The 55013-nt window shown below is 72.8% G+C and carries 53 protein-coding genes and 1 tRNA gene (2 of these 54 only partly in view); 24 read left to right on the plus strand and 30 right to left on the minus strand.

The features are described 5' to 3' along the window. Positions 1–527, minus strand: partial view of a DUF3750 domain-containing protein gene (locus AC6H2I_RS15375; RefSeq protein ID WP_497501541.1) — the 5' portion only. It extends 253 nt beyond the left edge of the window; only the first 527 of its 780 coding nucleotides appear in the window; it begins with the start codon at positions 525–527; its stop codon lies off the left edge, out of view. Between the two features lie 296 nt (positions 528–823). Here AC6H2I_RS15375 and AC6H2I_RS15380 point away from each other — a divergent pair, with 296 nt between their 5' ends. After that, positions 824–1567, plus strand: a complete 744-nt coding sequence (locus AC6H2I_RS15380; RefSeq protein ID WP_497501542.1) for a hypothetical protein — start codon at positions 824–826, stop codon at positions 1565–1567. 145 nt (positions 1568–1712) lie between these two features. On the opposite strand, the gene AC6H2I_RS15385 is transcribed toward AC6H2I_RS15380, so the two are convergent. From AC6H2I_RS15385 to pcaF, 8 genes are all read right to left on the minus strand, one after another. Then, positions 1713–2270, minus strand: coding sequence for a hypothetical protein (locus tag AC6H2I_RS15385; protein WP_497501543.1), 558 nt, complete (start codon positions 2268–2270; stop codon positions 1713–1715). Positions 2271–2434: 164 nt separating this feature from the next. Continuing rightward, positions 2435–3577 carry a C4-dicarboxylate TRAP transporter substrate-binding protein gene (locus AC6H2I_RS15390; protein ID WP_497501544.1) on the minus strand — a complete coding sequence of 381 codons (1143 nt, stop codon included), beginning with the start codon at positions 3575–3577 and terminating at the stop codon, positions 2435–2437. A 22-nt stretch (positions 3578–3599) separates the two neighbouring features. Next, on the minus strand, positions 3600–4904 hold the full coding sequence (locus AC6H2I_RS15395) for a TRAP transporter large permease (RefSeq protein WP_497501545.1): 1305 nt from the start codon (positions 4902–4904) through the stop codon (positions 3600–3602). Then, positions 4897–5496, minus strand: a complete 600-nt coding sequence (locus AC6H2I_RS15400; RefSeq protein ID WP_497501546.1) for a TRAP transporter small permease — start codon at positions 5494–5496, stop codon at positions 4897–4899. The genes AC6H2I_RS15395 and AC6H2I_RS15400 overlap by 8 nt, the downstream gene beginning before the upstream one ends. Before the next feature lie 7 nt (positions 5497–5503). Beyond that, positions 5504–6637: an iron-containing alcohol dehydrogenase gene (locus AC6H2I_RS15405; protein ID WP_497501547.1), complete on the minus strand. Its 1134-nt coding sequence runs from the start codon at positions 6635–6637 to the stop codon at positions 5504–5506. Next, positions 6634–7299, minus strand: coding sequence for a 3-oxoacid CoA-transferase subunit B (locus AC6H2I_RS15410; protein ID WP_497501548.1), 666 nt, complete (start codon positions 7297–7299; stop codon positions 6634–6636). Before AC6H2I_RS15410 ends, AC6H2I_RS15405 begins: the two co-directional genes overlap by 4 nt. 11 nt (positions 7300–7310) lie before the next feature. Then, the gene (locus AC6H2I_RS15415; RefSeq protein WP_497501549.1) at positions 7311–7994 is read right to left on the minus strand and encodes a 3-oxoacid CoA-transferase subunit A; all 684 of its coding nucleotides are present in this window, start codon (positions 7992–7994) and stop codon (positions 7311–7313) included. 29 nt (positions 7995–8023) lie between these two features. Then, positions 8024–9229: a 3-oxoadipyl-CoA thiolase gene (pcaF, locus tag AC6H2I_RS15420; RefSeq protein WP_497501550.1), complete on the minus strand. Its 1206-nt coding sequence runs from the start codon at positions 9227–9229 to the stop codon at positions 8024–8026. 204 nt (positions 9230–9433) lie between these two features. On the opposite strand from pcaF, the gene AC6H2I_RS15425 reads away from it, so the two are divergent. Then, entirely contained in the window at positions 9434–10204 is a 771-nt protein-coding gene (locus tag AC6H2I_RS15425) for an IclR family transcriptional regulator (RefSeq protein ID WP_497501551.1), read from the plus strand. Between the two features lie 263 nt (positions 10205–10467). Here the strand turns inward: AC6H2I_RS15425 and AC6H2I_RS15430 are convergent, their stop codons facing one another. From AC6H2I_RS15430 to AC6H2I_RS15455, 6 genes are all read right to left on the minus strand, one after another. Next, entirely contained in the window at positions 10468–10656 is a 189-nt protein-coding gene (locus tag AC6H2I_RS15430; protein WP_497501552.1) for a hypothetical protein, read from the minus strand. A gap of 631 nt (positions 10657–11287) precedes the next feature. Continuing rightward, positions 11288–11362: transfer RNA gene (locus AC6H2I_RS15435), tRNA-Gln, on the minus strand. A gap of 64 nt (positions 11363–11426) precedes the next feature. Next, the gene (locus tag AC6H2I_RS15440) at positions 11427–13526 is read right to left on the minus strand and encodes a hypothetical protein (RefSeq protein ID WP_497501553.1); all 2100 of its coding nucleotides are present in this window, start codon (positions 13524–13526) and stop codon (positions 11427–11429) included. Next, the gene (locus tag AC6H2I_RS15445) at positions 13526–16327 is read right to left on the minus strand and encodes a DUF4159 domain-containing protein (protein WP_497501554.1); all 2802 of its coding nucleotides are present in this window, start codon (positions 16325–16327) and stop codon (positions 13526–13528) included. Before AC6H2I_RS15445 ends, AC6H2I_RS15440 begins: the two co-directional genes overlap by 1 nt. A gap of 36 nt (positions 16328–16363) precedes the next feature. Next, positions 16364–17272 (minus strand): DUF58 domain-containing protein, encoded by a 909-nt coding sequence (locus AC6H2I_RS15450; protein ID WP_497501555.1) that lies wholly within the window; start codon positions 17270–17272, stop codon positions 16364–16366. 11 nt (positions 17273–17283) lie between these two features. Then, on the minus strand, positions 17284–18213 hold the full coding sequence (locus AC6H2I_RS15455) for an AAA family ATPase (protein WP_497501631.1): 930 nt from the start codon (positions 18211–18213) through the stop codon (positions 17284–17286). A 187-nt stretch (positions 18214–18400) separates the two neighbouring features. Here AC6H2I_RS15455 and AC6H2I_RS15460 point away from each other — a divergent pair, with 187 nt between their 5' ends. The 5 genes from AC6H2I_RS15460 (at position 18401) to AC6H2I_RS15480 (ending at position 23122) form a co-directional block, all read left to right on the plus strand. Continuing rightward, positions 18401–18976 (plus strand): DUF1285 domain-containing protein, encoded by a 576-nt coding sequence (locus tag AC6H2I_RS15460; RefSeq protein ID WP_497501556.1) that lies wholly within the window; start codon positions 18401–18403, stop codon positions 18974–18976. Beyond that, on the plus strand, positions 18973–19587 hold the full coding sequence (locus AC6H2I_RS15465; RefSeq protein ID WP_497501557.1) for a CoA pyrophosphatase: 615 nt from the start codon (positions 18973–18975) through the stop codon (positions 19585–19587). Before AC6H2I_RS15460 ends, AC6H2I_RS15465 begins: the two co-directional genes overlap by 4 nt. After that, positions 19584–19871: a DUF6111 family protein gene (locus tag AC6H2I_RS15470; RefSeq protein WP_497501558.1), complete on the plus strand. Its 288-nt coding sequence runs from the start codon at positions 19584–19586 to the stop codon at positions 19869–19871. Before AC6H2I_RS15465 ends, AC6H2I_RS15470 begins: the two co-directional genes overlap by 4 nt. Before the next feature lie 78 nt (positions 19872–19949). Next, positions 19950–21230 (plus strand): CCA tRNA nucleotidyltransferase, encoded by a 1281-nt coding sequence (locus AC6H2I_RS15475; RefSeq protein WP_497501559.1) that lies wholly within the window; start codon positions 19950–19952, stop codon positions 21228–21230. 233 nt (positions 21231–21463) lie between these two features. Next, the gene (locus AC6H2I_RS15480) at positions 21464–23122 is read left to right on the plus strand and encodes a methyl-accepting chemotaxis protein (RefSeq protein WP_497501560.1); all 1659 of its coding nucleotides are present in this window, start codon (positions 21464–21466) and stop codon (positions 23120–23122) included. Between the two features lie 36 nt (positions 23123–23158). Here AC6H2I_RS15480 and hemF read toward each other — a convergent pair whose 3' ends face one another. Together hemF and AC6H2I_RS15490 are read right to left on the minus strand one after the other, a co-directional pair. Next, a complete protein-coding gene (gene hemF, locus AC6H2I_RS15485; protein WP_497501561.1) occupies positions 23159–24052 on the minus strand; it encodes an oxygen-dependent coproporphyrinogen oxidase in 894 nt (297 codons plus the stop codon). Beyond that, positions 24049–24510 carry a tRNA (cytidine(34)-2'-O)-methyltransferase gene (locus AC6H2I_RS15490; protein WP_497501562.1) on the minus strand — a complete coding sequence of 154 codons (462 nt, stop codon included), beginning with the start codon at positions 24508–24510 and terminating at the stop codon, positions 24049–24051. The genes hemF and AC6H2I_RS15490 overlap by 4 nt, the downstream gene beginning before the upstream one ends. A 264-nt stretch (positions 24511–24774) precedes the next feature. Between AC6H2I_RS15490 and petA the strand changes: the two genes are divergently transcribed. From petA to yddG, 5 genes are all read left to right on the plus strand, one after another. Beyond that, the gene (gene petA, locus AC6H2I_RS15495) at positions 24775–25344 is read left to right on the plus strand and encodes a ubiquinol-cytochrome c reductase iron-sulfur subunit (RefSeq protein WP_497501563.1); all 570 of its coding nucleotides are present in this window, start codon (positions 24775–24777) and stop codon (positions 25342–25344) included. 29 nt (positions 25345–25373) lie between these two features. Continuing rightward, positions 25374–26642: a cytochrome b gene (locus tag AC6H2I_RS15500; RefSeq protein WP_497501564.1), complete on the plus strand. Its 1269-nt coding sequence runs from the start codon at positions 25374–25376 to the stop codon at positions 26640–26642. Next, on the plus strand, positions 26642–27409 hold the full coding sequence (locus tag AC6H2I_RS15505) for a cytochrome c1 (protein WP_497501565.1): 768 nt from the start codon (positions 26642–26644) through the stop codon (positions 27407–27409). Before AC6H2I_RS15500 ends, AC6H2I_RS15505 begins: the two co-directional genes overlap by 1 nt. Positions 27410–27518: 109 nt before the next feature. After that, positions 27519–28070: a DUF924 family protein gene (locus AC6H2I_RS15510; RefSeq protein WP_497501566.1), complete on the plus strand. Its 552-nt coding sequence runs from the start codon at positions 27519–27521 to the stop codon at positions 28068–28070. 96 nt (positions 28071–28166) lie between these two features. Beyond that, the gene (gene yddG, locus AC6H2I_RS15515; RefSeq protein ID WP_497501567.1) at positions 28167–29093 is read left to right on the plus strand and encodes an aromatic amino acid exporter YddG; all 927 of its coding nucleotides are present in this window, start codon (positions 28167–28169) and stop codon (positions 29091–29093) included. Between the two features lie 13 nt (positions 29094–29106). Here the strand turns inward: yddG and ctaD are convergent, their stop codons facing one another. The 4 genes from ctaD to AC6H2I_RS15535 all read right to left on the minus strand — a co-directional run bounded on the left by ctaD (position 29107) and on the right by AC6H2I_RS15535 (position 32996). After that, positions 29107–30777, minus strand: a complete 1671-nt coding sequence (gene ctaD, locus AC6H2I_RS15520) for a cytochrome c oxidase subunit I (protein ID WP_497501568.1) — start codon at positions 30775–30777, stop codon at positions 29107–29109. Between the two features lie 28 nt (positions 30778–30805). Next, a complete protein-coding gene (coxB, locus tag AC6H2I_RS15525; protein WP_497501569.1) occupies positions 30806–31642 on the minus strand; it encodes a cytochrome c oxidase subunit II in 837 nt (278 codons plus the stop codon). Positions 31643–31797: 155 nt separating this feature from the next. Further along, complete coding sequence (locus AC6H2I_RS15530; protein WP_497501570.1) at positions 31798–32715, minus strand: NAD(P)/FAD-dependent oxidoreductase; 918 nt, start codon at positions 32713–32715, stop codon at positions 31798–31800. Further along, entirely contained in the window at positions 32712–32996 is a 285-nt protein-coding gene (locus AC6H2I_RS15535) for a hypothetical protein (RefSeq protein ID WP_497501571.1), read from the minus strand. Before AC6H2I_RS15535 ends, AC6H2I_RS15530 begins: the two co-directional genes overlap by 4 nt. A gap of 148 nt (positions 32997–33144) precedes the next feature. On the opposite strand from AC6H2I_RS15535, the gene AC6H2I_RS15540 reads away from it, so the two are divergent. From AC6H2I_RS15540 to AC6H2I_RS15570, 7 genes are all read left to right on the plus strand, one after another. After that, positions 33145–33522, plus strand: coding sequence for a hypothetical protein (locus tag AC6H2I_RS15540; RefSeq protein ID WP_497501572.1), 378 nt, complete (start codon positions 33145–33147; stop codon positions 33520–33522). A gap of 20 nt (positions 33523–33542) precedes the next feature. Next, the gene (locus AC6H2I_RS15545; RefSeq protein ID WP_497501574.1) at positions 33543–33944 is read left to right on the plus strand and encodes a hypothetical protein; all 402 of its coding nucleotides are present in this window, start codon (positions 33543–33545) and stop codon (positions 33942–33944) included. Positions 33945–33958: 14 nt separating this feature from the next. Next, a complete protein-coding gene (gene asnB / locus AC6H2I_RS15550) occupies positions 33959–35941 on the plus strand; it encodes an asparagine synthase (glutamine-hydrolyzing) (protein WP_497501575.1) in 1983 nt (660 codons plus the stop codon). After that, positions 35938–36132 carry a hypothetical protein gene (locus tag AC6H2I_RS15555; RefSeq protein WP_497501576.1) on the plus strand — a complete coding sequence of 65 codons (195 nt, stop codon included), beginning with the start codon at positions 35938–35940 and terminating at the stop codon, positions 36130–36132. Before asnB ends, AC6H2I_RS15555 begins: the two co-directional genes overlap by 4 nt. A 103-nt stretch (positions 36133–36235) precedes the next feature. Beyond that, positions 36236–36790, plus strand: coding sequence for a dCTP deaminase (dcd, locus tag AC6H2I_RS15560; protein WP_497501577.1), 555 nt, complete (start codon positions 36236–36238; stop codon positions 36788–36790). A gap of 42 nt (positions 36791–36832) precedes the next feature. Next, complete coding sequence (gene murA / locus AC6H2I_RS15565) at positions 36833–38128, plus strand: UDP-N-acetylglucosamine 1-carboxyvinyltransferase (RefSeq protein ID WP_497501578.1); 1296 nt, start codon at positions 36833–36835, stop codon at positions 38126–38128. A gap of 17 nt (positions 38129–38145) precedes the next feature. Beyond that, positions 38146–38607, plus strand: a complete 462-nt coding sequence (locus tag AC6H2I_RS15570; RefSeq protein WP_497501579.1) for a DUF2948 family protein — start codon at positions 38146–38148, stop codon at positions 38605–38607. Positions 38608–38617: 10 nt separating this feature from the next. Here AC6H2I_RS15570 and AC6H2I_RS15575 read toward each other — a convergent pair whose 3' ends face one another. Then, positions 38618–39874 carry a cation:proton antiporter gene (locus AC6H2I_RS15575; protein WP_497501580.1) on the minus strand — a complete coding sequence of 419 codons (1257 nt, stop codon included), beginning with the start codon at positions 39872–39874 and terminating at the stop codon, positions 38618–38620. A 45-nt stretch (positions 39875–39919) separates the two neighbouring features. Between AC6H2I_RS15575 and nfi the strand changes: the two genes are divergently transcribed. Then, a complete protein-coding gene (nfi, locus tag AC6H2I_RS15580; RefSeq protein ID WP_497501581.1) occupies positions 39920–40588 on the plus strand; it encodes a deoxyribonuclease V in 669 nt (222 codons plus the stop codon). Positions 40589–40718: 130 nt separating this feature from the next. Beyond that, positions 40719–40925, plus strand: a complete 207-nt coding sequence (locus AC6H2I_RS15585) for a TOBE domain-containing protein (RefSeq protein WP_497501582.1) — start codon at positions 40719–40721, stop codon at positions 40923–40925. A gap of 48 nt (positions 40926–40973) precedes the next feature. Here the strand turns inward: AC6H2I_RS15585 and AC6H2I_RS15590 are convergent, their stop codons facing one another. Further along, positions 40974–41669: a LuxR C-terminal-related transcriptional regulator gene (locus AC6H2I_RS15590; protein WP_497501583.1), complete on the minus strand. Its 696-nt coding sequence runs from the start codon at positions 41667–41669 to the stop codon at positions 40974–40976. Between the two features lie 299 nt (positions 41670–41968). On the opposite strand from AC6H2I_RS15590, the gene AC6H2I_RS15595 reads away from it, so the two are divergent. Further along, positions 41969–42664 carry a LuxR C-terminal-related transcriptional regulator gene (locus tag AC6H2I_RS15595; RefSeq protein WP_497501584.1) on the plus strand — a complete coding sequence of 232 codons (696 nt, stop codon included), beginning with the start codon at positions 41969–41971 and terminating at the stop codon, positions 42662–42664. A gap of 39 nt (positions 42665–42703) precedes the next feature. Here the strand turns inward: AC6H2I_RS15595 and AC6H2I_RS15600 are convergent, their stop codons facing one another. The 3 genes from AC6H2I_RS15600 to modD form a co-directional block, all read right to left on the minus strand. Continuing rightward, positions 42704–43180 carry a hypothetical protein gene (locus tag AC6H2I_RS15600; protein WP_497501585.1) on the minus strand — a complete coding sequence of 159 codons (477 nt, stop codon included), beginning with the start codon at positions 43178–43180 and terminating at the stop codon, positions 42704–42706. Positions 43181–43277: 97 nt separating this feature from the next. Further along, positions 43278–43631 (minus strand): hypothetical protein, encoded by a 354-nt coding sequence (locus AC6H2I_RS15605; protein WP_497501586.1) that lies wholly within the window; start codon positions 43629–43631, stop codon positions 43278–43280. A gap of 134 nt (positions 43632–43765) precedes the next feature. Beyond that, a complete protein-coding gene (gene modD / locus AC6H2I_RS15610; protein WP_497501587.1) occupies positions 43766–44605 on the minus strand; it encodes a ModD protein in 840 nt (279 codons plus the stop codon). 146 nt (positions 44606–44751) lie between these two features. Here modD and AC6H2I_RS15615 point away from each other — a divergent pair, with 146 nt between their 5' ends. Together AC6H2I_RS15615 and AC6H2I_RS15620 are read left to right on the plus strand one after the other, a co-directional pair. Continuing rightward, positions 44752–45423 carry a response regulator transcription factor gene (locus AC6H2I_RS15615; RefSeq protein WP_497501588.1) on the plus strand — a complete coding sequence of 224 codons (672 nt, stop codon included), beginning with the start codon at positions 44752–44754 and terminating at the stop codon, positions 45421–45423. Beyond that, entirely contained in the window at positions 45423–46784 is a 1362-nt protein-coding gene (locus AC6H2I_RS15620; protein WP_497501589.1) for a sensor histidine kinase, read from the plus strand. The genes AC6H2I_RS15615 and AC6H2I_RS15620 overlap by 1 nt, the downstream gene beginning before the upstream one ends. A gap of 98 nt (positions 46785–46882) precedes the next feature. Here AC6H2I_RS15620 and AC6H2I_RS15625 read toward each other — a convergent pair whose 3' ends face one another. The 4 genes from AC6H2I_RS15625 to AC6H2I_RS15640 all read right to left on the minus strand — a co-directional run. Then, positions 46883–47695: a MipA/OmpV family protein gene (locus AC6H2I_RS15625; RefSeq protein ID WP_497501590.1), complete on the minus strand. Its 813-nt coding sequence runs from the start codon at positions 47693–47695 to the stop codon at positions 46883–46885. Positions 47696–47784: 89 nt separating this feature from the next. Beyond that, complete coding sequence (locus tag AC6H2I_RS15630) at positions 47785–50877, minus strand: efflux RND transporter permease subunit (RefSeq protein ID WP_497501591.1); 3093 nt, start codon at positions 50875–50877, stop codon at positions 47785–47787. Then, complete coding sequence (locus tag AC6H2I_RS15635) at positions 50874–52076, minus strand: efflux RND transporter periplasmic adaptor subunit (RefSeq protein ID WP_497501592.1); 1203 nt, start codon at positions 52074–52076, stop codon at positions 50874–50876. Before AC6H2I_RS15635 ends, AC6H2I_RS15630 begins: the two co-directional genes overlap by 4 nt. 69 nt (positions 52077–52145) lie before the next feature. After that, positions 52146–55013: the 3' portion of a right-handed parallel beta-helix repeat-containing protein gene (locus tag AC6H2I_RS15640; protein ID WP_497501593.1), read on the minus strand. The gene runs 2781 nt beyond the window's last position; 2868 of the gene's 5649 nt are visible here — the last part of the coding sequence; the start codon falls outside the window, past its right edge; its stop codon occupies positions 52146–52148.

Here is a 55013-nt window from a genome sequence, read left to right on the forward strand (position 1 = left end):
GGCAGGTCGAGCCGCAGCTCGGGCACGGCGCGGCCCACCCAGGCGGCGAAGGTGTTGCTGTTGGGGCCGGGCCACACCCGGTAATCAAGCGCGAAGGGGTAGTCGCGGGCGGCGGCCTCGATCTTGGGGATCGCGCGTTCCGCCGCGGCCCCGCGCAGCTCCGCCAGGACGCTGGGGGTGGACCCGAACCAGCGGCCATCCGGCGCGCGCTGGCTGATGGCGACCGCCGGCAGCCCGCGGTAGGCGCGCCAGCCGATGACCTCGTAGACGGTGTAGGCGGTCGCCCCCGCCGGCTTGACGGCGACCCACGGATGCACCCCGAACGCCCCGCGCCACGCCAGGGCGCGGGCGGCGTAGACCTGAACCACGGCCTCCGGGGTGGTCGCCGGGTCGGGGGCCAGGCCGGCCGACGCGCGGTCGGCGGTGGCCCAGTTCGCGCGCAACGCCACCGTGCCCGAGGCGACGACGAAGGCCGGCCCGGCGAGCAGCAGGACCAGCACCAGCACACACGCCGCGACCACCCTCACCCGACCTCCGTCCCGTCCAGCGTTCCGCATCCACATGGAAGATCGGCACGGCGGAGGGGCGCGTCCAGTGCCGCCGCACCGCAGCGGGCGCGCGCCGCCCGCCGGCGGCCATCCGGCGCGGTCGATTTCCGCTCGCGGGGCGATGCGGGGGAGCCCATCGCGCGCCCTTCGCTGGCACAGTTGCATGGCACCGCCGCCGGCTGCGTGGCCGGGACCGCAGGCCCACGCGCATGCGGGAGGCATGGTGCGGCTCGTGACAACCGGGATGCGCTCCCAAAAACCCTTGAGAGGTCTACATGGACACCCACGCCACCACCATCGACGCGCCGGCCACCGCGGCCGGCGCCACCGACGACTACGTCGACGCCATCGCCCGCCGCGCCCGCCGCGCCCTGGAGGAGCAGGTCGCCGCCCTCGGGCTCGGCCTTTTCGTCTCCGACGACTGGGCGGAGCTCGAAGCGGTGAACCTGCGCAACCGCAACAGCTGGGGCCCGCTCCTGCAGACCGCGACCCTGCCGGCCTTCTGGGCGGGGGTGCGGGACCGCGACGGCGACGTGGTCGCGACCTACGCGGCCAAGCGCCTGGATTGCACGGTCAAGCCGTGCGCCCAGCACCTGCAGGACCTGACCCTGTTCTACGACGATCCCGGTCAGGCGCCGGCCGGGGAGCTGTGCTTCGTCGGCGGCTACTCGCCGGCCTGGACGACGCGCGGCCGCTTCGCCTTCCTGACCGCGGCGTGGAATCACCCGTCGCAGCGCGGCCGCGGGCTCTTCCACCTGGTCGGGCGGACGGTGATGATCGAGGCGTGGCACCGCTGGGAGCCCCATTGGTGGGGTGGCGTCGTCGAGCCGAAGACCCGCGGGGCGTGGGACGTCGCGCGGGCCGGACGCCGCCACCTCGACGAGCGGCCCACCATCCTCTACCTGCAGCCCGGCGAGGTGTGGCCGCCGCTCCATTTCATGCGGATGAGCCGGCAGGCGTTCCTGCTGAACATGGCCGACGTCGCCCGCGGCGGGGTCTTGGCCGCGGCGGCGGCGTAGGGCGGCCCGCCGCCAAGCCGGTGTCACCGGATCGGGCCACCGGCCCGGCCCGGTGACACCGGCGGACTCCCGAAACCTGCGGGCTCCATGGCTTTGCAGGTTTTTCCGAGCCCGCCGATGGGTGGGCGGCGTTCGGAATGCCTGTTTAGAGCTGGACGCAGGAGAGTACGGCGCGGCGCCCGTCGGGCGCCCGCCAGCCGTACAGGGTGTGGGTGAAGCGCAGCGGCGCGGCGCCCGCTCCCAGGCCCCGGAGGATGCCGAGGTTGTGGAGCGGTTCGCCGCCGGCGAACAGCTCCTCGTACTCGTCGCCCATGCAGTCGGCGACCACCCGGTGGGGATCGTCGACGTGCGGCTTGCCGAGGCTGGCGGCCGCCCAGTCACGCCCCAGCGTGAGGATCGACGGCTTGCCGATGTAGCGGAACAGCAGCGCCCCCTCGGCGCCGTCCGAGGCGAGGAACACGCAGCGTTCCATCAGCCCGCTGGTGCGCAGGAAATCGACCACGGCGGGCGTCAGGTCGCCGTCGGCGCGGCAGGCGCGCAGCACCTCGAGCTGCCAGTCCGCCGCCGCCGCCAGGGGCTGGCGGTGGATCTCCAGCCCGACCGGCCGCGGGGGGTCGGGATGCCGCTCGCGGCGCCTCAGGATGGCGGGCAACCGGAGCGGCCGCGGCAGCAGCAGCGACATCCGGTCCATGGTCGTGATCATCCCCCGCCCCCCTGCACGCGCGGCGCGCCGCCCGCACCACGGGCGCCACCTCGTTCGGCAGGGTATCCGCTTTCGCACCGCTTCGCATCCCCCGCATGGGGGCCGGGGCTGGGGCCGGGGCTGGGGCCGGGGCGGGGGTGCCGCGCCGGCCCCGCGTCACCGGGTCAGGGCGTCGGGCCGACGTGGTCGAGCTTGTCGAAGATCTCGGCCTTGACGATCTCCTCCATCTTCGCCCGGTCGCCGAGGTGCGGGCCGAGCAGGTCGCGCCACTTGGTGAACAGGCCGTCGAGGGTCTCGGCGTAGGCCTTGGGGTTGGCGACGCCGTACTGCGCCGTGGCGTTGGCCAGGATGACGTCCATGTCCTTGGAGCGGAACGCCTTGAGATCGGCGGTCAGTTCCTCGCTGGGCTGGACGAACGACACCTTCTCGGCGGTCGCCTTCAGCGCGTCGGTGTCCTGGGCCTTGTACTGGTCGGAGATGCCGACCACCAGGGTGGCGAAGTGGTCGAGCAGGGTGCGGCGCTCCTGCGCCGTCATGCCCTTCCAGGTGTCGGCGTTCCAGGTCGCGCTGGACAGGCTGTGGTAGGTGCCGAGCGGCAGGTTGACCACGTACTTCGCGAAGTCGCCGAGGTTGACCGACTTAAGCGACGCCGGGGTGTGGATGACGATGTCGACCACGTTCCGGTTGAAGGCCTCGTACATCTCCGACGACGAGACGTTGACGGGCACGGCGCCCGCGTGCTCGACCCAGCGGTCCCACACCGAGCCCGGCGAGCGGACCTTCTTGCCGCGCAGGTCGGCCAGCGTCTCGATCGGCGTCTTGCTGATCAGGATGTAGGGGGTGGTCGAATAGGTGCCGGTGTAGACCAGGCCCAGCTTCGTCCATTCCTCCTTGCACGGGGCGCAATGCAGCAGGTTGAACTCCGACACCGCGGCGGCGGCGACCACCGCCTCGTTGCCGAGCATGGCGAGGTCGGCCACGAACTGGGCCATCGGCAGCTCGGCCGGGAAGTAGGTCAGGGCCAGGGTGCCGAAATCGGCGACGCCCGAGCGCAGGCCGGGCAGGGTGCCCTTGGCGTCGAGGATGGTGCCGCCGCTGAACAGGCGGATCTTGATGCCGCCGTTGCTGGCCGTCTCGACCTCGTCGATGAAGGGCTTGTAGCCGCCCACCACGATCGGGCTCTTCGGGCCCCAGTAGAGGGACGCCTTGAGGTCGGCGGCCTCGGCCGAGGGGGCGAGTCCGCCGCCGCCCGCGAGCGAGACGGCGAGCGAGACGGCGAGGCCGGCGAACCAGGTGCGTGAAGACATGCGCTTGCTCCTCTCCAGGAAATCAGTCGATCAGGCCGGGCAGGGTGAGGCTGAGTGCAGGGAACGCGATGATCAGGCCGGTCGTCACCAGGTCGGCGACGATGAACCAGGACACGCCCTTGAAGATCGTCCCAAGGGCCACCCGGTCGCCCATGACCCCCTTGATGACGAAGACGTTGAGGCCGACGGGCGGGGTGATCAGGCCGATCTCGACGTATTTGACCAGGATGACGCCCATCCAGATCAGGTCGATCTCCGCCGCCTCGAGCATGGGCAGGAGGATCGGCAGGGTGAGCAGCAGGATGCCGACCGGGTCGAGGAAGCAGCCCAGCACCAGGTAGACCACCGAGATGCCGATGATCAGGACGTAGGGCTGGTCGCGCACCAGGACCGCCAGGTCGGCCAGGTACTCCGGCACGCCGGTCAACGCCAGCATGCGGGTCAGCAGCGCCGCCCCGATGGCGATGACGAAGATGCTGGCCGTGCTCTTCAGCGTGTCGATGACCGCCTGGCCCAGCTTGGCCAGCGACATCTGCCCCTTCGCGACGGCGATGGCGAGGGCCAGGAAGGCGCCAACGGCCCCCGCCTCGGTCGGCGTGAACCAGCCGGCGAACAGGCCGCCGAAGACGCCGCCGGCCAGCACCAGGAGCGGCCAGCTCTCCCACACCGAGGCGATGCGCGCGCCCCACGGCACCGGCTGCGCGGCGGGCGCCAGCGACGGGTCGAAGCGGATGCGCAGCGACACCACCAGCATGTACATCCCCGCCGTCATCAGGCCCGGCACCACACCGGCGATGAACAGCTTGCTGATCGGCACCTCGCCGAGGTTGCCGTAGATCAGGAACAGCACCGACGGCGGGATCAGCGAGCCCATGGTGCCGGCCGCCGCCGCCACGCCGGCGGCGAGGCCGGCGTCGTAGCGGTAGCGCATCATCTCCGGCACCGCCACCCGGCCCATCGCCGCCGCGCAGGCCAGGGAGGACCCGGTCACCGCGGAGAACAGGGCGGCGCCGACGATGGAGGCGTGGGCGAGGCCGCCGCGCACCGTGGACAGCCAGAGCTGGGCCATGCGGAACAGGGATTCCGTCAATCCCGCATGGAAGGCGATGTAGCCCATCAGCAGGAACATGGGGATCGACGACAGCGACCAGTGGGCGGTGAACTCGTAGGGGACGATCGCCAGCAGCCGGATCGCCGAGTCCCAGCCGATGATGGCGCTGATCCCGGCCAGCGAGACCATGCCGAGGGCGGCGCCGACCGGCACCCGCAGGGCCAGCGCCAGCATGACGCCGCCCATCCCGAGGAAGCCGATGGCCACGTCAGACATGGGAGTCCTCCCCCTGGGCGCCGGTGGGCGGGTCGATCTCGCGGCCGCGCACCACCTGGACGATGCGCACCGCCATGGCGAGGGCGAACAGGGCGGTGCCGACCGGCAGCAGGAAGCGCCCGGGCCAGGTCGGCAGGGCGTAGGTGCCCATGAGGTACTCGCCGACCTCGTACTTGTCCCAGGCGTCGATGGCGGTGCGCCAGGCCAGCAACAGGTAGTAGACGGTGGCGACCAGCACGCCGAAGCCCTGGACCGCGCGGCGCCACCCGCCCTTCAGCAGGTTGCTGAGCAGGGTCACGGAGATGTGGTGGCGCACCATCTCCACCGCCGCCAGCGGCAGGAACACCACGGCGATCATGTAGTAGTAGCTCACCATCTCCAGGGTCAGCGGCAGCGGCCGGCCGAGCACGGTGCGCGCCGTGACGTCGGCCACGACGTGGACCATCATCAGGAGGAGGGCGAGCGCGGCGGGCGCCACCAGCCAGCGCGCGAGGCGCGTGACCACCGCCTCGAAGCGGTCGCCGGGGGGCGGCGCGGCGGCGCCGGCCGTGGGCTCCGGCGGGGCCGCGCCCATGGGGTTCAACGCGTTCATCTTCACCTCAGGCCATCATCGGTCGGCGCCCGTCATAGGCGTTGCGCAGCAGGGCCGCGAGTGCCGCGGAGTCGAAGCTCCTGGGGTTGGGGTAGGGGGCGAGGGTCGCCTGGCGGGCCGCGCGGTCCACGCCCTCCTCCGGGAGGCCGAGGTCGGCGAGGCGCAACCGCGCGCCGCAGCGCGCCAGGAGGTCGAACAGGCCGCCCGCCGGGTCGCCGGCGGCGTCGCCGAGGCCGAGCGCCGCCAGCCGGTCCTTCAGCCCGGGCACGGCCGGGCCGTTGAAGGCGATGACGTGGGGCAGGACGGCGGCGTGGGTGTCGGCGTGGGGCATGGCGTAGAGCCCGCCCAGGGTGTGGCAGAGCTTGTGGTGCAGCGCCATCGAGGCCGAGCCCAGCACCGTGCCGCCCAGCCACGCCCCGTAGAGGAGCCCGTCCGCGGCGGCCGCGGCGTCGCCGGTGTCGGCGATCGCCCGCAACCCCGCCACCAGCGCCCGCAGGCCCTCCGCCGCCATCAGCTCGTCGACGGGGCTGCGGTCGTGGGCCCACAGCGCCTCGACGCAATGGGCCAGGGCGTTGGCGGCGGACGCCACGGCGACGGGGTGGCGCAGGGCGCGCGCCAGGTCGGGGTCGTAGATCACCAGCCGCGGCCGCACCGCCTCGTCGCGCTGCGTGGTCTTCACGCCGTCCCGCGTCATGCCGAGGATCGGCGTCATCTCCGAGCCGGCGTAGGTGGTCGGCAGGGCCAGCAGCGGCAGGCCGCGGAACAGCGCCACCGCCTTGCCGACGCCGACCGCCGAGCCACCGCCGACCGCCAGCACGCCGTCGGCGCCCGCCGCGGCCGCGGCGTCGGCGGCGGCCTCGGCCAGGGTGTGCGGGACGTGCTGCACGGCCACGTCGAAGCGACCGGCGCACGCGGCGCCGAGCGCCTGGGCGGCGGCCGCGGCGACCGTCTCCAGGCGCGGCATGCTGACCAGCAGCACGCGGCGGCAGCCGACGGCCGCGGCCTCCGCGGCCAGGGTGGCCATGGCGCCGCGCCCGAACACCACCCGCTGCGGCGCGGTGCGGTGCACGAAGCGCAGGCCGGCGGGCCGGTCGCCCGCGTCGGCGGGGGCGCCGACCGGGGTGGTCGCCGGCGCCGTCACGGCCGCGCCGGCGCCGGCTCGGCGCGCCGCAGGGCGACGCCGGACAGCGCCGCCAGGTCCTCCAGGCTCAGCCCCTCCACCATCTCCACCACGGCGAAGCCGTCGGCGGTCACGTCGACCACCGCCAGGTCGGTGTAGACCCGGGTGACGCAGCCCAGGCCGGTGAGCGGGTAGCGGCAGCGGCGCACCAGCTTGGAACGGCCGTCCTTGGTCAGGTGCTCCATCATCACGAACACCTTGCGGGCGCCGACCGCCAGGTCCATGGCGCCGCCGACCGCCGGGATGGAGTCGGGCTTTCCGGTCGACCAGTTGGCGATGTCGCCGGTCTCCGCCACCTCGAAGGCGCCGAGGATGGCGATGTCCAGATGCCCGGCCCGCATCATCGCGAACGAGGTGCTGTGGTCGAAGAAGCAGCCGCCCGGCAGCAGGGTGACCGGCTGCTTGCCGGCGTTGACGAGGTCGCCGTCCTCGGCACCGGGCGCCGGGCGGGGGCCCATGCCGAGGATGCCGTTCTCGCTGTGGAGCAGGATCTCCTTGTCGGCCGGCAGGCAATCGGCGACCAGTTCGGGCATGCCGATGCCGATGTTGACGACCGCCCCCTCGGGGATGTCGTCGGCGATGCGCTGCGCCATCTGCTGGCGCGTCCACTTCACGGCGGTCATGGGCGGCGGGCTCACTGGCTGGCTCCGGGTCCGGCGGGGACCGCGACCACGCGGTCGACGAAGATGCCGGGGGTGGCGACGGCCTCGGGATCGAGCGCGCCGAGGGGCACCACCTCGGCCACCTGGGCCACGGTGACGCGGGCGGCGGCGGCCATGATCGGCCCGAAGTTGCGGGCGGTCTTGCGGTAGACCAGATTGCCCCAGCGGTCGCCGGCGTGCCCCTTGATCAGCGCCAGATCGCCCTTGATCGGGTGCTCCAGCACGTAGTTCCGGCCGTCGATCTCGCGGGTCTCCTTGCCCTCGGCCAGCGCGGTGCCGAAGCCGGTGGGCGTGAAGAAGGCGCCGATGCCGGCGCCGCCGGCGCGGATGCGCTCCACCAGGTTGCCCTGGGGCACCAGCTCCAGCTCGATCGCCTTGCTGCGGTAGAGCGCGTCGAAGACGTGGCTGTCGGTCTGCCGGGGGAAGGAGCAGAGGATCTTGCGCACCCGCCCCGCGGCGAGCAGGGCGGCCAGACCGGTGGTGCCGTTGCCGGCGTTGTTGCTGACGACCGTCAGATCGCGGGCACCCTGCTCGATCAGGGCGTCGATCAGGGCGCTGGGCATTCCGGCGCTGCCGAAGCCGCCGACCAGGATGGTCGCGCCGTCGGGCACGTCGTTCAGCGCCGCCAGCGCATCGGGGAAAATCTTGTCGATCATGGAACCCGGGTCGTGGAGGGTGGGGGTGGTTAGACGCGTTCGATGACGGCGGCGATGCCCTGGCCGACGCCGACGCACATGGTGCACAGGGCGTAGCGCCCGCCGCCGCGCAGCAGCTGGTGGGTCGCGGTGGTGACCAGCCGGGCGCCCGACATGCCCAGCGGATGGCCGAGCGCGATGGCCCCGCCCTGCGGGTTGACGTGCGCGGCGTCGTCGGGCAGGCCAAGCCCGCGCAGCACCGCCAGGGCCTGGGCGGCGAAGGCCTCGTTCAGCTCGATCAGGTCCATGCGGTCCAGCCCCAGGCCGAGGCGCTGGAGCAGGCGCTGCACCGCGGGCACCGGGCCGATGCCCATCACGCGCGGCGGCACGCCGGCGGCGGCCACGCCGAGGATGCGCGCCTTCGGCACCAGGCCGTGGCGCTCCGCCGCGGCGGCCGAGGCGATGATCAGGGCGCAGGCGCCGTCGTTGACCCCGGACGCGTTGCCGGCGGTCACCGATCCGTCCGCGGCGACGACGCCGCGCAGGCGGGACAGCGCCTCGGCCGTGGTGTCGGGGCGGGGGTGCTCGTCCAGCTCGACCCGGCGCGGCTCGCCCTTGCGCTGGGGCACCAGCACCGGGACGATCTCCGCCGCCAGCCGGCCGTCGCGCTGGGCGGCGGCGGCGCGCGCCTGGCTGCGCAGGGCGAAGGCGTCCTGGTCGGCACGGGACACGGCGTGCTCGCGGGCCACGTTCTCGGCGGTCTCCGGCATGGAGTCGACGCCATGGAGTGCGCGCATCGCCGGATTGACGAAGCGCCAGCCGATGGTCGTGTCCTGGAGGGTGGCGTCGCGGCTGAACGCCGTGTCCGCCTTGCCCATCACGAAGGGGGCGCGGCTCATGCTCTCCACGCCGCCGGCCACCACCAGGTCGGCGTCGCCGGCGCGGATGGCGCGGGCGGCGATGCCCACCGCGTCCAGCCCCGACCCGCACAGCCGGTTCACCGTGGTGCCCGGGACCGCGACCGGCAGCCCGGCCAGCAACGCCGCCATGCGCGCGACGTTGCGGTTGTCCTCGCCCGCCTGGTTGGCACACCCCATCACCACGTCGTCCAGGGCGGCCCAGTCCACACCGGGGTTGCGCTCCACCAGGGCGCGCAGCGGGACCGCCGCCAGGTCGTCCGGGCGCACCCCGGACAGCGCGCCGGCGTAGCGGCCGATGGGCGTGCGGACCGCATCGCAGATGAACGCGTCGGCCATCCTCTCTCTCTCCTCATGCCCGGCAGCCGGCTGGCGGCATCCGGGCCGATGTGTTCGCCTAGCGAACGCAAGTGCGTTACACGAACGCTAGAACAGGGATGTTGCCCGGTCAAGCTGTTTGTTCGGATTGCAATGGATGCGTTCGCTGTGCGAACGTGCGCCGCGCGATGTGGGGTGCGCAATGGGTTGGGCAGCGGGGGGCAGATGGACGACGAGGACCGTTCCGAGTTCGTGGTGGCGTTCGCGCGCGGCCTGTCGGTGATCCGGGCGTTCGGGGAAACCCAGACACGGATGACCCTGGCCGAGACGGCCAAGGCGGCGGACCTGTCGCGGGCCACCGCGCGGCGGTGCCTGCTGACCCTGAAGGCCCTGGACTATGTGGAGTCCGACGGGCGCCAGTTCTGGCTGACGCCGAAGATCCTGACCCTGGGCTACGCCTATCTCACCTCGACCCCGCTGCCGCGCAAGATCCAGCCGTTCCTGGAGCAGGTCGGCGAGCGGCTGGGGCAGTCCTGCTCGGCGTCGATCCTGCACGGCGACGAGATCATCTACATTGCCCGCGCCGCGACGAAGCGGGTGATGTCGGTGGGCCTCAACGTCGGCACGCGGCTGCCGGCCTACTGCACGTCGATGGGCCGCGTGCTGCTGGCGTCGCTGCCGCCGGCCGCGGTCGACGGCTACCTCGCGCGGACCGAGCTGGCGGCGCTGACCGAGCACACGGTGACCGACCCGGTGGCGCTGCGTGCCCTGCTCGACGGGGTGCGCCGCCAGGGCTGGGCCCTGGTGAACGAGGAGTTGGAGCTCGGCCTGCGCTCCATCGCCGTGCCCATCCACGACGCCTCGGGCCGGGTGGTCGCCGCCATGAACGTGGGCGCCGACGCCCACCGCGTGCCGGCCGCGCGCATGGTGAAGGACTGCCTGCCGGCCCTGCAATCCGCCGCCGAGACCCTGCGCCCCCTGCTGGGCGGGGGGTGAGGGGCACCGCCCGGTCCGTCGCGCCGACCGGGCGTACGGTCCGCGGCGCGACCCGGGTATCGGCCGTGGCTGTCCGTGTCAACGGGACGGCCTCGGAGATCGACACCAACGCGACCACCTTCGCGTCGTCCGAGGCGTCCTTCTCCACGGGTGCGACGCTGGGCAGCTTCTCTCGCGAGAAAGGACACCGAATTCGGCGGCCTGACGTTCGGCCTGCTCTGAGGCAACCCAGCCTCTGACGCATCGATCCGGCGGGGCGCCGGTCACAGGTGCAGCCACCGCAGCCGCAGCGCGTTCCCGATCACCGACACCGAGCTCAGGGCCATGGCGGCGGCCGCGATGATCGGCGACAGGGTCCAGCCGAAGAACGGATAGAACACGCCGGCAGCAACGGGCAGGCCGAGTCCGTTGTAGACGAAGGCCAGGAACAGGTTCTTCCGGATGTTCCCCATCGTCGCCCGGCTCAGCACACGGGCCCGTGCGACACGGGGTCTCCATCACGGTTGCCTGCCGGGGCACGTGTCCCCCCCAGGTGCTCGAAGCACAGGGGGACGCGGTCGGGTGGGCGACGGGACCCAGGGCGCCAGAGGTGCAGGTGGAAGGACTCCATGTCCGTTCGGGGCCGCCATGGCCGCGGCGCCGCCCTCTGGTGGCGCCGCGTTCATCGGTTCGCCGAGGATCGTCCCGCGCACGGCGGCCGCGATGGCGTGCAGGTCTCCGCACAGGGTGTCCAGCCCGTCCTCCGTCACGGCGTCAGCCGGCAGTCCGGCCAAGACGGCGGGGATGCCGAGCTCCTTGAGGACGCTGGCCTTGAGGAAGGCAGCGCCTCCGGTCTCGCCGGCGAAATTGAGGGCGAGGACGGACTCCAGCAAGCCCAGCTTGTCCTCGATCGCCTCGTATTCCGAACGGGACAGCGGGGCGCCGTAGGCCTTCAGCGCGGGCGCGGCGTCGACGAAGGTCGGGACGAGCGCAGGCTCTCCGTCTCGGGCGGCCCGACGTTCAGAATGCCCAGCCCCTCGTCACCCCGGGTGGCGGGATCCCTGGTGGCGGGCCGGGGCGCCGGGGCGGTTCAGCAACGGGGATTGGTTGGGGCGCCTGGATTCGAACCAGGGAATGGCGGTACCAAAAACCGCTGCCTTACCGCTTGGCTACGCCCCAATCCTCGCAAGGGCCGGAAACATATCGTCGTTGCCGGCCCCCTGCAACAGCGATTGCGGGCCGCTCAGCGCCCCTCGCGGCGCCACGCCAGCAGCAGGGTCGCCAGCGCCAGCGCCAGCACCGCCGCGACCGGCAGCAGCGGCACGTCGCTCACCCCGGTCACCACATAGTCGCCGTTGGCGCGCAGGCCGATCCAGTCGTCGCCGGCCTGGTCGCGGTCGGGGCGGGTGCGGCGCACGGGAATGCCGCCCTCGCCCTGGCCCACCACCCAGTGGATGCCGCCGCCCGTCGCCGCGGCCGCCGGGGCGAGGCGCTCGCCGGTGGCGCGCAGATCGGCGAGCTCCGGCGGGTTGACGGCCCCCACCACGGCCAGCGCCGTGCGCTCGCCGTCGGTGACCCGGTGGATGCCGGGCTCGGCCGCCACCACCGTCGCCACCGTGCGCCCGCCCGGCCCGGCCTGCATGTCGAGCGTGCGGGTCTCGTCCGACGGCGTCGTCAGGGTCACCGCGCGCGGGTCCGGCTCCAGCGAGCGCCGCTCCACGGTGATGCGGTTGCCGTCGACGTGGGTGCGCAGGTCGTTCTCCTCCAGCTCCGGCTCCTTCATCAGCCAGTGGGCGAGCCGGCGCAGCAGCTCGGCCTGCGGCCCGCCGCCCTCGAAGCCGCGGCTCCACAGCCAGATCTGGTCCGAGGTGAGCTGGGCCACCCGGCCCTCGCCGACCCGGTTGAGGATGAGCAGCGGGCGCCCGTCGGCCCCCTCCATCACCACCGCGCCGCCGGTCGGCTGGACCTCCACCTGGTGGAACCAGCGGCCCCAGCCCGGCTCGCCGTCGCGGCGGTCGCCCGGCAGCGCGGCGGTCACCGGGTGGCGGTGGCCCAGCTCGGTCACCGTCGGGCGGAAGGGGCGGTCGATGTCCTGGCCGGTCGGCTCCGCCGGCAGCACCTCGCCCAGCGGCGTGCGGAACAGCGACAGCGGCGAGGAAAAGCCCTGGCCGGAGGATTCCAGAAGCGCGCCGCCCTCGCGCACGTAGCGGGCGATGTTCTCCAGGTACATCTGCGGCAGCACGCCGCGCCGGCGGTAGCGGTCGAAGATGATCAGGTCGAACTCGTCCAGCTTGATCTCGAACAGCTCGCGGATCGGAAAGGCGATCAGCGACAGCTCGCGGATCGGCGTGCCGTCCTGCTTCTCGGGCGGGCGCAGGATGGTGAAGTGGACGAGGTCGACCGAGGGGTCGGCCTTCAGCAGGTTGCGCCAGGTCCGCTCGCCGGCGTGGGGCTCGCCCGACACCAGCAGGACGCGCAGCCGGTCGCGCACGCCGTTGACCACCACCGCCGCCCGGTTGTTGGCGAGCGTCAGCTCCTGCCGCGCCGCCGCCACCTCCAGCTCCAGCACGTTCTGCCCGCCGTGGTCGATGGGCAGCTCGAGCCGGAAATCCTGTCCCACCGGCACCTGCACCACCCGCGCCGCGCCGCCGTCGCGGCGCAGGGTCACCGCGGCGGTGGCCGACTGCCGCGCCGGCAGGTCGTCGACCCGGATGGTCAGCTCCACCGGCTTGCCGACGATGCCGTAGCTCGGCGCCTGGACGATGGCGAGGCGCCGGTCGCCCTCGGCGCGGTCGCCGGTCAGCAGGGCGTGGACCGGGCCACCCTCGGCCAGCCGGGCGGCGCTCTCCGGCACGTCGTGGACCTGGCCGTCGGTGATCAGCACCGCGCCAGCCAGGCGGCGGCGCGGCACGTCGGCCGCCGCCGCCGCCAGCGCGTCGAACAGGCGCGTCTCGGTGATCGCCGCGCCGCCGCCGCCGGCGCCGTCGCCGGTGCGCACCACCCGCACCTCCAGGTCGTCGAACCCCGCCAGCCGCTCCTCCAGATCGGCCAGCGCCCGCTCCGTCCGGGCGCGGCGGTCGCCGATGGACTGGCTGGGGGAGTCGTCGACGACGACCACGGCCACGTCCTTGATGGGGGCGCGCTCCTCGTGCACCAGCGACGGGTTGAGCAGCGCCGCCGCCAGCACGGCGAAGGCCAGCGCCCGCCACGCCACGCCGCGCGCCCGGCGCAGCGCGGCCAGAAGCAGCGCCAGGACGGCGGCGCCGAACAGCACGGCCAGCGCCGGCCACGGCAGCAGCGGGTCCAGCGCGATGGAGGTGGCGTCGATGAACCCGCCGGTCATTATTGGCCGAGCCTTTCAAGGATGCTGGGGACGTGCACCTGGTCGGCCTTGTAGTTGCCGGTCAGGGCGTACATCACGAGGTTCACGCCGAAGCGGAAGGCCATCTCGCGCTGGCGCTCGCCGCCGGGCACCACGGGGTAGAGCGGCTGCCCGGTGGTCGGCTCCACCGCCCAGGCGGCGGCCCAGTCGTTGGCGCCGATCACCACCGACGAGACCCCGTCGTTGAGGCGCCCCTCGCGGGCCTCGACCCAGAGGTCGCCGCCGGCGAACCGCCCGGGGAAGTCCTGGAGCAGGTAGAAGGCCTTGGTCAGCACGTGGTCGGGCGGCACCGGGCCGAGCGCCGGGACGTCCAGCCCGTCGGCGATGCGGCGCAGCGCCGCCGACCCGGGCCCGGCGCCGGGCACCAGGGCGCGCGCCTGGTCGCGGGTGTCGAACAGGATGACGCCGCCGTTGCGCAGGTACTCGTTCACCTTGGTCCGGGCGCCGTCCGACAGGGCCGGCTGGACCTCGGTCACCGGCCAGTAGAGCAGGGGGAAGAAGGACAGCTCGTCGCTCTCCACGTCCACCGCCATGGCGCCGGCGGTCTCCGCCGCGGTGCGGCGGTTCAGCACCTCCGACAGCCCCTCCAGCCCGGCCCGTGCGATGCCGTCGACCGTGCTGTCGCCGGTGCGCACATGGGCCAGCCAGGTCTCCTCGGTCGCCGCGATGGCGCGCTCGACGTCGAGCGCCAGCGCCGGGCGCGGCGTCGCCACCATCGCGGTGGCCACCGCCACCCCGACCCCCACCGCCACCAGGATCGCCGCGGCGGATGCGGCCGAACCGGCGGCGCGGCGCGGCCGCGCCCAGCGGCCCAGCAGGCCCCGCAGGGCGAGCGCGATCAGCAGGTCGAGCACCCCGAGCGCCAGGGCGGCGGCCAGCAGATGGGGCTTCAGGGCGGTCTCGCCGCGGGCGTCGAAGCCGGTCCGGGCGACGCCGCCGGGCAGCGCGCCCAGCGGCGCGATCGCGCCGACCGCGGCGGTGAGGTTGAGGGCGATGCGGGAATCCTCGCGCCCGTAGAGGCCCGGCGGGTGGCGCGGGCCGATGGCGCCGGCGCCGAACGCCTCGGCGTCGAGCGGGAAGGCGGTGGGCGGGGCCGGGGCCAGCCGGCCGAAGCCGTCCAGCACCTCCCGGGGGTCCAGCGTGCCGCCCGGGGCGCTGCCGGCGACCCCTTCGCTCAAGGCGACGATGCGCCGCAGCATGTCGACGAACAGGCCGGACAGCGCCAGGTCGGACCAGTCCGGGCTGGCGGTGGTGTGGACCAGCACCACCGTGCCGTCGCCGCGCCGGGCGGCGGTGACCAGCGGCGTGCCGTCGCCCAGCCGGGCCCAGGTGCGGTCGGCCAGGTCCAGCGCCGGCTCGGCCAGCACCTGGCGGCGCACCCGCACGTCGTCGGGCACGGCCAGGCCGTGGAACGGGCTCTTCTCGGCGAAAGGCTGCAGGCGGGCCGGCTCCGACCACGACAGCGCGCCGCCCAGCGCCCGGTCGCCGACGCGCAGGCGCACCGGCACCAGGCGGTCGGCGTTGCGGGCCAGCCGGGGCCCGGCGAAGCGCACCAGCACGCCGCCCGCCGACACCCAGTCGCCCAGCGCCGCCGCCTCGGACTCCGTCAGCGCCCCGACGTCCGACAGGATGAGCACCGCGAGGTCGCGCTTCAGCAGCTCCAGCGTCTCGCCCCGGCGCACCTCGTTGTAGGGCTCCAGCGCCCGCGACAGGTAGTGCAGGTCCGACAGCAGCGGCTGGTTCTCGCCCTCGGGCCGGCCCGAGACCAGCCCGACCGGGCGGCGGCGCCAGCGCTCGTCCAGCAGAACCGTGGCCGCCGCCGTGGTCTCGTTCTCGATGCGCAGGGACGCCGCCTCGTTGCGCAGCTCCGTCGGCACCTCGAAACGCGCCTCGGCCCGCGCCCGGCCCGGCGCGAAGGCGACGCTCTCGCGGTGCAGCAGGCGGCCGTCGGCGGCCGACATCCGCACCGTCACGGCGTCCGGCGCCGTGGCGTCGGCGCGCACGATCTCGGCCACCAGCGCCGTCCCGTCCGAGACCGGCGGCAGCAGCAGGTGGGCGGGGCGGGCGCCGCCGTCGTCGCGCACCTCCACCGAGCCCAGGCGCTGCAGGCCGTCGGCCAGGTCGCGGTCGATGGCGGCCGCACCCCCGCCCGCGGCGCCGGCCGCGGCGGCCAGGCCGTCGGCCAGCCACACCGTGTGCGCCGTGCCCTCGAACGCCAGGCCGCGCACCGCCGCCAGGGCGGCGGCGCGGTCGACCGGCCAGGGCTGCGGCTCCAGGGCCTGCACCGTGCGCCGCGCCTCCACCGCCGGCAGCGGCGCGGTGGCCGCCACCGGGGCGGCACCGCCCGGCCCGGGCGCGGTCGCCAGCACCACCACCGGGCGGTCCTGGCGCTCGGCCTGGGTCACCAGGGTCTCCATGGCGTCGCGCCGGGCCGGCCAGTCACGCGCCGCCGCCCAGCCGTTGTCCACCACCAGCAGCAGCGGGCCGCTGCCGGGAAGGGCGGCGCGCGGGTTGAGCAGCGGGCCGGCCAGAGCCAGGATGATCAGCCCGCCCACCACCAGGCGCAACAGCAGCAGCCACCACGGCGTGCGCGCCGGCGTCTCTTCCCGCGCCGCCAGGTCGTAGAGGAGGCGGATGGCCGGGAAGCGCACCACGCGCGGCGCCGGCGGCGTGACCCGCAGCAGCCACCACAGCACCGGCAGGGCCGCCAGTGCGGTGAGAACCCAGGGTGCGGCGAAGGCGAGGGACCCGATACCCAACATGCTCGACGTTCTCTCAAACCGGCGGCTGGGCCGCGGCTACACGGGCGCCTGTGCCAGCGTTCCCCACAGCGACAGGAGCGCGGCCGGCGGCGGATGGTCGGTGCGGTGGACGGCGAAGGTCCAGCCGGCGGCGCGCGCCAGCGCCGCCAGCCCCTGGCGGTGGGCCTCCAGGCGGGCCAGGTAGGCGGCGCGGACCGCCTCGACGCGGGGCACCAGCAGCTCCTCCTCGCCCTCCAGACCTTCGAACGCGACGCGCCCGGCGAAGGGCAGGGTCTCCTCCGCCGGGTCGAGGATCTGCAGCAGATGGCCGCGCACGCCGCGCCCGGTCAGCCCGGCGACGGTGGCGTGGACCTCGTCGAGGGGCGACAGCAGGTCGCCCATCAGCACCACCTGGGCGTGGCGCGGCAGCGGCTCGCTGCCGGGCAGCCCGGTCGGCGCCTCGTCCGGCCAGGAGCGCGGATCGGTGAGGCGGGCCGCCAGCCGGTCGAGGGCCGAGCGCCCGTGGTCCGGGCGCTGCCCGGTGTTGAGCAGGGCCACCCGCTCGCCGCCGCGCACCAGCAGGACGGTCAGCGCCAGCAGCAGCAGCTCGGCGCGCTCCCGCTTGGTGGGCAGCGCCGGGGCCGAGCGGTAGGCCATGCTGGCGGAGCGGTCGTGCCACAGCCACACGGTCTGGGCCGCCTCCCACTCGTTCTCGCGGACGAAGACCGGCTGGGTCTTGGCCGACTGGCGCCAGTCGATCATCTGCGGGGCGTCGCCGGCGACGTAGCGGCGGAACTGCCAGAAGGTCTCGCCCAGCCCGACGCGGCGCCGCCCGTGGACGCCCTGGGCCACCGTCGCGGCGACGCGCTCCGCCTGCACCAGCAGGGGCGGCAGGCGCGACGCCAAGGCCTCCGCCCGCTGCCGGGCGCGCAGGGCGTCGATGCCGCGGCTCGGGGGTGTCGCCATGCCCGGCGCTCTCAGGCCAACGGCTCGCACAGGCGGTCGATCACCGCGTCCAGCGTGACCCCGTCGGCCCGGGCCGCGAAGCTCAGCGCCATGCGGTGGCGCAGCACCGGCTTGGCCAGCGCCACCACGTCGTCGAGCGACGGCGACAGCCGTCCGTCGAGCACGGCGCGGGCGCGCGCCGCCAGCATCAGCGCCTGCGAGGCGCGCGGCCCCGGCCCCCAGGCGACGTGGCGGGTGACCTCGGCCACATCGGAGGATTCCGGGCGCCCGGCCCGCACCAGGTCGAGGATGCCCTCGACCACGCTCTCGCCGACGGGGATGCGCCGCACCAGGCGCTGCGCCGCCTGGAGGTCGGTGGGGGTCAGCACGGCGACCGCGCTTTCCTGCTCGACGCCGGTGGTGGCGACGACCATGCGCCGCTCGGCGTCGCGGTCGGGATAGGTGACGTCCACCTGCATCAGGAAGCGGTCGAGCTGGGCCTCGGGCAGGGGGTAGGTGCCTTCCTGCTCCAGCGGGTTCTGGGTGGCCAGCACGTGGAAGGGGGCGGGCAGGGCGTGGTACTGGCCGGCCACCGAGACGCGGCGCTCCTGCATCGCCTGCAGCAGCGCCGACTGGGTGCGCGGGCTGGCCCGGTTGATCTCGTCGGCCATCAGCAGCTGGCTGAACACCGGCCCGGGAAGGAAGCGGAAGGAGCGCCGCCCGTCCTCCGCCTCCTCCAGCACCTCGGAGCCGAGGATGTCCGCCGGCATCAGGTCCGGCGTGCACTGGATGCGCTTCTCCTCCAGCCCCAGCACCGTGCCCAGCGTCTCCACCAGGCGGGTCTTGGCGAGGCCGGGGACGCCGATCAGCAGGACGTGCCCGCCGGCCAGCAGGGTGACGAGCGTCAGCTCCACCACCTCCTGCTGGCCGAAGATGACGCGGCCGATGCGGTCGCGCACCATGGCCAGCCGGCCGCCCAGCGTCTCCACCTCGGCCAGGAGCTGTTGGGGATTCTCGGGGCCGGCCGAGGCGGGCAGGACGTTCGAAGCGCTCAAGGCGTCTCTCCCAGTTCACATTCCGGGCAGTTCACATTCCGGGGTCGCAGACCTATGTGACGAGTGTGGCGAAATTAGGCTGCGCAGGCATGCGATGAACAAAGTCGGCACCGGACCGGCCGAAAACAAGCGGGGGGATGCGACGGAGTTGCACGCCCGCGGCGGCCAGGGCGGGGAAGAGGAGTTCGGCATCCGCATCGCCCGCGACGGCACGTGGTACCATCAGGGCGGCCCGATCCGGCGGATCGAGCTGGTGAAGCTGTTCGCCAGCGTGCTCCGGCGCGACGCGGCCGGCGACCACTGGCTGGTGACCCCGGTGGAGCGCGGGCGCATCGAGGTCGAGGACGCGCCGTTCGTGGCGGTGGAGATGGCGGTGCGCGGCCGCGGCCGCGACCAGGTTCTGTCGTTCCGCACGAACCTGGACGAATGGGTCGAGGCCGGCCCCGACCACCCGATCCGGGTGGCCGGAGGAGACGGTGACCAGGACGGTGACCGGGGCGGCCCGGTGCCGTACCTGGCGATAAGAAATGGTCTGGAGGCGCGCGTCGCCCGGCCCGTCTATTACGAGATGGTGGACCGGTGCGCGACCGACGGCGACGGCGGGGAGGACGAGATCGGGCTATGGAGCAAGGGGACCTTCTTCGCGCTGGGCAGGTGGCCTGGCGCGTGACACTGGACGACGTCCGCCGGCGGTTCCCGGGGAGTGCTGCGGCGTCGCTGCACCCCGCGAAGATCCGCGGCGACCATGACCTGAACCCTGACTACGGCCCGCCGCCGGACGTCCTGCGCGAGGCGGCGGTGCTGATCCCGCTGGTGGACCGCGACGGCGGGGTGACCGTGCTGTTCACCCTGCGCACCGCCCACTTGACCGCCCACGCCGGGCAGATCAGCTTTCCCGGCGGCCGGCGCGAGCCCTACGACGCCACGCCCGAGGAGACGGCGCTGCGCGAGACGGAGGAGGAGGTCGGCCTGGACCGCCGCCACGTGGAGATCGTCGGCCGGCTCGACACCTACGTGACGCGCACCGGCTTCCGGGTCACCCCGGTGGTCGGCTTCGTGCGGCCGCCCTTCACGCTGACCTGCGACCCGACGGAGGTGGACGAGGCCTTCGAGGTGCCGCTGTCGGTGGTGCTCGACCCCGCCAACCCGCAGCGCCACAGCCGCGAGTTCCGCGGCACCCAGCGGCTGTTCTACGCCTTCCCCTACGAGCACCGGTACATCTGGGGGGCGACCGCGGGCATGCTGGTGAACCTGCGGGACGTCCTGAGCGGCGCTCCGTGAGGACCGCCCTGACGCTCCTGCTGCCGCTGCTGGCGCCAACCCTTCTGTACGTGGCGTGGCTGGTGCTGCGCGCCCGCCGCGGACAGCCCCCGCCGCTGCGCCACCCCTGGCTGTGGCTGGCGGGCAGTGGCGTGGTGTTCCTGGTGGTGGCGATGGGGGCGCGGCGGATGTCGGACGGCACCCCGCCGGGCGGGCGCTACGTCCCGGCCCACTTGGAGGATGGCCGCATCGTCGAGGGCGAGACCGTGCTGCCGCCCGTGCCGCCACCCAGCCCGGCGCGGTGACACGGCATCTGGGCGCTCGGCCGGGCCCACGGTATGGTGCCGGACCGCTCCCGCTGGACCGCCCCCGCTGGACCCCTGATGACCGCACCCGCCGCCCGCCTGGCGCCGCAGCCCTGGATGACCGCCCCGCAGACGCGGGCGGTGCTTGACGCGCTCAGGGCCGGCGGGGTCGACGTCCGCTTCGTCGGCGGCTGCGTGCGCGACGCCTGGCTGGGCCGGCCGGTCAAGGACATCGACCTCGCCACCCACGCGCCGCCCGACCGGGTGATGGCGGTGCTGGCGGCGGCTGGCCTGACCGTGGTGCCCACCGGCATCGCCCACGGCACGGTGACCGCGGTGGTCGACCGCCAGCACTACGAGATCACCAGCCTGCGCCGCGACGTGGAGACCTTCGGCCGTCACGCCCGGGTGGAGTTCACCGACGACTGGACGGAGGACGCGGGGCGCCGCGACCTCACCATGAACGCGCTCTCGTGCACGCCCGAGGGTGATCTCTACGACCCCTTCGACGGGCTGGCCGACCTGGCGGCGGGGCGCGTCCGCTTCGTCGGGGCCGCCCGTGTGCGCATCCGCGAGGACGTGCTGCGCCTGCTGCGCTTCTTCCGTTTCCATGCCCATTACGGCCGCGGCGCCCCCGACGCGGAGGCGTTGGCGGCGGCCCGGGAGCTGGCGTCGCTGCTGCCCACCCTGTCGGGCGAACGGGTGCAGGGGGAGCTGATCCGCCTGCTCACCGCCCCCGACCCCGGGGCGGTGTGGCGGCTGATGCGCGGGATGGGAATCCTCCACCACCTGCTCCCCTGGGCCACCGACGTCGACCGTCTCGACCGCCTCGGCGCGGTCGAGCGGGGGCTGGGACTGCCGGCCGATGGGTGGCGCAGGCTTGCCGCGACGCTGCCCGTCGATCTGGCGGTCGCGCAGGCGGTCGGGGAACGGCTGAAGATGTCGAAGGCCGACCGACGGCGCCTCGACGGGATGGTCGAGCCGCCGGTGGCGGTGTCGGTCCATCACCAATCCGCGGAGCGACGCCGCACGCTCTATCGTCTGGGGGACGAGCGTCTCTACCGCGACCTCGTCCTCCTCGACGCGGCCGCAGCGCCGGGACCGCTGTCGGCGGAAGCCGTCGCTGCCGCCCTCAAGGTCGGTGCGGGACTTGCGAGCCTGGTGTTCCCATTGGCCGGTAAGGATGTTCTGGGCCTGGGGGTGGCGCGCGGGCCGGCCGTGGGCCGCCTGCTGAGGCAGTTGGAGCACTGGTGGATCGCCCGGGACTTCCGTCCGGAGCGCACGGCGTGTGTGGCCGAAGCGCGTCGCCGCCTGGCGGCGCGGGACGGGGTGGACCATAAAATATCCGCGTCGGAGTGATTTCGTTTCATCCGCTCAGTAATGTTCCCCCGTTGTAACGCAAGAAGCGAAGTAGATGCGGTGAGTTGAATTGCGAATTTCAAAATTAACTCACATTTAATTCTGATTATTGTTGCAATATCCGACCTCCATGCTAGGGAATAAGCAAAGCGGGGTGCGGACACCTCGCCGCAACCCCAGGATTCGGCAGAGGGAAGACAATGCGGGCAGCGTTCAGCAATTTGACGGTCAAGGTGAAGATCGGCGCCTGTCTGGCGGTCATCGTTTTGACGATCGGCATCACCGGGGCGTTCATCAACGCCAAGGTGTCAGCCGTCCACGAGGCGCGCAACTGGCAGAACCACACCTACGAGGTTCTGGACGCGGTCGATGGTGTTGTCTCCGGGATGGTCGGTCAGGAGACCGGCCTGCGGGGATTCCTGATCGCCGGGCAGGAGGGCTTTCTGGAGCCCTACCACGAGGGCAAGTCGGCCGCCGACGCGGCGCTGGCCCGGCTGAAGAGCCTCACCGCCGACAACCCGGCGCAGCAGACCCGGATCGAGCGGTTGCGCACCGCCATCGACACCTGGCGTTCGACCATCGCGGAGCGCGAGCTTGCGCTGATGCGCGATCAGGGCACCGTTGCGGACGCCCGGGCGATGGAAGCGAGTGGCGCCGGCAAGCAATCGTTCGACGCGCTGCGCCGGATCGCGGCGGAGATCCGGTCGACCGAGGCGGAGCTGCTGGAGGCCCGCGCGGCGCACGCGACGGACGCGCTGACGGCGGCGTCCTTCGCCGCTTGGGGTGGGCTGGCGGTGTCCATCGTCATGGCGCTGGCGTTTGGCGTGCTGCTGTCCGGGGCCATTGGCGCACCGATCCTGCGCATCGCCGGCGCGATGAGCGACCTGGCCGACGGCAACACCAGCGCCGACGTGCCCTACCGGAACCGCCGCGACGAGATCGGTCGCATGGCCGGGGCGGTGCAAGTCTTCAAGGACAACGCGCTGGAAGTGGCGCGCCTCAAGTCCGAGCAGGAGCAGGTGGAGGCGCGTGCCGAAGCGGATCGCAAGGCCCAGATGACCGTGCTCGCCGACCGATTCGAGGCGACCGTGACCGCCATGGTCGAAACCGTCGCATCGGCCGCCAGTCAGATGGAGGGGGCCGCCACGGCGCTCTCCGGCGCCGCGGAACTGTCCAGCCAGCGGGTCATGACGGTCGCGTCCGCATCCGAGCAGGCCAGCGCCAACGTGCAGACCGTGGCCACCGCGACGGAAGAGCTGAGCGCGTCGATCCATGAGATCGGCCGGCAGGTCGAGACGTCCACGCAGATCGCCAAGCAGGCGGTCGACGACACGCGCCGCACCGGGTCGAGCATCGGCGCCCTGGTGGAAGCGTCCAAGCAGATCGGGGTGGTGGTGGACATGATCCAGTCGATCGCCGGCCAGACCAACCTGCTCGCCTTGAACGCGACCATCGAAGCCGCGCGGGCCGGTGAGGCTGGCAAGGGATTCGCGGTGGTCGCCAGCGAGGTGAAGGCCCTGGCCAACCAGACCGCCAAGGCGACGGACGAGATCCTGTCCAAGGTGCAGGAGATCCAGGGGGCGACCGGCGAGGCCCATGCGGCCATGGGCGGGATCGAGGGGATCATCGTGCGCATGGACGAGATCGCCGGTGCCATCGCGGCCGCGGTGGAGGAGCAGGGTGCCGCGACCCGCGACATCGCATGCAATGTTCAGCAGGCGGCGCGGGGCACGCAGCAGGTGTCCGAGAACGTGTCCGTCGTCAACCAGACCGCCGCGGAAACGGGAACCGCCGCGCAGCAAGTGATGAGTACGGCCGGCGAGCTGTCCAGGCAGGCGGACGTGCTGCGGCGCGAGGTGGCGTCGTTCATCGCCACGGTCCGTGCGGCGTAGCCGCTGGGCCGGTGGCGGCGTTCGCGGCCGCCGGCCTCACGGCCACGTCACCTCGGGCGGCAGGCTCATCAGGATGGCCTCGGTGTTGCCGCCGGTCTTCAGGCCGAAGGTCGTGCCGCGGTCGTAGAGCAGGTTGAACTCGACATAGCGGCCGCGCTTGACCAGCAGCGCCTCGCGCTGCTCGGCCGTCCAGGGGGCGTGCATGTGGCGGCGCACGATCGCCGGGTAGGCCTCCAGGAAGGCCAGGCCGACATCGCGGGTGAAGGCGAGGTCGGCCTCCCAGTCGCCGCTGTCCAGATTGTCGTAGAAGATCCCGCCGACCCCGCGGGTCTCGCCGCGGTGAGGCAAATAGAAGTAGCGGTCGCACCACTCCTTGTACTTGGGGTAGTAGCCGGGGTCGTGGCGGTCGCAGGCCGCCTGGAGGGCGCCGTGGAAGGTGGCGGTGTCGATCTCGTCCGGGAACGTCGGGGTGAGGTCGGCGCCGCCGCCGAACCAGCCCTGGGTGGTGACGATGTGGCGGGTGTTCATGTGGGTCGCCGGCACCAGGGGGGAGCGCATGTGCGCCACCAGGCTGATTCCGGCCGCCCAGAACCGGCCGTCCCCGGCGGCACCGGGGATGTTGGAACGGAACTCCGGGCTGAAGGTGCCGTGGACGACGGAGATGTTCACGCCCACCTTCTCGAACACCCGGCCGCGCATCAGCGCCATGGTGCCGCCACCCCCCTCGGTCCCACCATGATCGGGGCGCTGCCAGGTCTTGCGCGCGAAGCGGCCGGGGGGCAGGGCGGCGTGGGGGCCGTCGGTCAGCTCGTCCTCCAGCGTCTCGAAGGCGGCGCAGATGCGGTCGCGCAGCTCGGCGAACCACGCGGCGGCCCGGGCCTTGCGCTCCTGGAGGGCGGTGTCGGTGGCGGCGGTGTCGCTGGCGGTCATCGGTCCTCTCCGGTCGCGGCGGCGGTCTGCCGCAGGGCCTCACCCAACACCATCGCCGCGGCGACCGCAACGTTGAGGGAGCGCGCCGGCGGCCTCAACGGGATGGCCAGGCGGGCGTCGGCGGTGGTGTGCACGGCCTCGGGGACGCCCGCCCCCTCGCTGCCCACCATCAGGCGGTCGTCGGGGTGGAAGGCGAAGGCGGTGTAGGGAACGGCGCCGCGGGTGGTCAGCAGCACGAGTCGGCCGGCGGCCGGTGTTTGCCGGTAGGCATTCCACGAGGTGTGGCGGGTGAGGTCGAGGGCGTCGAGGTAGTCCATGCCGGCGCGGCGCAGGCGCCGGTCGTCGAGCAGGAAGCCGCAGGGCTCGACGATGTCCATGGCAACGCCGAGGGCGGCGCACAGGCGCATCAGGGTTCCCGCGTTTTGCGGGATGTCCGGTTCGAACAGGGCGAGGCGCATTCCCGCAATCCAAAAGGGGGGAAGAATAGGTGGGCGGGGCCGCGGTTTCCACGCGACACAATGTCCGGAGGATAAGACTTTTCAACGAGGCTACGCGACGCTATACCGCACCCCAATGGCTGGGTACTCCCCTTCCGGGCGATGCGGCGTGGCCGGGTCCATCCGGAGCAGCGGAAAAGGAACAGCCGAGGCGAATGAAGAACGTCCGACGCTCACCCCGGCGCCCACCACGCGCTGTGACATGTCCTGAGGAGAATGACGCTTATGGCTGAGACCACGCATCCGTCCGGCACGGGTGTACCCGCGGCCCCCGGCGGTGAGGAGACGACCCGCCGTGATTTCCTCTACCTCGCCACCGGTGCCGTGGGTGCCGTCGGTGTCGCCGCGGCTGTCTGGCCGTTCGTCGACAGCATGAACCCGGCGGCCGACACCCTCGCGCTGGCCTCGATCGAGGTCGATCTCTCCCCGGTCCAGGTCGGGCAGTCGATCACCGTCACCTGGCGCGGCAAGCCGGTGTTCATCCGTCATCGCACGGAGAACGAGATCGCCGAGGCCGGCCAGGTCGCCGTCGACGAGCTGCGCGACCCGCAGCCCGATTCCGCCCGTGTGGAGCAGCCGGCGTGGCTGATCGTCGTGGGCGTGTGCACGCACCTGGGCTGCGTGCCGCTGGGGCAGAAGCCCACCGACCCGCGCGGTGACTATGACGGCTGGTTCTGCCCCTGCCACGGCTCGCACTACGACACCTCCGGCCGCATCCGCAAGGGTCCGGCTCCCGCCAACCTGCCCGTGCCGCCGTACGCCTTCATCGGCGACGCCTCGGTCAAGCTCGGCTAAGCGGCCTTCGGATCGGGAGACCAGAAGATATGGCTCAGGGACACGCCTCTACGTTCAAGAATCCCGTCGTGAAGTGGGTGGACAGCCGCCTGCCCATCTTCACGATGATGCACCACGAGTACAACGAATACCCGATGCCCCGGAACGTCAACTATCTGTGGGCGTTCGGGGCGATCGCCGGTGTCATGCTGGTGATCATGATCGCCACCGGCCTCGTGCTGGCCATGCAGTACGCCGCCAACACCCACATCGCGTTCGAGTCCGTCGAGCGCATCATGCGCGACGTGAACTACGGCTGGCTGCTGCGCTACATGCACGCCAACGGCGCGTCGATGTTCTTCATCGCCGTCTACATCCACATGTTCCGCGGCCTCTACTACGGCTCGTACAAGGCGCCGCGCGAGATCCTGTGGATGCTGGGCGTGGTGATCCTGCTGCTGATGATGGCCACCGCCTTCATGGGCTACGTGCTGCCGTGGGGCCAGATGAGCTTCTGGGGCGCCACCGTCATCACCAACCTGTTCTCGGCCTTCCCGATCGTCGGCGACCCCATCGTGACCTGGCTGTGGGGCGGCTTCTCGGTCGACAACCCCACCCTGAACCGCTTCTTCGCGCTGCATTTCCTGCTGCCGTTCGTGATCCTCGCGGTGGTCATCCTCCACACCGCTGCCCTGCATGTCTGTGGCTCGAACAACCCGCTGGGCATTGACGCCAAGGGGCCGCAGGACACCGTGCCCTTCAACCCGTATGTGACGGTGAAGGACCTGTTCGCGGTGGTGGTCTTCCTGATCCTCTACTGCGTCTTCGTCTTCTTCATGCCGAACTACCTGGGTCACCCGGACAACTACATCCCGGCCAACCCGCTGGTGACGCCGGCGCACATCGTGCCGGAATGGTACTTCCTGCCGTTCTACGCCATCCTGCGTGCCATTCCCGACAAGCTGGGCGGCGTGCTCGCCATGTTCGGCGCCATCGCCGTGCTGTTCGTCCTGCCCTGGCTCGACACCTCGAAGGTCCGCAGCTGCAAGTTCCGGCCGATCTACCGCCAGTTCTTCTGGGTCCTGGTGCTCGACGCCCTGGTCCTGGGCTACGCCGGCGCCATGCCCGCCGAGGGCGTCTGGCTGACCATCGGCCGCATCGCCACCGCCTACTACTTCTTCCACTTCCTGGTCCTGCTGCCGGTGCTGGGCAAGCTGGAGCGACCGCTTCCGCTGCCGGCCAGCATCAGCGAACCCGTTCTGAAGGGCGGAGGCCGCGTGGCCGCCGGCGCCCACGCCCAGCCGATGGAGAAGGCCTAATGCGCGCGTTGAAGACTGCTTTCCTCTCCGCGGCTCTGGCGTTCGGGCTGGCCGGCACGGCCGCGGCGTCGGAAGGCGTGCACATTCCCGAGCAGAGCTGGCCGCATTCCGGCGTGTTCGGCACCATCGACAGGGCGTCGGCGCAGCGCGGCTTCCAGGTCTACAAGCAGGTCTGCGCGACCTGCCACTCCATGAAGCTGGTGTCGATCCGGACCCTGGCCGGACTCGGCTACGATGAGGACCAGCTGAAGGCGATCGCCGCGGACTACACGGTCCAGGCCGGGCCGAACGACAGCGGCGAGATGTTCGACCGTCCGGGCATCCCGGCGGACCGCTTTCCCAGCCCGTTCCCCAACGACCAGGCCGCCCGCGCCTCCAACAACGGCGCCCTGCCGCCCGACCTGTCGCTGATGGCCAAGGCCCGGGTCGGTGGCGAGAACTACCTCTACGCCTTCCTCACCGGCTTCCACGACACGCCGCCGGAAGGCGTGACGCTGATGGACGGCATGTACTACAACGCGTACTTCCCCGGCCATCAGGTGGGCATGCCCAACATCCTGATGCCCGACGGCGTCGAATACGCCGACGGCACGGCGGCGACGGTCGAGCAGCAGGCCCACGACGTGGCGACCTTCCTGACCTTCGTCGCCGAGCCGCACATGGACACCCGCAAGCAGACGGGCGTGAAGGTGATCCTGTTCCTGGTCGTCTTCGCCGGTCTGATGTACGCGGCCAAGCGCCAGCTCTGGAGCACCGTCCACCACTGACGCCGCCGCCGCGGCGGACCGGCCGCGCGTTTTCGCTGGACAGGGCGCCCCCGGGCGCCCTGTTCTGTGTCCCGGAGCCTATTCCAGGGCGGGACCGACGGAGGCCGGCATGGTGGACACGCTGATCGACGAGATCGTCGATTTCTGGTTCGACGAGGGGGTGAAGGCGTACTGGTTCAAGCGCTCCGACAGCTTCGACCGGTCGGTGCGCGACACCCTGCTGGAGCCGTACGAGCGGGCCGCGGAGGGTGCCCTCGACCATTGGATGGCCGACGTCGACGGCTGCCTGGCGCTGTGCATCCTGCTCGACCAGGTGCCACGCAACGTGTTCCGCGGCGCGGCCCGGGCCTTCGCCACCGACCCCCAGGCGCGGGCGGTCGCCCGCCACGCCCTGGCCGAGGGCTTCGACCTGGAGTGCACCGCCGACGAGCGGCTGTTCCTCTACCTGCCGTTCGAGCACAGCGAGGATCTGGAGGACCAGCGCCTGGCCGTCGCGCTGATCGGCGAGCGGGTGGGCAGCGCCGAGACCGTGGACTACGCCGAGCGGCACCTGCGCATCGTCGAGCGCTTCGGCCGCTTTCCCCACCGCAACGCCGCCCTCGGGCGGGCCAGCACGGCGGAGGAGGAGGCCTTTCTTTTGGAGCCCGGCTCCTCCTTCTGAACAGGGCGGCCCGGCGCATTGCGTGGTTGTGCCGGGCGCGCGGGGTGCGGTAGGTACGGCGCCTTCGTGCCGCCCGCCCGCAGCCTTCCGTGTGCCATGACGTCCGCCGTCCTTCCCGGTCACCCGCACCCCCCCGGCTCCCGCCCCGATGTCCGCCGGGCCACCGCCATCGGCAGCACGGCCATCGCCATGTGGGCGACGCTGGCGCCGTTGACCACGCTGTCCGGGGTCATCCCGCCGTTCCAGCTGGTTTCCATGGCGTTCCTCATCGCCTTCCTGGTCGGCACGGCCGGCGCCCTGGCGCGCGGGCGCGACCCCGTCGCCGCCCTGCGCCAGCCCTGGCCGGTGTGGGCGCTCGGCGTCGGCGGGCTGTTCGGCTACCACTTCTTCTATTTCCTGGCGATGCGGCTCGCCCCCGGCGCGACGGTCGAGGTCAATCTGCTCAACTACCTCTGGCCGCTGCTGATCGTGCTGTTCTCCGCCCTGCTGCCGGGCGAGCGGCTGCGCGGCGGCCACGTCGTCGGGGCGCTGGCCGGTCTGGGGGGCACGGCGCTGCTGATCACCGGGGGCGGCGGGGCGAGCGTGGAGGCGGCCAACCTGCCGGGCTACCTGGTCGCCTTGGCGGCGGCGCTGACCTGGGGAAGCTATTCGGTGGTGTCGCGCCGCTTCGGCCACGTGCCGACGGAAGCGGTCGGCGGGTTCTGCCTCGCCACGGCGGTGCTGGCCGCGGCGTGCCATGGGATGTTCGAAACCACCGTGGTGCCGCAGGGCGGGGCCTGGCTGGCGGTGCTCGGCATGGGGCTGGCGCCGGTCGGTCTGTCCTTTTTCGCCTGGGACGTCGGGGTGAAGCACGGCGACATCCGGGCGCTGGGCGCGCTGAGCTACGCCGCCCCGCTGCTGTCGACCCTGCTGCTGATCGCGGTCGGCCATGGCACCGGCGGCTGGACGGTGTGGACCGCCTGCGCCCTGATCGTCGGCGGGGCCATGCTGGCCAGCGGCGACGTGCTGCGCCGCCGCCGCTGACCCCGCCCGCCCCTCACTTGATCTGGGGCAGCCGCTCGAACTGGTGGAAGGGCGGCGGCGAGGAGAGGCTCCACTCCAGCGTCGTGGCGCCCGCTCCCCAATAGTTGGCGCCGACGCGGCGGCCCCGCGTCAGGGTGTGGATGGCCAGGGCAATGAACACGAGGTGGCCGGCGAAGGCGATGTAGGAGCCCCAGGAGGCGACCATGTTCCAGCCGGCGAACATGTCCGGGTAGTCGGGGATGCGCCGCGGCATTCCCGCGGTGCCGAGGAAGTGCTGCGGGAAGAAGGTCAGGTTGGCGCCGATGAAGGTCATCCAGAAATGGACCTTGCCCCAGAACTCGGGGTACTGGCGGCCCGACATCTTGCCGATCCAGTAGTACCAGCCGGCGAAGATCGAGAACACCGCGCCCAGTGACAGCACGTAGTGGAAGTGGGCGACGACGAAATAGGTATCGTGCAGGGCGGTGTCGAGGCCGCCGTTGGCCAGCACCACGCCGGTGACGCCGCCGACGGTGAACAGGAAGATGAAGCCGATGGCGAACAGCATCGGCGTCTTGAACTCGATCGAGCCGCCCCACATGGTGGCGATCCACGAGAAGATCTTGATGCCGGTGGGTACCGCGATGATCATGGTCGCCGCGGTGAAGTAGGCGCGGGTGTCGACGTCGAGGCCGACCGTGTACATGTGGTGGGCCCACACCACGAAGCCGACGACGCCGATGGCGACCATGGCGTAGGCCATGCCGAGATAGCCGAACACCGGCTTGCGCGCGAAGGTCGAGATCACCTGCGAGACGATGCCGAACCCCGGCAGGATCATGATGTAGACCTCGGGGTGGCCGAAGAACCAGAACAGGTGCTGGAACAGGATGGGGTCGCCGCCGCCCTCCGGGTCGAAGAACGTCGTGCCGAAGTTGCGGTCGGTCAGCAGCATGGTGATGGCGCCGCCCAGCACCGGCACCGCCAGCAGCAGCAGGAACGCGGTGACCAGCATGCCCCAGACGAACAGCGGCATCTTGTGCAGCGTCATGCCCGGGGCGCGCATGTTGAAGATGGTGGTGATGAAGTTCGCCGCCCCCAGGATCGACGAGGCGCCGGCCAGGTGCAGGGCGAAGATGGCCATGTCCACCGAGGGCCCGGGGTGGGCGATGGCGCTCGACAGCGGCGGGTAGATGGTCCAGCCCGTGCCCGCGCCCTGGCCCACCAGCGCCGAGCCGAGCAGCAGCAGGAAGGCCGGCACGATCAGCCAGAAGCTGATGTTGTTGAGGCGCGGGAAGGCCATGTCGGGCGCGCCGATCATGATCGGCACGAACCAGTTGCCGAAACCGCCGATCAGCGCGGGCATGACCACGAAGAACACCATGATCAGGCCGTGGGCGCTGACCACGACGTTCCAGAACTGGCCGTCGCCGACCACCTGGAGGCCGGGGTTGTGCAGCTCGGCCCGCATGATGGCGGAGAAGCCGATGCCGGCCACCGCCGCGACCACCGAGAAGATCAGGTAGAGCGTGCCGATGTCCTTGTGGTTGGTGGAGAACAGCCACCGCTGGACGAAACCGGGGGTGTGGTGCGCGCCGTGACCGGCGTGGTCGTGACCGGCGTGGTCGTGACCGGCGTGGTCGTGACCGGCGTGGTCGTGACCGGCACCGGGGAGGCCGGGGGCGGGGGCGTCGTGTTCGGCCATGGGGGAATCCTCGCTCGGGCGGGCAGGGTCAGCGGGCGGCGAGCCGGGTCGCGGCGGGGGCGGCGGCGAAGGTATCGCGGGCCACGGCGACCCACGCCTCGAAGCGGTCGCGCGACACCACCTCCACGGCGATGGGCATGTACCCGTGGCCGTTGCCGCAGATCTCCGAGCACTGGCCGTAGTACACGCCCTCGGTCTCGGCGCGGAACCAGGTCTCGTTGACCCGGCCGGGCACGGAATCCCGCTTGACGCCGAACGCCGGCACCGCCCAGGAGTGGATGACGTCGCCGCCGGTGGTGAGCACCCGCACCGTGGCGTCGACCGGCACCACCACGCGGTTGTCCACCTCCAGCAGGCGCTTCTGCCCGGGCTGGATCTCGTCCTCGGGGATCATGATGGAGGTGAAGGTGAAGTCGCCGTGGTCGGGGTAGCTGTATTCCCAGTACCATTGCCGCCCGACCGCCTTGATGGTCATGTCGGCCTCGACCGCGCGGTCCGAGTAGTAGAGCAGGCGGAACGACGGGACGGCGATCACCACCAGCAGGATGACGGGGACGACGGTCCAGATCACCTCGACGGTGGTGTTGTGGGAGGTGCGCGAGGGCGTCGGGTTGGCGCTGGCGCGGAAGCGGACCGCCACATAGGCCAGCAGGGCGACCACCAGCACGCAGATCGCCACCATGATCCACAGCAGGAGCTCGTGGAAATCGTCCATCATCGCCATCACCGGGGTCACCGCCGGCGGGTGCCAGAGCTTCCACGCCGGGTCCTCGTGGACCGGGCCGGCGCCGCTTTGCGCCATGGCGGCCAGCGGCGTGCACAGCGTGGTCAGGCCGGCCAGGACGCCGGCGCGTGCGTGTCTCATGGTGCCCCCCTTGGTGCCTCGGCAAGGTGGCGCCGGCCCTTGGGTGGGCGGGCCGGCCGGCCGGCCCGGAGCGGGCGCGCCACCGCTCTTGGCGGGGCAACACGGCGGCAGCAGGAAAGTTCACGAGCCCCGCGAAAGTTTTTGCCGGCGCCCCGTCACAGCACGCCGTCCGCCTGCAGCAGCCGGCGGTGGATGCCGCTGGCCGCCTTCGCGGCGTGCCCCATGGCGACGGCGATCTGGTTGAGATCGGCGACCACGTCGCCGGCGGCGTAGAGGCCGTCGACGCTGGTGGCCTGATGGTCCCCCGTCACCAGCCGTCCGTCGGCGGCGGCGTGCGGGCCGAGCGGCCGCAACGGTTCGACCCGGGGCACCGCGCCCAGCGCCGAATAGAGGGTGTCGAAGGCCAGGCGCTGGCCGGCGCGGGTGGTGAGGGCGGCGAGCCGCCCCCCCTCGGTGTGGACCTCGGCGATCGGCTCCTCCACGGCGTGGATGCCGGCCGCCGCCATGCGCCGGCGGGCCGCCTCGTCCAGGTCCATGGCCCGCCCCAGGGTCAGCAGGGTGACGTCGTCGCTCCAGGTGCGCAGGTACAGGGCCTCACCGAGCCCGGCGGCGCCGTGGCCGATGACGCCCAGGCGGTGCCCGGCGGCCTCGAAGCCGTCGCAGATCGGGCAGTGGCGGACCAGCCCGCGCTGCACCGCCTGGAACAGGTCGGGCAGGTCGGGCTCCACATCGATCACCCCGGTGGCCATGAGGACGGTGCGGGCGTGGCGGACGCCCCCCTCCTCGACCCGGACGACGAATCCACCGCCCTCGCGGTGGACCGATTCCACGTGGCCGCGCTCGACCGCGGCGCCGTAGCGGCGGGCCTGCGCGCCCATGCGCGCCAGCAGGTCGGGGCCGGCGATGCCGTCGGGGAAGCCCGCGTGGTTGTGGGAGCGGGGAATCCACGACGCCCGGCTGGCGGCGGCGTCGATCACCACGAAGCGGCGCCGGAAGCGCGCGAGGTAGATCGCCGCGGTCAGGCCGGCCGGGCCGCCGCCCACGACCACGCAGTCCAGCGGGTCGGCGGTCACGGCGTTTCCGCCCGGCCGGTCCGGCCGGGAGCGCCCGGCACGCCACCCGACACCCCACCCGACAACAGGATTGCGGCGTCGAGGCCGGCGAACACGGCGGCCACCGCGGCGGCGACCCGCCACGGCCCGTCGACCGGCGCCTCCGGGGCCAGCAGCACGCCGGCGAGAGCGGCGCCCGCCACCGCGGCGGCGGTGGCGGCGGCGCGCCATCGCGGCCGCCCCGCCACCGCCGGTCCGCCCGTCCGCCAGCCCGTCCGCCAGCCCGTCCGCCCGTCCGTCATCGCCGCCCCCGTCATCGCCGCACCCACGGCCCGTGGTGCCCACAGCACCGAACACCGTGGCCGAGGTCGGGGTTCCGCCGGCGCCGTGCGGCGGCTATGGTGGGGCGGACAGCCCGGTGCGGCGCCGGGCGCGCGCGACAGGTGATCCATGGCTCTCAGCGTTCTCGAGGTGGCGGTCTACGCGATGGTGCTCGGCGCCGCCCAGCCGCACGCCTTCGACTGCGTGGCGGTGCAGCCCGAGGGGGTGAACTGCACCGACGGCATGGCCGCCGTCCCCATCGACGGCGGCATGGAGTTCAACAACGGTGTCACCGTCACCGTGACCCCGCAGCGCGACATCGTCTTTTCGAACGGCATCCGCATCCACCTGGATTCCACCGCCTGGGCCCATTTCAAGCAGGGGGACCGGGTGATCGTCTCGGCGCGGCGGATGAACGGCCGCGGCACCCGCTTCACCTTCAACAACGGCTACGCCTGCGAGTACCGCGAGTCCGGGCAGGACATGGCCCGCTGCTTTCGCCGCTGAGCGGCACGGCGCACCTTGACTTGGCCCATGCCCTGTCGATCTACTGGCCGCCCGAAACCACCGACCACGCGGACACCATGGCGCCGAAGAAGAACCCGCTGAACCTCAACACCCTCCAGCTCAAGACCCTGACGCTGCTGCAGGAGGTGGCGCGGCTCGAGAACGCCCCGGCCGAGGGCGACGACGGGGCGTTCATGGTCACCCGGCTGCCCCACGCCCATGGCAACCACTTCCACCTCGGCGACGCCGTGGTGTCGGGGGCGGACGCCACCGGCCTGTCGAACCCCAGCGTCTGGAAGGCGCTGGAGCGCAAGGGCGTGGTGGCGCAGTCCACGGACGGCGGCGGCGTGCGCATCACCGCGGCCGGCATGACCTACGACACCGGGCTGCGCGACGCCATCCTCCACCGCTCCGACCACTGACGAGGCGCCCGGCGATGTGCGGCTTCTGCGGTTTCGTCACCAGCGACGGCGACCGGTCCCCGGGCGCCATGGAGGCCGTCCTCGGCCGGATGAACGACGCCATCGCCCACCGCGGCCCCGATGGCGACGGGCTGTGGAGCGATGCGGCGGCCGGCGTCGCCCTGGGGCACCGCCGCCTCGCCATCGTCGACCTGTCGCCGCTGGGGCGCCAGCCCATGGCCTCGGCCGACGGGCGATGGGTCATCGTCTTCAACGGCGAGATCTACAATTTCCAGGAGCTGCGGGCGGAGCTCGAGGCCGCCGGCCACGCCTTCCGCAGCCACTCCGACACCGAAGTGCTGCTGGAGGCCTGCGCCGCCTGGGGGGTCGCCGCCGCGACACGCCGGCTGGTCGGCATCTTCGCCTTCGCGCTGTGGGACCGGTCGCGGCGCGAGCTGCACCTGGCGCGCGACCCGCTCGGCGTGAAGCCGCTCTACTGGGGCCGCTTCGGTGGCACCCTGCTGTTCGGCTCCCAGCCCAAGGCGCTGCGCGCCCACCCGGCGTTCCGCGCCGAGCTCGACCGCGACGCGCTGGCCGCCTACATGCGCCACAACTACGTGCCGGCGCCGCGCAGCATCTACCGCGGCGTCGCCAAGCTGGAGCCCGGCTGCATCCTCACCCTCGGCCCCGACCCGGGTGGCGAGCCGGTGCGCACCGTGTACTGGGACCTCGCGGCGGTGGTGCGTGACGGCATCGACGACCGTCTCGACCTGTCCGACGACGAGGCGGTGGCGCGGCTGGAGGCGCTGCTGATGGACGCGGTCGGCCGCCAGATGGTGGCCGACGTGCCGCTGGGCGCCTTCCTGTCCGGCGGCATCGACTCCTCCACCGTGGTGGCGCTGATGCAGGCGCAGTCGGACCGTCCGGTGCGCACCTTCACCATCGGCTTCCACGACGCGGGGTTCGACGAGGCGGCGGCGGCGGCGGCGGTGGCCGCCCATCTCGGCACCGACCACACCGAGCTGCGGGTCGAGCCGCACCATGCCCGCGCGGTCATCCCGACCCTGGCGGACTGGTACGACGAGCCGTTCGCCGACGCCTCCCAGATCCCGACCCTGCTGGTGTCGGAGCTGACGCGGCGCTCCGTCACCGTCGCGCTGTCCGGCGACGGCGGCGACGAGCTGTTCGCCGGCTACAACCGCTATTTCTGGGGGGACGCCCTGTGGCGCCGCCTGGGACCGCTGCCGGGCGGGCTGCGCCGCGCCGCGGCGGCGGGCATCCGCGCCCTGCCGCCGGCCGGCTGGGACGCCCTGTTCGCCCCGGTGCCCGGCCGGCTGCGGCCGCGCCTGCCCGGCGACAAGCTGCACAAGCTGGCCGGCGTGCTGGGCGCCGACGGCCCCGACGCCCTGTACCGCGGCCTGGTCACCCATTGGGACGCGCCCGACGCGGTGGTGCTGGGCGCGCGCGAGCCCCGCGGCCTGCTGTGGGACGGCGCGGTGGCCGGCCGGGTGCCCGATTTCGTGGAGCGCATGCAGTACCTCGACACGGCGACCTACCTGCCCGACGACATCCTGGCCAAGGTCGACCGCGCCAGCATGGCGGTCGGGCTGGAGGCGCGGGTGCCGCTGCTCGACCACCGCGTGGTGGAGTTCGCATGGCGCCTGCCGCGGTCCCTGAAGATCCGCGGCGGCCAGGGCAAATGGCTGCTGCGCCAGGTGCTCCACCGCCATGTGCCGCGGGCCCTGGTGGAGCGGCCGAAGATGGGCTTCGGCGTGCCCATCGACGCCTGGCTGCGCGGCCCGCTGCGCGACTGGGCGGAGGCGCTGCTGGACGAACGCCGGTTGCGCGACGACGGGCTGTTCGACCCGGCGCCGATCCGCGCCCGCTGGGCCGAGCACCTGTCCGGCCGGCGCAACTGGCAATACCCGCTGTGGAGCGTGCTCATGGTGCAGGCCTGGAAGGACCGCTGGGACCACCCGGCGCCGAGCGTCGCCCCGGTGACGGCGAACGCGGCATGAGCGCGAAGACCGGCCCGCCGCCCGGCCCGCCACCCGCTCCGCCGACCACCCCGCCGGCCGCCCGGTCGCCCGGCGCTTCGCGGCCGTCCGGCACACAGGACCGCCTGGCCGCCCGGCTCCGCGAGAACCTCAAGAAGCGCAAGGAGCAGGCGCGGGCGCGCCAATCCGACGCGGGCGGGGCGGAGGGCTGACGACCGTTCCCCCTGCCGCGCGGTCGCCACCCTTGAGCCCCCCGTGGCAACCCGCTACAAACGCCGATCGGACCTATTCTGTCGAGCGGGGGAGTTGCGGGCGATGGGCATCATGCCGGACACGTGGATTCGCGAAATGGCCCAGACCAGGGGCATGATCGAGCCCTTCGTCGACCGCCAGGAACGCGAGGGCGTGATCTCCTACGGCCTCTCCTCCTACGGCTACGACGCCCGCGTCGCCGACGAGTTCAAGATCTTCACCAACGTCGACAACGCCATCGTCGATCCCAAGAACTTCTCCGGCAACAGCTTCGTCGACCGCAAGACCGAGGTCTGCATCATCCCCCCCAACAGCTTCGCGCTGGCCCGCACGGTGGAGTATTTCCGGGTGCCGCGCGACGTTCTGGTGATCTGCCTGGGCAAGTCCACCTACGCCCGCTGCGGCCTGATCGTCAACGTCACGCCCCTGGAGCCGGAGTGGGAGGGCCACGTCACGCTCGAGATCTCCAACACCACCCCGCTGCCGGCCAAGGTCTACGCCAACGAGGGTCTGTGCCAGTTCCTCTTCCTCCAGGGCGCCGGCCCGTGCGAGGTGTCCTACGCCGACAAGTCCGGCAAGTACATGCGCCAGCACGGCGTCACCCTGCCGCGCCTCTGATCTCCCCGCCCGTTCCAGCACCCAGCACGAAGCCGACATCCCATGGACAAGATCCGCATCCGCGGCGGCCGGCCGCTGCACGGCTCCATCGTCGTCGGCGGCGCCAAGAACGCCGCCCTGCCGTTGATGACCGCCTGCCTGCTCAGCGACGAGACGCTGGTCCTGAAGAACCTGCCGATCCTCGCCGACATCAACACCCTGTGCAATCTCCTGTTGCAACACGGCGTGGCGATCCATCTCGACGGGGCGGGCGGGGCCTGCGCCGGCCGCACGGTGGAGCTGACGGCGCGCAACGTCACCAACACCACCGCCCCCTACGATCTGGTGCGCAAGATGCGGGCCAGCGTGCTGGTCCTGGGGCCGCTGGTGGCGCGCTTCGGCGAGGCCCGCGTCTCGCTGCCCGGCGGCTGCGCCATCGGCGCCCGGCCGGTCGACCTGCACATCAAGGGCCTGCAGGCCATGGGGGCGGAGATCGAGCTGGAGGGCGGCTACATGATCGCCCGCGCGCCCAAGGGGCTGCGCGGCGCCGAGATCGTGTTCCCCAAGGTGTCGGTGGGGGCCACCGAGAACCTGCTGATGGCCGCCACCCTGGCCAAGGGCGAGACGGTCCTGGTCAACGCCGCGCGCGAGCCGGAGGTCAGCGACCTTGCCCACTGCCTGATCGCCATGGGCGCCGACATCGCCGGCATCGGCACCGACACCCTGCGGGTGCGCGGGGTGGAGCGCCTGCACGGCGCCACCCACTCGATCGTTCCCGACCGCATCGAGACCGGCACCTACGCCATGGCCGCCGCCATCACCGGGGGCGAGCTGGACATCCTCAACACCCGGCTGGAGCTGATCGCCTCGGCGGCGACGGTGCTGGCCCAGGCCGGGGTCGCCTTCACCGAGATCGACGGCGGCGTCCGCGTGGCGCGGGCCAACGGTGCGCTGTCGGGGGTCGACGTGATGACCGAGCCCTATCCCGGTTTCCCCACAGACCTGCAGGCGCAGATGATGGCGCTGCTGTGCACGGCGGAGGGCGCGGGGATGATCACCGAGACCATCTTCGAGAACCGCTTCATGCACGCCCCGGAACTGATGCGCATGGGGGCCCGGATCACCGTGCACGGCGCCTCGGCGCTGGTGCGCGGGGTCGGCCGGCTGACCGGGGCGCCGGTGATGGCCACCGACCTGCGCGCCTCGGTGTCGCTGGTGCTGGCCGGGCTGGCGGCCAAGGGGGAGACGACCGTCAACCGGGTCTACCACCTCGACCGCGGCTACGAGCGCCTGGAGGAGAAGCTGGCCGCCTGCGGCGCCGACATCGAACGGATCGGCGGCGAGGGCGGCGACGACTGAGCGGGGGGAGGGAAGCCATGGGGACGCCGATCCGCCTGCGGGCCGAGGACGCGGATGACCTGCGCGTGGTGTCGGCCTGCCTGCAGGACGCCATCGTGCCGATCGGCGAGATGTGCTTCCTGCCCGACGACCGGCGGTTCATCCTGGTGGTCAACCGCTTCAAGTGGGAAACCGCCGACGGTCCCCGAGTCGACGACGGCCCGACCGCCGAGGACGACGACCTCTTCCCCTACGAGCGCACCCATTGCGGGGTGCGCTTCGACGGGGTGGAGCGGGTGCGCACGCGCGGCATCGACCTGCGCGACCGCCGGCAGATCCTGGAGCTGCTGGGGCTCGGCATGGACGGCGCGGACGTGCTGCTGCACTTCGCCGGTGGCGCGTCCATCCGCCTCACCGGCGCGTCCTGGTGCTGCCGGGTGGAGGATCTGGGCGAGCCGTGGCCGACGTCGAGCCGTCCGGCCCACCCGGTGGACGAGTAGGGCGGGCGCGTCACGCCCCCTCGTCCGGAACGTAGCGGCGCACCACGTGCTTCACCGTCAGCCCCTGGACGACGATGGAGAACACCACCACCGCGTAGGTCGCCGGCAGGATCAGCGCCTTGGCCTCGCCCTCGGGCAGCGACAGGGCCAGCGCCACCGAGATGCCGCCGCGCAGCCCGCCCCACGTCATCACCGGGATCACCCCCGGTGTGAAGGTGCGGCCCACCGACAGCAGGCGGATGGGCAGCGACACCGCGGCGAAGCGGGCCAGCAGGACGAGCGGGATGGCCAGGGCCACGGCGACGGCGTGCTCGGCCTCGAGGGTGATGGCGAAGACCTCCATCCCGATCAGCAGGAACAGCACGGCGTTGAGGATCTCGTCGACGAGGTGCCAGAACGGCAGGAGATGGGCCCGGGTCTCCGGGCTCATGCCGTAGCGGACGCCGTGGTTGCCGATGAACAGGCCGGCGATCACAACGGCGATGGGGCCGCTGACGTGCAGCCAGCCCGCCACTGCGTAGGTCAGCATCACCAAGGCCAGCGTGACGATGACCTCCAGGGTGTACTCGTCGACGCCGCGGATCAGCCGGTAGCACACCCAGCCGGTCGCCGCGCCCAGCGCCGCGCCGCCCAGCGCCTCCTCGGCGAACAGCTCCAGCGCGCCCAGCAGGCCGACCGGGGCGGGTGCGCCATGGACGTCGGCGGTGGGGAAGGCCAGCGCGGAGAGGATGAGGAAGACCACCACCCCGACGCCGTCGTTGAACAGGCTTTCCCCGGCGATCTTGATCTCCAGGGATTTGGGCACGGTGACCGTCTTCAGGATGCCCAGCACCGCCACCGGGTCGGTCGGGCTGATCAGCGCTCCGAACACCAGGGCGGCGGCCAGCGGCAGGCCGGCGATCCAGTGCATGCCCAGGCCGACGATGGCGGTGGAGAGGAGCACCCCGACGGTCGCCAGGGTGCCGATGGTCCATTTGCGGCTGGCGAGGTCGTGGAAATCCACGTGCAGGGCGCCGGCGAACAGCAGGAACGACAGCAGCCCGTCCATCACCGTGGCGTAGAAGTCGATGCCGGCGACCAGCCGGCGCAGGTCCTCGGCGATGGTCAGGGCGGGGAACAGGGCGTCGACCGCCATCACCGCCAGGGAGGCGGCCAGGGCGATCAGCACCAGGCCGATGGTGGTCGGCAGCCTCAGCCAGTGGTAGTTGACGAGGCCGAAGGCGGCGGCCAGTCCCAGGAGCAGGGCGATGGTGTCGAGGGGGGACAAGGCGGGCTCCGGCGATGGACGATGGCAAGTGGATCGAGGTGTACCATGGATGAACCGGCGGACGCGCCCTGGCCGACCACGGAAGCGGAGGCGCGGGCCATCCAGGACCGCCTGCGCGGGGCCGTCGTGGCGCGCGACGCCTTCGCGCCGATCCGCCGCCTGGCGGCGGTCGACGCCCATTACAGCGCGACCGACGAGACCACCTGGGCCGCCGTGGCCGAGGTCGACCCGGAGTCCCTGGAGCTGACCCGGTCGGTCCTGGTGGCCCGGGCGACCAGCTTTCCCTACGTCACCGGCCTGCTGTCCTTTCGCGAGGTTCCGGCGATGGCGGCGGCGCTCGCCCTGCTGCCGCACCCCCCCGATATGGTCCTGGTGGACGGGCAGGGGCTGGCCCATCCGCGCCGCTTCGGGCTGGCCTGCCACCTCGGCGTGGTCACCGGGCTGGCGACCATCGGCGTGGCCAAATCCCGCCTGGTCGGGCGCTACGAGGCGCCGGGGATGGCGCGTGGCAGTGCATCCCCCATGTTCCACCGCAAGGAGCTGGTGGGGGTGGCCCTGCGCACCCGCACCGCCACCAACCCGCTGTTCGTGTCCGTCGGCCACCGCGTCAGCCTTCAGACGGCGGTCGACCTGGTGCTGCGCGTCACCCCGACGTGGCGGCTGCCCGAGCCGATCCGCCTGGCCGACCGGCTGTCGCGCATGCACCGCCCATGATCACGGGGTCCCTGATCACGTCGGTCGCCGCAGGGTGGCGGCCGTGGCGAGGAGGGACGCGGGTTGCCAGGCCGCGGCGCCGCCGTATACAGCTTGGTCGCGCGTTCAACGACAGCCGGAGGACAAAGGAATGAAGCTCAGCGCCCGCAACCAGCTCAAGGGGACCGTCCAGTCCGTGGACAAGGGGCCGGTGTCGTCCCGGGTGAAGATCGACATCGGCGGCGGCCACGTCGTGACTTCGGTCGTGACCACCGAGACGGTGGAGGATCTCGACCTCAAGGCCGGCGACAGCGTCGTCGCGGTCATCAAGTCGTCGGACGTGATCATCGGCAAGTGACGCCGGCGGCCCGGCCCGGCCCGGCGGTCACGCCGGGCCGGACGGGTGTCACGCCGGCAGCAGGGGCGACAGGCCGTTGTGGATCGCCCACACCGCGGCCTGGGTGCGGTTCTGCGCGTTGGTCTTCCGCATCACGTTCTTGAAGTGCATCTTCACCGTCGACTCCGTGATCTGGAGGTGGCGGGCGATGGCCTTGTTCGACTGCCCGGCCAGCAGGCAGCGCAGGATCTGCAGCTCGCGCCGCGACAGCTCCCCGCCGCTGGGCTGGGGCGGCGCGCTCGGCCGCTCGTTGGCGGCGGCGATCAGCAGGCTCGCCACACGGGTCGGGTAGACCACCTCGCCCAGCATGACGAGCTGCAACGCCCGCATCAGGGATTCGCTGGACATCGCCTTGTCGAGATAGGCGTCCGCCCCCGCCTCCAGCGCCTGGGACAGGCCGCCGCCGTCCGCCGCCGTGGCCAGCAGGGCGATCCGGGCGTCGCAGGACTGGCGCAGCCGCCGCACCCCGTCCAGCGCCCGGGCCGGGGCGCCGTTGCCGTTGCTGTCGGCGGCGGTGTCGCCCGCCCCGGCGCCGGCAAGGACGATCAGGTCGGGGCGCAGCCCGCCCGCGGTGGCGTGAACCGCCTCACCCACCGTCGCGGCGTGGTGGACGATGCAGAACGGCCCGTTGGTGATCAGCGCGCCCAGCGCTGCCGAAAACAGGCGGTCGTGGTCCACCAGCATCGTTTTCCAAGGATGGTCCATCCCTCATTCTCCGCATTGTCACCGGATTGTTCCGGCTCGCCGTGCAAAATGCTTAAAAATATATTAAAACAAAATGGACAGACGATTTGGTGTGTGCTTTACCTTGCTACGGCCGGTGATTTATAGGAGAGCCTGCTTGTGATGCGCAAGATGAATTGACCTCCATGCTTGAAGCATACCTCAAACGATTGGATGGGGAATCCTCGATGGACGGGAGGCTGGAGCCTCGGAGGCTGGACGTCGAAGCGGTGCGGAGCCTGACCCGATCCGGGAAACGGCACAACGAAGGCGGCAACGCGATGGAAAATCGGGTGGGCCCGGCGGGAAGCGCCGGCGCCGGGCAGGGTCAGACCTTCCTGGTGGTGGACGACCATCCCCTGGTGCGTCACGGTTTCGCCCTGTCGGTGCGCGAGATCCGGCCGGGCGCGACGGTGCTGGAAGCGGGCAGCCTGCACGACGCCCTGGCCCTGGCGGGCGGCACCTCCGGCCTGACGCTGGTGCTGTTCGACCTCGACCTCGGCGACGGCCGGGGCCGCGACGCCCTGGAGCGCATGGTCGAGGCGCTCGACGGCCGGCCGCTGCTGGTCATCGCGGAATCGGACGAGGTGGCCGACATCGTCGCCAGCGTGCGCCTGGGCGCGCGCGGCTACATCCTGAAGAGCAGTTCGACCCAGGTGCTGGAGCACGCGATGTCGCTGGCGCTGACCGGGGAGACCTTCCTGCCCCTGCCGCGCGCGGTGCTGACGGGGACCCTGGCACCGGACGCCGCCCCGGCCGGCCGGGGTGTGCTGGACCGCCTGACCGGCCGCCAGCGCGACGTGTTCCGGCTTCTCCTGGCCGGCCAATCCAACAAGGAGATCGCCCGCGCCCTGGGGGTGCTCGAGGGTACGGTCAAGGTGCATGTCCGCGCGATCATGCAGAAGCTGGGGGTGCGCAACCGCACGCAGGTCGCGGTGATGGCCGCCCGCAACGGCTGCCTTCCGGAGGCCGGGTGACCGGGACCGGGCGCGCGGCGGCGTTCCGCGTGGGCCGGCCTATCCGGTGCCGGGGGCGGCCCCGCCCCGCGCGTCGCGCACCCGCAGCCACAGCCGTGCCACCACCACCGACACGAAGATGCCGGCGCCGGCCGTGCTCCAGATCATCGCGCCGGTGGCGAACAGAACCACCACCGGCAGGCTGAACACCGCCACCACGGCGGTGTCCAGCGGCCCCTCGGCCTGGGCGAAATACGGCCCGGCGTTCTGCGCCACCGTCACCGCGGTGAACAGCAGGTAGAACAGCCCGGCCGTGCGGCTGCCGATCTCCAGCGCGGCGCGGCGTGGTCCCCGTGGCCGCGCCGGCGTGCGGCGCGGCCACATCGCGGCGGCGGCCAGCGCCGCGCACAGGGCGGCCAGCGCGCCTGCGCCGGGCGGGCTCCGCAGGCCAAGCAGCGTGGTGAACCCGGCGTGCCCGCCATAGGCGGCCGCGGCCAAGGTGGTCACGTACCCGGCGGCGGCGGCGCGCGCCCGCATCTCCATCCCCTTCGTGACATCCGGTCCGCGGCCCCGCTCCGGGGTCCGGTAGCGGAATGTTGGGGCAACCAACGCTGCCTGTCACGCGCCGTGGCGATCAGGAGCCGGCCGACGCCTTCTCGGCGTCGATCGCGTCGACGATCCGTTGCAGGGCGGCGGCCTCCAGCGGCGTGTCCATGCCCAGGTCGTTGGCGAACTTGCGGATGAGCCCGACCGCGCGGCGCTTGGCGATGTGGGCGGCGTCGCCGTCGCGCTCCGGTTCGACGAAGGGTCCCTTGTAGAACGAGCCGCGGAAGCCCCACTGGCGCTTGCCGTCGGCCCGCCACTCGCTGCCGTCCGAGAGCTCCATCCGCCGCCCGTCGTGGGTGAAGGCCGAGACCTCGGCCAGGGCCTGGGGACCGCCCTGGGAGGTGTGGACGGTGACGCGGTCTCCGATCGAAAAGTCGCTCATGGCTGGCCGTCGGTCATGACGCTGGATGTCCTCGCTGGGGCCGCACGGCTGCGGCCGGGTGTCGGGCCGGCAGGATGGCCCGGGGCCGGCCGCACGTCCAGGCCCGTCGCGGTGGCGGGGACCGCCGCGCCCGCTCAGGCCGGACCCAGCGTCACCCGGACGTCGAGGGGGCGCCCGAAATAGGGGGCCGACGTGACCAGCACATCGCACCCGGTGGCGGCGTAGGCGGCGGCGTTGGCCTCGGTCACGCCGCCCGCCGCGGCGACGATGGGGCGGGGCAGGCGGCCGGCGACGGCCCGCACCACGGCGCCGACGGAGTCGGGGGGCAGCTTCTCCAGCTGCAGCACCTCCGCCCCGGCCGACGCCAGGTCGATGGCCTCGGCCACCGTGGCCACCTCGACCACCACCTTCTTTTCCGGCGCCAGGCGCCGGAGGCCGGCGATCCAGGTGGCGGCGTCGGTCGCCAGGAAGGCACGGTGCTCGGCGAACACCAGCACGGTCTCCGACAGGCCCAGGCGGTGCATGGTGGCGCCGCCGGCCACCACCGCCTTGACCGCGGTGTCCTTGGTGCCCGGAAAGTTCTTGCGGGTGCAGGCCACCGTCACCCCCGGCGCCTGGGCGTGCGCCGCCTCGACGATCCGGCGGGCCCGGGTGGCGATGCCCGAGGCGTACTCCACCAGCGTCTGGGCGACCTTCCAGGCGCGGTGCAGCGCGGCGGCCGGTCCCTCGGCCACCAGGAAGAGGTCGCCGGCGGCCAGCGCCGCGCCCGACGGGCACCGCTCGATCACGCGGGCCCCGCACCGCTCCAGCATGCGCGCCGCATCCTCCACCGCGGCGACCACCATGGCGTCGCGGGCGGCGAAGCCGATCCGGCCCGGCCGCTCGCCGATGCCGAGGGCCTCGGTCGTCAGGTCGCCGTGTGGCGCGTCCTGGGACAGCAGGGCGTCGATGCGCGCGTCGGGCAGGGGCTGCATGGCCGGCGGGTCCGGTGTCGGGGCAGGGGACTCCGGTGTCGCAGATATTCCCGGCGGCGTCGAGCCGGATGCGCCGCGGCGGCCGGTCAGACTTTGGCAATGTTGCGGTGGTAGGGGTGGCCCCTCCTGTTCCGAGTGCCGGGCCGATGCGCATCCTGCTGGTTGAAGACGAGGTCGAGCTGGCCTCCGTGCTGCGCGCCGCCCTCGGCCGGCGCGGCTTCGTGGTCGATTGGGTGCCCGATCTGGCCCAGGCCCGCGAGGCGGTCCGCGAAACCGGGCTGCGCGCCGTGCTGCTCGATCGCCGCCTTCCCGACGGCGACGGCCTCGACCTGTTGCCGGCGGTGCGCGCGCTGTCCGATCCGCCGCCGGTGATCGTCCTGACCGCCCGCGGCCAGACCGGCGAGCGGGTGGAGGGACTGGACGCCGGCGCCGACGACTATCTGGCCAAACCGTTCGAGCTGGACGAACTGCTGGCCCGGTTGCGGGCGGTGACCCGGCGCCGGTCCGGCGTGCCGCCGGAACCCCTGGTCCTCGGCGCCCTCACCTTCGACCCCGTGCACCGCGAGGCGGTGGTCGACGGCGTGCCGCTGCCGCTGCCGCGGCGCGAGCTGGCGCTGCTCGACCTGCTGCTGCGCCGCGCCGGCCGGGTGGTGCTGCGGGAGAGCATCGAGGGGGCGCTGTTCGGCTTCGACGACGCGCCGACCTCCAACACGGTGGACTCGCACGTGTCGCGCCTGCGCCGCCGGCTGGCGGACTGCGGTGCCGGGGTGGCGATCCACGCCCTGCGCGGCGTCGGCTACATGGCCAAGGCGGAGTGATGGCGGGCCGCCGCCGCAGGCCACCGTCCCTGGCCCGCCGGATGATCGTCGGGCTGGTGGCGTTCCTCGCCCTGGTGGGGTTGCTGGTGGTGCTGGCGCGGCCGCTTACCGAGCCGCGGGCATCCTTCGCCGAATGGTTCGCCCGCGAGGAGGTCGGGCCGCTGCTGGCGTCCTCCCTGCTCCACGACGCGGCTGGCCGGCTCGTCCTGGTGCCCACCCCGGGGCTGTCGGCCTATATGGCGGAGAATCCCGACTTCTGGTTCTTCGCGACCGACGGGAACATGAAGGTCGAGGGTGGTGCGGCGGCGAGCATGGACCTCTTCGATGACGACCGGGTCAACCCGCGGAGCGTGGCCTTCCAGTTCGTCACCTGGCCCAGCCCGGTCGGCGTGGTGTTCGGCGGGCATCGTGGGGACCTGTGGGACGGGGTGCGCGTGTGGCTGGCGGATGGGCTTCGGCGCTGGCTCGCGGTGCTGGTCGTCGCGGCCGCCTGCACCGCGGTGGTCACCGTCCGCCTGGTGCACTTCCTGTTGCGCCCGGTGCAGCGCGCGGCGGAGGCCGCCGCAGCCCTGACCCCGGGCAAGGCGGTGCCGGCGCTGCCGGAGGAGGGCGTGCCGGCCGAGATCCTCCCCCTGGTCAGCGCCACCAACGCCGCCTTCGCCCGGCTTGGCCAGGAGCACGAGCGCCAGCGCCGGTTCATGGCCAACGCCGCCCATGAGCTGCGCACCCCGATCGCCATCCTCGGCGTCCGGTTGGACGAACTGCCCGACGGGGCGGCGAAGCGGGCGCTGCGCAGCGACGTGAAGCGGCTGGCCATGCTGGCCGACCAGCTCCTGGATGTGGAGCGGCTGCACCACGCCGGGGCCAGCGGCCGCCGGCCGCTCGACGTGGTGGCGCTGTCCCGCGACGTGGTGGCGGAGATGGGGCCGCTCGCCATCGGCGCCGGCAACAGCCTGTCCTTCGAGTCCGCCCTGGCGCGGCTGGAGCTGTGCGGCGACGAGCAGGCGCTGCGCAGCGTGCTCCTGAACCTGGTGAGCAACGCGCTGGCCCATGGCGGGGTCAATGTCTCGGTCGAGGTGCGGGTGCGCGCCGACGCGGTGGTGGAGGTGGCCGACAACGGCCCCGGCATCGGTGACGACGGGCGCGACCGCGTGTTCGAGGCGTTCCAGAGATCCGGCGGGGGCGGCGGTGCCGGGCTCGGCCTGTACATCGTCCGCGAGGTGCTGCACGCCCATGGCGCCTCGATCGATCTGAGCGACGCGCGGCCGGGGGCCGTGTTCCGCATCCGCTTCCCCTCGGCGGCGGCACTCGCCGCCCCGGTCCAGGCCCGGCCGGAGGGGCCCCGGCCGGAGGGAGCCTGACCGGAGGGGGCCCGGCCGACGGGGGGGACGGCCGACGGGGGGAGACGGGTCGGGCGCGCGGCGCCCCGGCCCGTCTCCCCCCGCCCGTCACCGCGGGATCAGAAGCGGTAGGAGACGCCGAGGAAGCCGTACGGGTGGGTTTCCTCCTCGGCGATGGGGCTGTCGGCGGCGTCCCCCAGCAGCTGGACGACGCCGACCCGGGCCGTGAGGGTCCAGTCCGGTGTCCAGGCGTAGCTGGCCGTGATGCCGATGTCGCCGCTTTGCAGCCCGCCGTCCGGCTGGTAGGCGGCGAGGCCCGACCGGGCCGCCTGATCGTCGGTGACGCCGAACCACTGGCGCTGGCTGTCCTCGTCGGCCAGGGTCGCCGCGACGTGGCCGGTGAGCGTCAGCGCCTCGGTGAGGCGGGCACCGTACGACGCCTCCAGGGTGACGGTCGTGCCGTCCTGGGCGCCGAACGCGCGGTCGGCGTCCAGCGACAGCCCCAGCGCCCCGATGTCGGCGCGCAGGAACAGCTTGCCGTGCGCCGCACCGTCGATGTCGCCCATCCCCCGCAGCCGGTCGCCGTCGTCCTCCTCGCGGCCGGGCGCATAGGTGACGCTGGCGCCGGCGGTGAAGACGCCCTGGCGGAGCACGACCACGCCCAGGCCGTCGCTGGTGGTGAGAAAGACCGTGTCCAGGCCGGTCAGGCCCAGCCGGTAGCGCAGATCGACCACCGGCACCGGGGAGACGGAGCTCTCGCCGCTGCCCAGGTATTCCGGTGTCACGGCGGCGCCGACTCCGATCCGCGCCGACCAGTCGCCGGGCGCCGGCCCGGATGGCCCGTCCTCGGCCCGTGCGGTGCCCGCGGCGAGGGCGGTGGCGACGAATCCGGTCAGCGCCAGGGCCGGCGCGCGGGTGTGAAGCAGCGACATGCGGCTTGCGTCCTCTTGTGTGATGGGAAGGATCCCGGGTACGGCGCAGTTGACGCTTGCGACATTGCCGCAGGCTGGCGGCGGGGGCCTCACGGCGCCGTTTTCTCCGCGCCGCCCGGGCGCGGCCCGGCGGCCCGGCGGCGACGGAACAGGCCCGCCAGGGCGTGCTCGGCGCGGTCGGCCTGGACGAACACCACGGGCACCACGAGAAGGCTGAGCGCGGTGGAGGTGAGCAGCCCGCCGATCACCGCCACCGCCATCGGCTGACGGAAGCTCGCATCGGCCCCGAGGCCCAGGGCGATCGGCATCATGCCCGCGGCCATCGCCACCGTGGTCATGACGATCGGCCGGGCGCGGGCGTGGCAGGCGTCGAGCAGCGCCTCGTCCAGCGGGAGGCCGCGGTCGCGCCGCCCGGCGATGGCGTGTTCGACCAGCAGGATGGAGTTCTTGGTGACGATTCCCATCAGCATCACCAGCCCGATCATCGACGGGACGTCGAGCTCGCTGCCCACCGCCAGAAGCGCCACGAAGGCGCCGCCCAGCGAGAGGGGCAGCGCTGACAGGATGGTGAGCGGCTGGAAGACGTCGCGGAACAGCAGGATCAGCACGCACAGCACGCACAGCACGCCGACCGCGATGGCCATGGCGAAGCCGGCGGCGAGTTCCCCGGCGAGTTCGGCATCCCCGGTTTCGATCAGCGCCACGCCCGACGGCATGCCGCGCACCGATGGCAGGGCGCTGGTGGCGGCGAGCGCCGTGCCCAGGGGGAGATCCCCGAGGTCGGCCTCCACCGTGACGTAGCGCCGGCGGTCGTAGCGGTCGATCCGGGTCGGCCCGCTGGCGACCGACAGCGTCGCGACGCTGGACAGCGGCACCAGCGCGCCGCCGCGCCCGCTCACCCGCAGGCTGCCCAGCGCCTCGAGGTCGTGGCGCGCCGCCGCGGCGACCCGCACCCGGATGAAGACGCGGCGGGTGTCGAGGTTCAGCCGGGCGACCTGGGAATCGTGGTCGCCGCTGGTGGCGATGCGGACGGTCTCGGCGATGGCCGCGGTGGTGACCCCCCGTTCGGCGGCCTGCCGGGGGTCCGGCCGGACACGGATCTCCGGCCGCTCCAGGCTGGCGGTGGAGGCGATGTTCGACAGGCCGTCGACGCCCCGCAGCTCGCGCGCCAGGGCGCGGGCGCTGGTGATCAGCGCCACCTCGTTGGCGCTGGCCAGGATCAGCTCCAGCTTGGTGCCGACCCCCTCGCCTACGGCGAAGCGGGCGCCCGGCACGCGCTCCAGGGCGACGCGCGCGGCGGCCTCGACCTCGCCCTGGCGGGGCCGCGCGTCGCGCGGGGCCAGCGTCAGGGTCAGGGTTCCCGTGCGCACCTCGCCCCCGGCGCTTCCGCCGCCGCCCGAGCGCACCGCCTCGCCGGCGGTGGCGAACACGCTGGCGACGCCGGGGAGGCCGGTGAGCACGGCGCGCGCCGCCTCGGCCGTCGCCAGGCTGCTCTCCAGCGCGCTGCCGGGTGGCAGTTCGAAGCCCACCGACACGTAGCCGCCGTCCGCCGGCGGGATCAGCCCGCGGGGGATCAGCGGCAGGAGGGCCAGCGAGGCGGCGAAGAAGGCGACGGCGCCGCCGAGGGTGACCGCCCGGTGGGCGAGGCACCAGCGCACGGTGGCGAGGTAGCGCCGCATCGCCCGGCCGTCGCCCGGCCCGTCCGCGGCGTGGCCGACCAGGAGGTGGGCCGCCATCATCGGTGTCAGCAGGCGGGCGACCAGAAGCGACGCCAGCACGGCGATCACCGCGGTCCAGCCGAACTGCTGGAACAGCAGGCCCGGCACGCCGCTCATGAAGGCGGTCGGCAGGAACACCACCACCAGGCACAAGGTGGTCGCGATCACGGCGAGCGCGATCTCCGTCACCGCGTCGGCGGTGGCCTGCAGGATCGGCTTGCCGGCGCGGCGGTGGCGCTCGATGTTCTCGATCTCGACGATGGCGTCGTCGACCAGGATGCCCACGACCACCGCCAGCGCCAGCAGGGTCAGTGTGTTGAGTGAGTAGTCGAGCAGCGCCATCGCCGCGAAGGCGGGCAGGATCGACAGCGGCAGGGCGGCGGCGGCGATGAGCGTCGACCGCCAGTCGCGAAGGAACCACCAGACCACCAGGACGGCGAGGGCGGCGCCCTCGTACAGCATGTCCATGGAGCCCCGGTACTGCTCCAGCGTGTCGGCGACCGTGCCCGACACCAGCGAGACCCGCAGGCCGGGTTCGGTGTCCGACAGCGACTCCAGGACCCGGCCCACGCCCTCGGCGATGCCCACATCGTCGTGGCCCCTGGCGCGGTAGACCTTGAACCCGACGACGGGAACGCCGTTGTGCAGCGCCGCCTGGGTGCGGTCGGCGATGGCGTCGCCGACGCCGGCGACCTGGTCAAGGCGGAGGTGCCGCCCGTCGGCCAGGACGATCGGCAAGGCGGCGAGATCGGCGGCCCGCGGCACGGTGGCCACGGTGCGCACGGACTGTTCCGCGCCGCCCAGCTGGCCGCGGCCGCCCGAGGCGTCCTGCTGGGTCTGCCGCAACGCCCGCGACACGTCGCCGATGGTGGCGCCCAGGGCGGCGAGGCGCACCGGGTCGGCATCGACGCGCACCTCGCGCTGGACGCCGCCGACCCGCTCGAAGCGGCCCACGCCCGGCACCGCGACCACCGCCTTGGCGATGGCGTCGTCGACGAACCACGACAGCGCCTCCTCGTCCATCCGGTCGGACGCGACGGAGAACACCAGGATCGGGCGGTTGCCGATGGTGACCGCACTCACCGCCGGTTCGCGCAGGTCGGCCGGCAGGTCCGAGCGCACGCGGTCGATGGCGTCCTTGGTGTCGATCAGCGCGTCCGACAGCCGCGTCTCCAGGGCGAACTCCACGTCGAACGCCACCTGGCCGTCGGTGACGGCGGTGCGGATGTGCTTCAACCCGGCGAGGGTGGCAAGGGAATCCTCGACCGGCCGCGCCACCTCGGTTTCCAGCTGGGCGGGGGCGGCGCCGGGCTGGCTCAGGGTCACGCTGACCCGGGGCAGGTCGAGGTCGGGCAGCCGCTGGATCGGCAGGGAGCGGAATCCCCACAGCCCGGCCAGCGTCAGCAGGACGAACAGGAGGATGGCCGGGGCGGGGTTGCGGATGGACCAGGTGGCGAGGTTCATGGCCGGATCCCCCCGTCCCCGGAGACCGGGGTCCCGGCGACCTGGTTCCCGGCAGCCGCGACGGCCGGCCCGGGGTCGACGATCCGCACGACGTCGCCGTCGTCGAGAAAGCCGGCGCCGCGGACCGCCAGGAGGTCGGCCTCGGCGAGGCCGTCGACGATCTCCACCTCGTCGTCGCGGCGGCGGCCGGTGGTGACGGGGCGCAGCGACACGGTGGCGGCGTCGGCCCCGCCGTCCAGCGCGGCCACGTAGGCGCGGCCGTCGCGGATCACCACGCTCTGCGCGGCAACCGCCAGGGCCGGGCTCCGGCCGAGGGTGATGCGGCCGTCGGCGTACATGCCGGCGCGGGCCCTCGCGCCCGGCGCGAGGTCGGCGTACACGGTGCCCAGCCGCGACCGCTCGTCCAGGGTCGGCGCGACCTGCCGCACGGTGGCGGTGGTCCGGCTGCCGTCCGGCAGGGCCAGCTCGACGCCCTGGCCGGGGGCGACCCGGGCGAGCTGGGCGGCGGTCAGTTCGCCGCGCCACTCCAGCCGGCTCTGGCGGATGACCCGGAAGAGCTCCTGGCCGACCGGCACCACGGCGCCCAGCGTGGCGCTGCGCGCGGAGATCACCCCGTCGTCGGGGGCGACCACCGCGGTGTGGGCGAGCTGGAGCCGTTTGGCGGCGAGCTGGGCCGCGGTGATGCGCGCCCGTGTGTCGTGCTCGAGGAGATCCTTGTCGCTGATGTTGCCCCGGCGCTCCAGCATGAGGGCGCGGCGGCGGTCGGCCTCGGCCTGGTCGTGGCTGGCCGCCAGTTGGGCCTCCTCGGCGCGCAGCAGGGCGGGGTCGAACCGTGCGAGCACCTGGCCCTTGGCGACACGGTCCCCCACGTTCACCGCCACGTCCACCAGCCGGTAGCCGCCGATCTGGGCGCCGACGCTGGCCTCCTGCCAGGCGGCGATGGCGCCCGACGCGGCGATCGTCACCGGCCACGGCGCCCGGCGCGGCGGCGCCGCGGTGACGGTCAGCGCCGGCCGGGGCGGCGTCCCCGCGCCCGCGGCCGGCGGCGGAGCGCCGGGGCCCTCGACGGCGACGATCCCGGCCGCCACGCCCAGCGCGACGCCGAACCCGACCCCCGCCAGGAACAGGGCGCCGGGGCGGCGGCGACGGTCCAGGGCCGCGGTGTGCGGGGCCGCCGGTCGGGGTGCGCGGCAGGTCATGCCTGTCTCTCCAGCTCGTGAGTCCTCGGCGGAGGATCGGCTGGCGGCATTGCGGAAGTCTGGCGTGAATCACGCCCCCGGCGCTGCCCGGACGGGGCCGCCGCCGTGGCGGCGCTGGTCAGCTCGCCCGGCCACCGTCCCCGGGGGCGATTCGACCGTCACGTCGGTGCGTGTTCCGGAGAGAATGACCTCGACTATGTTCTCGACCTCGGCGTTGCGCGGGTCGAAGCAGCCCAGATACACCCGGTCCTGTTCGTCCGCGTGCGCGTGCCGATCGGCAACGCCGCGCCGTAAGATGTCCAAGGTTTGCGGATCGGCCAGCCACGGGATGATCGCGCCCGAGGAGGGGGGGGGGGCGACGGCCATGTCCGGTTCGATCCGGAGCCCGGTGTCCCGGTGCTGCAACAGCGCCGCCGCAAGCCGGTCCTGGCGGTCGATGTCGGTGGCGCAGCGGGCCGCGGTGCAGTAGCAAATCGTCATGAATCCGCGGACGTCGCCGACATGGGCGTTCAGCAGTCTCATCAGATCGTCGCGCCCGGCCTCGGCCAGACGCCGTTCAAGGGAGGGCACGGCGCGGCGGGCCTGGTCCAGATCCGTGCGCAGATGGGGGGCAAGGATCGGGGCGAGATGGCGCCAGGCACCGGACAGGGTGTGGTCGAACACACGGTTGCCGTAGCGTGTTTCCAGTTCGGCAACGGAGCGCACCGTTTCGTCGAGTTGCCGGAACACGTGCGCCAGCAACGACCCCTCGCCGCTCTCCCACCCGCCGTGACGGTATGTGGCGAACTGGTCGATCAGGCGTTGAGCGGTGCGCTCGGGCGCCGGCGAGGCGGTGCCATAGGCCAGCCCGGCAATGTCGAACGCGGCCTGGCGCAGGACACGGCTGTCCGAGAGCCTGATCCTGGCCAAGCGCTGCGCCAGGGCCTCCCACGCCTCCATCAGCATGCGCGAACGGACGTCCTCCGAGGCGACGGGACCGGTTGCCCGGGCGAGGGACGATGCGGCGTCGAGGTGGCGGACAACACGGGCCGCCACGTCTTCGGTCAGGTCGTCGGCGCCAAGGCGCTCGGCGGCCTGGGTGAGGTTGTGCAAAAGGCCACAGCCGCGCAAGCCGCGCACATAGGCGTCCAGGTCGCCGCCCGGGCTGGCAAACACCGGGCGCAGCGCGTCCAGCATGTCCTCCTGATAGCCCGCCAGACCGACGAAGCGACGCGCCGTGCGATCGCCATCGGGCGCCACGACGAAATAGGTGGCGGGGGAGCGTTGGACGCGGCCTTCCGCCTCGTCGCGCTCCACCGGGATCGGCTTCTTTCCGTCGTCATTGGTGAAGAAGAGAACATACGGGAGCAGCGCCTCGTTGAGCGATGGCTCGGTGTTCTGCTGATCGAAGGTGATGAAGAACGGGATTTCCGGGGTCGAGGCGACGATCAGAAGCGGAACCAGATCCTCGATCGTCAGGCGGCGGTCGCGCAGGCCGTCGACCAGCGAACGCGGTGGCGCCTTCCCGGGCTCGCCCCTCAGCCCGAACAGCACAGTCCCGTCGTCCTGATCGGCCGTCGGCGTGGCAAGCGGGGCGGTGTCGGCGCCCGCACACACCAGAAGTTCGATGTCGACCGCAGGTCGAGGGCGAGAGGGGAGCGGTGCCGGATCGCGCCAGGGACGCAGCAGTCCCGCCACCATGTGCGACGTCTGGCGGATCGGCACGATCACACAGAGGGCTTGTTCCGGTGGTCGCCGGTCGAGCACAGCATGCAGAACCTCAAGATCCTCGTCCAGCCACAGGGCGGGGTCGTGCAGAACGAGCAGCCCCAGGGCCTGGTTCGACCCACCGAACAGGCGCTTGCCGACCCAGCGGGCCGATGCGATCGGTTCGCGTCCCCTTAGAAGAGAGGCGATCGAGAATCCCAAGGCCGCTGTTGCCGCTTCATAGACGCGGGCGGGCAAGGTGATCTGGAGTATGTGGGGCAGGGCGCGATTGGCGATCAGCGCGGGCACGGCGAGCAGCAGGCACAAGGCGGGAAGGAGAGCCTCCGGCGCGCGCAGCGCGAAGTGCTGCACGGCGCCGGGCAGATCCATGGCCGACCCCTCGAAGCCAGCCCAATGCCCGAGCATTGCGAGGACCGCGCACAAGCCGGCAAGCGACGCCATCAGCTCCAGGAACGGAACCGGGCGCAGGCACAGGGCGAGCCGCGCCAGCCATCGGTTTCCCGTTCCCAGAACCTCGCGCTGAAACAGAGGAAACTCGGGACGCGCGCCGGCCAGGGCGCCCGTCACGCGGGCGGCGCAGTCCACGACGAGCGGTGCCCCGACACCCCACCCCTTTCGGTCGTAAGCGCGGAACACGGCGTGGGCCGCGGGGCTCGTCGCCATCAAGCCCGCCTCGTGTCCGTGTGCCGCCTGCCGGATGTGTTCCAGGTCTCGGTTCAGACCCTCCAGCGGATCGGCCGAGGCGCCGGTGAGGACGCCGATGATCAGCGGGCGGGGCTGCGGCGCCCCTGCGTTGGCACGCGCGTAGTCCCAGATCCGGCCGTTCAGTGTCGCTTGCCCCGTCGCCAGAAACGTGAAGTTCGACGCGCCGTCCTCGTCCAGGCGGAACGCTTGCCCCGCCGCCGCCGGGCTGCGGCCGGTGGATCGGGTCGGCGCGGCGAATGTGAGGCCTGGAACAACCGCGCTCGGCGTTCCGGATGGGGGCGGGTCGTGCCATGTCCTGCCCCCCCATGCCGACGCGAGGCAACGGGAGCAGCCGGACCCCAGGACGAACCGGGCGAGTGCCGCACCGTCCGTCACGCCCAGCCGTTCCAGCCGCTCCAGCATCGCGTCGATGCCCGCCTGTTTCGAGCGCCGCTCCCCGGCTCCCGGGTCGGGCAGGGTGGCCAGGGCGGATTGCGGCGGCGTCCAGGGCGTATCGGGCGCGTCCGGATGGGGCAGGAGTGACGG

The sequence above is a fragment of the Azospirillum sp. NS33 genome (genome assembly GCF_059703765.1).

What these genes read in the sequence shown, in the direction of transcription:
- AC6H2I_RS15380 (WP_497501542.1), top strand. Translation starts at nt 824, where the DNA reads ATGGACACCCACGCCACCACCATCGACGCGCCGGCCACCGCGGCCGGC.
- AC6H2I_RS15385 (WP_497501543.1), bottom strand. Translation starts at nt 2,270, where the DNA reads ATGATCACGACCATGGACCGGATGTCGCTGCTGCTGCCGCGGCCGCTC.
- AC6H2I_RS15390 (WP_497501544.1), bottom strand. Translation starts at nt 3,577, where the DNA reads ATGTCTTCACGCACCTGGTTCGCCGGCCTCGCCGTCTCGCTCGCCGTC.
- AC6H2I_RS15395 (WP_497501545.1), bottom strand. Translation starts at nt 4,904, where the DNA reads ATGTCTGACGTGGCCATCGGCTTCCTCGGGATGGGCGGCGTCATGCTG.
- AC6H2I_RS15400 (WP_497501546.1), bottom strand. Translation starts at nt 5,496, where the DNA reads ATGAACGCGTTGAACCCCATGGGCGCGGCCCCGCCGGAGCCCACGGCC.
- AC6H2I_RS15410 (WP_497501548.1), bottom strand. Translation starts at nt 7,299, where the DNA reads ATGACCGCCGTGAAGTGGACGCGCCAGCAGATGGCGCAGCGCATCGCC.
- AC6H2I_RS15415 (WP_497501549.1), bottom strand. Translation starts at nt 7,994, where the DNA reads ATGATCGACAAGATTTTCCCCGATGCGCTGGCGGCGCTGAACGACGTG.
- pcaF (WP_497501550.1), bottom strand. Translation starts at nt 9,229, where the DNA reads ATGGCCGACGCGTTCATCTGCGATGCGGTCCGCACGCCCATCGGCCGC.
- AC6H2I_RS15425 (WP_497501551.1), top strand. Translation starts at nt 9,434, where the DNA reads ATGGACGACGAGGACCGTTCCGAGTTCGTGGTGGCGTTCGCGCGCGGC.
- AC6H2I_RS15430 (WP_497501552.1), bottom strand. Translation starts at nt 10,656, where the DNA reads ATGGGGAACATCCGGAAGAACCTGTTCCTGGCCTTCGTCTACAACGGA.
- AC6H2I_RS15440 (WP_497501553.1), bottom strand. Translation starts at nt 13,526, where the DNA reads ATGACCGGCGGGTTCATCGACGCCACCTCCATCGCGCTGGACCCGCTG.
- AC6H2I_RS15445 (WP_497501554.1), bottom strand. Translation starts at nt 16,327, where the DNA reads ATGTTGGGTATCGGGTCCCTCGCCTTCGCCGCACCCTGGGTTCTCACC.
- AC6H2I_RS15450 (WP_497501555.1), bottom strand. Translation starts at nt 17,272, where the DNA reads ATGGCGACACCCCCGAGCCGCGGCATCGACGCCCTGCGCGCCCGGCAG.
- AC6H2I_RS15455 (WP_497501631.1), bottom strand. Translation starts at nt 18,213, where the DNA reads ATGGTGCGCGACCGCATCGGCCGCGTCATCTTCGGCCAGCAGGAGGTG.
- AC6H2I_RS15460 (WP_497501556.1), top strand. Translation starts at nt 18,401, where the DNA reads ATGAACAAAGTCGGCACCGGACCGGCCGAAAACAAGCGGGGGGATGCG.
- AC6H2I_RS15475 (WP_497501559.1), top strand. Translation starts at nt 19,950, where the DNA reads ATGACCGCACCCGCCGCCCGCCTGGCGCCGCAGCCCTGGATGACCGCC.
- hemF (WP_497501561.1), bottom strand. Translation starts at nt 24,052, where the DNA reads ATGACCGCCAGCGACACCGCCGCCACCGACACCGCCCTCCAGGAGCGC.
- AC6H2I_RS15490 (WP_497501562.1), bottom strand. Translation starts at nt 24,510, where the DNA reads ATGCGCCTCGCCCTGTTCGAACCGGACATCCCGCAAAACGCGGGAACC.
- petA (WP_497501563.1), top strand. Translation starts at nt 24,775, where the DNA reads ATGGCTGAGACCACGCATCCGTCCGGCACGGGTGTACCCGCGGCCCCC.
- AC6H2I_RS15500 (WP_497501564.1), top strand. Translation starts at nt 25,374, where the DNA reads ATGGCTCAGGGACACGCCTCTACGTTCAAGAATCCCGTCGTGAAGTGG.
- AC6H2I_RS15505 (WP_497501565.1), top strand. Translation starts at nt 26,642, where the DNA reads ATGCGCGCGTTGAAGACTGCTTTCCTCTCCGCGGCTCTGGCGTTCGGG.
- AC6H2I_RS15510 (WP_497501566.1), top strand. Translation starts at nt 27,519, where the DNA reads ATGGTGGACACGCTGATCGACGAGATCGTCGATTTCTGGTTCGACGAG.
- yddG (WP_497501567.1), top strand. Translation starts at nt 28,167, where the DNA reads ATGACGTCCGCCGTCCTTCCCGGTCACCCGCACCCCCCCGGCTCCCGC.
- ctaD (WP_497501568.1), bottom strand. Translation starts at nt 30,777, where the DNA reads ATGGCCGAACACGACGCCCCCGCCCCCGGCCTCCCCGGTGCCGGTCAC.
- coxB (WP_497501569.1), bottom strand. Translation starts at nt 31,642, where the DNA reads ATGAGACACGCACGCGCCGGCGTCCTGGCCGGCCTGACCACGCTGTGC.
- AC6H2I_RS15535 (WP_497501571.1), bottom strand. Translation starts at nt 32,996, where the DNA reads ATGACGGACGGGCGGACGGGCTGGCGGACGGGCTGGCGGACGGGCGGA.
- AC6H2I_RS15540 (WP_497501572.1), top strand. Translation starts at nt 33,145, where the DNA reads ATGGCTCTCAGCGTTCTCGAGGTGGCGGTCTACGCGATGGTGCTCGGC.
- asnB (WP_497501575.1), top strand. Translation starts at nt 33,959, where the DNA reads ATGTGCGGCTTCTGCGGTTTCGTCACCAGCGACGGCGACCGGTCCCCG.
- AC6H2I_RS15555 (WP_497501576.1), top strand. Translation starts at nt 35,938, where the DNA reads ATGAGCGCGAAGACCGGCCCGCCGCCCGGCCCGCCACCCGCTCCGCCG.
- dcd (WP_497501577.1), top strand. Translation starts at nt 36,236, where the DNA reads ATGGGCATCATGCCGGACACGTGGATTCGCGAAATGGCCCAGACCAGG.
- murA (WP_497501578.1), top strand. Translation starts at nt 36,833, where the DNA reads ATGGACAAGATCCGCATCCGCGGCGGCCGGCCGCTGCACGGCTCCATC.
- AC6H2I_RS15570 (WP_497501579.1), top strand. Translation starts at nt 38,146, where the DNA reads ATGGGGACGCCGATCCGCCTGCGGGCCGAGGACGCGGATGACCTGCGC.
- nfi (WP_497501581.1), top strand. Translation starts at nt 39,920, where the DNA reads ATGGATGAACCGGCGGACGCGCCCTGGCCGACCACGGAAGCGGAGGCG.
- AC6H2I_RS15585 (WP_497501582.1), top strand. Translation starts at nt 40,719, where the DNA reads ATGAAGCTCAGCGCCCGCAACCAGCTCAAGGGGACCGTCCAGTCCGTG.
- AC6H2I_RS15590 (WP_497501583.1), bottom strand. Translation starts at nt 41,669, where the DNA reads ATGGACCATCCTTGGAAAACGATGCTGGTGGACCACGACCGCCTGTTT.
- AC6H2I_RS15595 (WP_497501584.1), top strand. Translation starts at nt 41,969, where the DNA reads ATGGAAAATCGGGTGGGCCCGGCGGGAAGCGCCGGCGCCGGGCAGGGT.
- AC6H2I_RS15600 (WP_497501585.1), bottom strand. Translation starts at nt 43,180, where the DNA reads ATGCGGGCGCGCGCCGCCGCCGCCGGGTACGTGACCACCTTGGCCGCG.
- AC6H2I_RS15605 (WP_497501586.1), bottom strand. Translation starts at nt 43,631, where the DNA reads ATGAGCGACTTTTCGATCGGAGACCGCGTCACCGTCCACACCTCCCAG.
- modD (WP_497501587.1), bottom strand. Translation starts at nt 44,605, where the DNA reads ATGCAGCCCCTGCCCGACGCGCGCATCGACGCCCTGCTGTCCCAGGAC.
- AC6H2I_RS15615 (WP_497501588.1), top strand. Translation starts at nt 44,752, where the DNA reads ATGCGCATCCTGCTGGTTGAAGACGAGGTCGAGCTGGCCTCCGTGCTG.
- AC6H2I_RS15620 (WP_497501589.1), top strand. Translation starts at nt 45,423, where the DNA reads ATGGCGGGCCGCCGCCGCAGGCCACCGTCCCTGGCCCGCCGGATGATC.
- AC6H2I_RS15625 (WP_497501590.1), bottom strand. Translation starts at nt 47,695, where the DNA reads ATGTCGCTGCTTCACACCCGCGCGCCGGCCCTGGCGCTGACCGGATTC.
- AC6H2I_RS15630 (WP_497501591.1), bottom strand. Translation starts at nt 50,877, where the DNA reads ATGAACCTCGCCACCTGGTCCATCCGCAACCCCGCCCCGGCCATCCTC.
- AC6H2I_RS15635 (WP_497501592.1), bottom strand. Translation starts at nt 52,076, where the DNA reads ATGACCTGCCGCGCACCCCGACCGGCGGCCCCGCACACCGCGGCCCTG.